55 protein-coding genes and 3 tRNA genes (2 of these 58 cut by a window edge) are annotated in these 57,671 nt (G+C 48.9%); 5 read left to right on the top strand and 53 right to left on the bottom strand.

What is annotated here, in order from left to right; all coding sequences use genetic code 11:
• Together A1332_RS06455 and secA are read right to left on the bottom strand one after the other, a co-directional pair.
• On the bottom strand, positions 1–347 hold the beginning of the coding sequence (locus tag A1332_RS06455) for a glycogen/starch/alpha-glucan phosphorylase (RefSeq protein WP_064007728.1). Its footprint begins 2,158 nt before the window's first position; the window shows 347 of its 2,505 coding nt (coding positions 1–347); the start codon lies at positions 345–347; its stop codon lies beyond the left edge, outside the window.
• 139 nt (positions 348–486) lie between these two features.
• A complete protein-coding gene (gene secA / locus A1332_RS06450) occupies positions 487–3,234 on the bottom strand; it encodes a preprotein translocase subunit SecA (protein WP_064007727.1) in 2,748 nt (915 codons plus the stop codon).
• A gap of 319 nt (positions 3,235–3,553) precedes the next feature.
• Between secA and trkA the strand changes: the two genes are divergently transcribed.
• The gene (trkA, locus tag A1332_RS06445) at positions 3,554–4,909 is read left to right on the top strand and encodes a Trk system potassium transporter TrkA (protein WP_064007726.1); all 1,356 of its coding nucleotides are present in this window, start codon (positions 3,554–3,556) and stop codon (positions 4,907–4,909) included.
• On the opposite strand, the gene A1332_RS06440 is transcribed toward trkA, so the two are convergent.
• The 11 genes from A1332_RS06440 to A1332_RS06395 form a co-directional block, all read right to left on the bottom strand.
• Positions 4,906–5,448, bottom strand: coding sequence for a hypothetical protein (locus A1332_RS06440; protein WP_064007725.1), 543 nt, complete (start codon positions 5,446–5,448; stop codon positions 4,906–4,908). The genes trkA and A1332_RS06440 overlap by 4 nt on opposite strands.
• Positions 5,435–5,920, bottom strand: coding sequence for a hypothetical protein (locus tag A1332_RS06435; RefSeq protein WP_064007724.1), 486 nt, complete (start codon positions 5,918–5,920; stop codon positions 5,435–5,437). Before A1332_RS06435 ends, A1332_RS06440 begins: the two co-directional genes overlap by 14 nt.
• Positions 5,921–5,973: 53 nt before the next feature.
• Positions 5,974–6,348: a VOC family protein gene (locus A1332_RS06430; RefSeq protein ID WP_064007723.1), complete on the bottom strand. Its 375-nt coding sequence runs from the start codon at positions 6,346–6,348 to the stop codon at positions 5,974–5,976.
• Between the two features lie 43 nt (positions 6,349–6,391).
• On the bottom strand, positions 6,392–7,174 hold the full coding sequence (locus A1332_RS06425) for a hydroxypyruvate isomerase family protein (RefSeq protein WP_064007722.1): 783 nt from the start codon (positions 7,172–7,174) through the stop codon (positions 6,392–6,394).
• Entirely contained in the window at positions 7,174–8,052 is an 879-nt protein-coding gene (locus tag A1332_RS06420) for an NAD(P)-dependent oxidoreductase (protein ID WP_064007721.1), read from the bottom strand. The genes A1332_RS06425 and A1332_RS06420 overlap by 1 nt, the downstream gene beginning before the upstream one ends.
• A gap of 13 nt (positions 8,053–8,065) precedes the next feature.
• Entirely contained in the window at positions 8,066–8,560 is a 495-nt protein-coding gene (locus A1332_RS06415) for a nucleoside triphosphate pyrophosphohydrolase family protein (RefSeq protein WP_064007720.1), read from the bottom strand.
• A 155-nt stretch (positions 8,561–8,715) separates the two neighbouring features.
• Complete coding sequence (locus tag A1332_RS06410) at positions 8,716–10,953, bottom strand: TonB-dependent receptor family protein (RefSeq protein ID WP_064007719.1); 2,238 nt, start codon at positions 10,951–10,953, stop codon at positions 8,716–8,718.
• A gap of 223 nt (positions 10,954–11,176) precedes the next feature.
• A complete protein-coding gene (locus tag A1332_RS24670) occupies positions 11,177–11,449 on the bottom strand; it encodes a GIY-YIG nuclease family protein (RefSeq protein WP_082879566.1) in 273 nt (90 codons plus the stop codon).
• A gap of 7 nt (positions 11,450–11,456) precedes the next feature.
• Entirely contained in the window at positions 11,457–11,738 is a 282-nt protein-coding gene (locus tag A1332_RS06405) for a hypothetical protein (RefSeq protein ID WP_064007718.1), read from the bottom strand.
• A 23-nt stretch (positions 11,739–11,761) separates the two neighbouring features.
• Positions 11,762–12,202 carry a ribonuclease HI gene (gene rnhA, locus A1332_RS06400; RefSeq protein WP_064007717.1) on the bottom strand — a complete coding sequence of 147 codons (441 nt, stop codon included), beginning with the start codon at positions 12,200–12,202 and terminating at the stop codon, positions 11,762–11,764.
• A 7-nt stretch (positions 12,203–12,209) separates the two neighbouring features.
• Entirely contained in the window at positions 12,210–12,917 is a 708-nt protein-coding gene (locus A1332_RS06395; protein WP_064007716.1) for a class I SAM-dependent methyltransferase, read from the bottom strand.
• A gap of 85 nt (positions 12,918–13,002) precedes the next feature.
• On the opposite strand from A1332_RS06395, the gene A1332_RS06390 reads away from it, so the two are divergent.
• On the top strand, positions 13,003–14,601 hold the full coding sequence (locus A1332_RS06390; protein WP_064007715.1) for a LysM peptidoglycan-binding domain-containing protein: 1,599 nt from the start codon (positions 13,003–13,005) through the stop codon (positions 14,599–14,601).
• 248 nt (positions 14,602–14,849) lie between these two features.
• Here A1332_RS06390 and A1332_RS06385 read toward each other — a convergent pair.
• The 5 genes from A1332_RS06385 to A1332_RS06365 form a co-directional block, all read right to left on the bottom strand.
• Positions 14,850–14,925: transfer RNA gene (locus tag A1332_RS06385), tRNA-Glu, on the bottom strand.
• A gap of 64 nt (positions 14,926–14,989) precedes the next feature.
• Positions 14,990–15,065 (bottom strand) — tRNA-Glu (locus tag A1332_RS06380).
• Positions 15,066–15,086: 21 nt separating this feature from the next.
• Positions 15,087–15,162 (bottom strand) — tRNA-Ala (locus A1332_RS06375).
• Between the two features lie 41 nt (positions 15,163–15,203).
• The gene (gltX, locus tag A1332_RS06370) at positions 15,204–16,610 is read right to left on the bottom strand and encodes a glutamate--tRNA ligase (RefSeq protein ID WP_064007714.1); all 1,407 of its coding nucleotides are present in this window, start codon (positions 16,608–16,610) and stop codon (positions 15,204–15,206) included.
• A 6-nt stretch (positions 16,611–16,616) separates the two neighbouring features.
• Positions 16,617–17,060: a tetratricopeptide repeat protein gene (locus A1332_RS06365; protein ID WP_064007713.1), complete on the bottom strand. Its 444-nt coding sequence runs from the start codon at positions 17,058–17,060 to the stop codon at positions 16,617–16,619.
• Positions 17,061–17,228: 168 nt separating this feature from the next.
• On the opposite strand from A1332_RS06365, the gene A1332_RS06360 reads away from it, so the two are divergent.
• Positions 17,229–18,413, top strand: a complete 1,185-nt coding sequence (locus A1332_RS06360) for an OmpA family protein (protein ID WP_064007712.1) — start codon at positions 17,229–17,231, stop codon at positions 18,411–18,413.
• A gap of 97 nt (positions 18,414–18,510) precedes the next feature.
• On the opposite strand, the gene dnaE is transcribed toward A1332_RS06360, so the two are convergent.
• From dnaE to A1332_RS06185, 35 genes are all read right to left on the bottom strand, one after another.
• A complete protein-coding gene (gene dnaE / locus A1332_RS06355) occupies positions 18,511–21,999 on the bottom strand; it encodes a DNA polymerase III subunit alpha (protein WP_064007711.1) in 3,489 nt (1,162 codons plus the stop codon).
• Positions 22,000–22,005: 6 nt separating this feature from the next.
• The gene (rnhB, locus tag A1332_RS06350) at positions 22,006–22,596 is read right to left on the bottom strand and encodes a ribonuclease HII (protein ID WP_064007710.1); all 591 of its coding nucleotides are present in this window, start codon (positions 22,594–22,596) and stop codon (positions 22,006–22,008) included.
• Positions 22,571–23,341: an acyl-ACP--UDP-N-acetylglucosamine O-acyltransferase gene (lpxA, locus tag A1332_RS06345; protein WP_064007709.1), complete on the bottom strand. Its 771-nt coding sequence runs from the start codon at positions 23,339–23,341 to the stop codon at positions 22,571–22,573. The genes rnhB and lpxA overlap by 26 nt, the downstream gene beginning before the upstream one ends.
• Positions 23,342–23,791 carry a 3-hydroxyacyl-ACP dehydratase FabZ gene (gene fabZ, locus A1332_RS06340; RefSeq protein ID WP_064007708.1) on the bottom strand — a complete coding sequence of 150 codons (450 nt, stop codon included), beginning with the start codon at positions 23,789–23,791 and terminating at the stop codon, positions 23,342–23,344.
• Between the two features lie 108 nt (positions 23,792–23,899).
• Entirely contained in the window at positions 23,900–24,400 is a 501-nt protein-coding gene (locus tag A1332_RS06335) for an OmpH family outer membrane protein (protein WP_020485707.1), read from the bottom strand.
• Positions 24,401–24,483: 83 nt separating this feature from the next.
• Positions 24,484–26,820 (bottom strand): outer membrane protein assembly factor BamA, encoded by a 2,337-nt coding sequence (gene bamA, locus A1332_RS06330; protein WP_419865989.1) that lies wholly within the window; start codon positions 26,818–26,820, stop codon positions 24,484–24,486.
• Between the two features lie 195 nt (positions 26,821–27,015).
• Complete coding sequence (locus tag A1332_RS06325) at positions 27,016–28,314, bottom strand: NAD(P)/FAD-dependent oxidoreductase (protein ID WP_064007707.1); 1,299 nt, start codon at positions 28,312–28,314, stop codon at positions 27,016–27,018.
• Positions 28,314–28,610: a c-type cytochrome gene (locus A1332_RS06320; protein ID WP_082879564.1), complete on the bottom strand. Its 297-nt coding sequence runs from the start codon at positions 28,608–28,610 to the stop codon at positions 28,314–28,316. Before A1332_RS06320 ends, A1332_RS06325 begins: the two co-directional genes overlap by 1 nt.
• A gap of 5 nt (positions 28,611–28,615) precedes the next feature.
• Complete coding sequence (rlmB, locus tag A1332_RS06315; RefSeq protein ID WP_064007706.1) at positions 28,616–29,359, bottom strand: 23S rRNA (guanosine(2251)-2'-O)-methyltransferase RlmB; 744 nt, start codon at positions 29,357–29,359, stop codon at positions 28,616–28,618.
• Positions 29,356–31,680: a ribonuclease R gene (gene rnr, locus A1332_RS06310; protein WP_064007705.1), complete on the bottom strand. Its 2,325-nt coding sequence runs from the start codon at positions 31,678–31,680 to the stop codon at positions 29,356–29,358. The genes rlmB and rnr overlap by 4 nt, the downstream gene beginning before the upstream one ends.
• 62 nt (positions 31,681–31,742) lie before the next feature.
• The gene (locus tag A1332_RS06305; protein ID WP_064007704.1) at positions 31,743–33,335 is read right to left on the bottom strand and encodes a hypothetical protein; all 1,593 of its coding nucleotides are present in this window, start codon (positions 33,333–33,335) and stop codon (positions 31,743–31,745) included.
• Positions 33,336–33,445: 110 nt separating this feature from the next.
• Complete coding sequence (locus A1332_RS06300) at positions 33,446–33,733, bottom strand: hypothetical protein (protein WP_231890227.1); 288 nt, start codon at positions 33,731–33,733, stop codon at positions 33,446–33,448.
• Between the two features lie 108 nt (positions 33,734–33,841).
• Entirely contained in the window at positions 33,842–34,288 is a 447-nt protein-coding gene (locus A1332_RS06295; RefSeq protein ID WP_064007702.1) for a hypothetical protein, read from the bottom strand.
• A 94-nt stretch (positions 34,289–34,382) separates the two neighbouring features.
• Positions 34,383–37,325, bottom strand: coding sequence for a DUF748 domain-containing protein (locus A1332_RS06290; RefSeq protein WP_231890226.1), 2,943 nt, complete (start codon positions 37,323–37,325; stop codon positions 34,383–34,385).
• Positions 37,326–37,347: 22 nt separating this feature from the next.
• Positions 37,348–39,138 (bottom strand): hypothetical protein, encoded by a 1,791-nt coding sequence (locus A1332_RS06285; RefSeq protein ID WP_064007700.1) that lies wholly within the window; start codon positions 39,136–39,138, stop codon positions 37,348–37,350.
• A 242-nt stretch (positions 39,139–39,380) separates the two neighbouring features.
• Positions 39,381–39,779, bottom strand: a complete 399-nt coding sequence (locus tag A1332_RS06280) for an RNA-binding S4 domain-containing protein (RefSeq protein ID WP_064007699.1) — start codon at positions 39,777–39,779, stop codon at positions 39,381–39,383.
• Positions 39,772–40,128 (bottom strand): rhodanese-like domain-containing protein, encoded by a 357-nt coding sequence (locus tag A1332_RS06275; RefSeq protein ID WP_064007698.1) that lies wholly within the window; start codon positions 40,126–40,128, stop codon positions 39,772–39,774. Before A1332_RS06275 ends, A1332_RS06280 begins: the two co-directional genes overlap by 8 nt.
• A gap of 25 nt (positions 40,129–40,153) precedes the next feature.
• The gene (gene ispH, locus A1332_RS06270; RefSeq protein ID WP_064007697.1) at positions 40,154–41,110 is read right to left on the bottom strand and encodes a 4-hydroxy-3-methylbut-2-enyl diphosphate reductase; all 957 of its coding nucleotides are present in this window, start codon (positions 41,108–41,110) and stop codon (positions 40,154–40,156) included.
• 37 nt (positions 41,111–41,147) lie between these two features.
• Entirely contained in the window at positions 41,148–41,633 is a 486-nt protein-coding gene (gene rraA, locus A1332_RS06265; RefSeq protein ID WP_064007696.1) for a ribonuclease E activity regulator RraA, read from the bottom strand.
• Between the two features lie 14 nt (positions 41,634–41,647).
• Positions 41,648–43,003, bottom strand: a complete 1,356-nt coding sequence (gene yegQ, locus A1332_RS06260; RefSeq protein WP_064007695.1) for a tRNA 5-hydroxyuridine modification protein YegQ — start codon at positions 43,001–43,003, stop codon at positions 41,648–41,650.
• A 43-nt stretch (positions 43,004–43,046) separates the two neighbouring features.
• Complete coding sequence (locus tag A1332_RS06255; RefSeq protein ID WP_064007694.1) at positions 43,047–43,817, bottom strand: glycosyltransferase family 2 protein; 771 nt, start codon at positions 43,815–43,817, stop codon at positions 43,047–43,049.
• A gap of 11 nt (positions 43,818–43,828) precedes the next feature.
• Positions 43,829–45,085, bottom strand: coding sequence for a glycosyltransferase (locus A1332_RS06250; RefSeq protein ID WP_064007693.1), 1,257 nt, complete (start codon positions 45,083–45,085; stop codon positions 43,829–43,831).
• 152 nt (positions 45,086–45,237) lie between these two features.
• On the bottom strand, positions 45,238–46,344 hold the full coding sequence (locus A1332_RS06245; protein ID WP_064007692.1) for a glycosyltransferase family 4 protein: 1,107 nt from the start codon (positions 46,342–46,344) through the stop codon (positions 45,238–45,240).
• On the bottom strand, positions 46,341–47,258 hold the full coding sequence (locus A1332_RS06240; RefSeq protein ID WP_064007691.1) for a glycosyltransferase family 2 protein: 918 nt from the start codon (positions 47,256–47,258) through the stop codon (positions 46,341–46,343). The genes A1332_RS06245 and A1332_RS06240 overlap by 4 nt, the downstream gene beginning before the upstream one ends.
• A gap of 12 nt (positions 47,259–47,270) precedes the next feature.
• Positions 47,271–48,260 (bottom strand): acyltransferase family protein, encoded by a 990-nt coding sequence (locus A1332_RS06235; protein ID WP_082879563.1) that lies wholly within the window; start codon positions 48,258–48,260, stop codon positions 47,271–47,273.
• Positions 48,241–49,230, bottom strand: coding sequence for a glycosyltransferase family 2 protein (locus A1332_RS06230; protein ID WP_231890225.1), 990 nt, complete (start codon positions 49,228–49,230; stop codon positions 48,241–48,243). Before A1332_RS06230 ends, A1332_RS06235 begins: the two co-directional genes overlap by 20 nt.
• An 11-nt stretch (positions 49,231–49,241) precedes the next feature.
• A complete protein-coding gene (locus A1332_RS06225) occupies positions 49,242–50,555 on the bottom strand; it encodes a lipopolysaccharide biosynthesis protein (protein WP_064007689.1) in 1,314 nt (437 codons plus the stop codon).
• A complete protein-coding gene (locus A1332_RS06220; RefSeq protein WP_064007688.1) occupies positions 50,552–51,574 on the bottom strand; it encodes a GDP-mannose 4,6-dehydratase in 1,023 nt (340 codons plus the stop codon). The genes A1332_RS06225 and A1332_RS06220 overlap by 4 nt, the downstream gene beginning before the upstream one ends.
• The gene (locus tag A1332_RS06215; RefSeq protein WP_064007687.1) at positions 51,574–52,443 is read right to left on the bottom strand and encodes an NAD-dependent epimerase/dehydratase family protein; all 870 of its coding nucleotides are present in this window, start codon (positions 52,441–52,443) and stop codon (positions 51,574–51,576) included. Before A1332_RS06215 ends, A1332_RS06220 begins: the two co-directional genes overlap by 1 nt.
• A gap of 1 nt (position 52,444) precedes the next feature.
• Positions 52,445–54,061 carry a lipopolysaccharide biosynthesis protein RfbH gene (rfbH, locus tag A1332_RS06210; RefSeq protein ID WP_231890224.1) on the bottom strand — a complete coding sequence of 539 codons (1,617 nt, stop codon included), beginning with the start codon at positions 54,059–54,061 and terminating at the stop codon, positions 52,445–52,447.
• Positions 54,048–54,278 (bottom strand): hypothetical protein, encoded by a 231-nt coding sequence (locus tag A1332_RS06205; protein ID WP_064007686.1) that lies wholly within the window; start codon positions 54,276–54,278, stop codon positions 54,048–54,050. Before A1332_RS06205 ends, rfbH begins: the two co-directional genes overlap by 14 nt.
• A gap of 30 nt (positions 54,279–54,308) precedes the next feature.
• Positions 54,309–55,394 (bottom strand): CDP-glucose 4,6-dehydratase, encoded by a 1,086-nt coding sequence (gene rfbG / locus A1332_RS06200; RefSeq protein ID WP_231890223.1) that lies wholly within the window; start codon positions 55,392–55,394, stop codon positions 54,309–54,311.
• Positions 55,394–56,158, bottom strand: coding sequence for a glucose-1-phosphate cytidylyltransferase (rfbF, locus tag A1332_RS06195; protein WP_064007684.1), 765 nt, complete (start codon positions 56,156–56,158; stop codon positions 55,394–55,396). The genes rfbG and rfbF overlap by 1 nt, the downstream gene beginning before the upstream one ends.
• Positions 56,159–56,485: 327 nt before the next feature.
• Positions 56,486–56,965, bottom strand: coding sequence for a hypothetical protein (locus tag A1332_RS06190; protein WP_197491409.1), 480 nt, complete (start codon positions 56,963–56,965; stop codon positions 56,486–56,488).
• Positions 56,962–57,243, bottom strand: a complete 282-nt coding sequence (locus A1332_RS06185) for a nucleotidyltransferase domain-containing protein (RefSeq protein ID WP_197491408.1) — start codon at positions 57,241–57,243, stop codon at positions 56,962–56,964. Before A1332_RS06185 ends, A1332_RS06190 begins: the two co-directional genes overlap by 4 nt.
• Before the next feature lie 142 nt (positions 57,244–57,385).
• On the opposite strand from A1332_RS06185, the gene A1332_RS25240 reads away from it, so the two are divergent.
• Both A1332_RS25240 and A1332_RS06180 read left to right on the top strand, forming a co-directional pair.
• Entirely contained in the window at positions 57,386–57,544 is a 159-nt protein-coding gene (locus A1332_RS25240) for a hypothetical protein (protein WP_157203959.1), read from the top strand.
• Positions 57,541–57,671, top strand: the beginning of a protein-coding gene (locus A1332_RS06180; RefSeq protein WP_064007682.1) for a hypothetical protein. It continues 346 nt past the right edge of the window; the window shows 131 of its 477 coding nt (coding positions 1–131); it begins with the start codon at positions 57,541–57,543; the stop codon falls past the right edge of the window. The genes A1332_RS25240 and A1332_RS06180 overlap by 4 nt, the downstream gene beginning before the upstream one ends.

Raw genomic sequence — 57,671 nt, 5'->3', positions numbered from 1 at the left:
AAATCATACAGAGCTTGCGTCACGTTATCGTCAACACCGAGATTCAACATCGCGTTGCTCAGCGAACGCCCCATCAAAAACTCCATAGACAGATAGAAGGCTTTTTTACAATCGGAGTCTCGATAGACGTTATAGGTTTTCTTCCAGCGTTCGACTAAACGGTCGCTAATCGCCAAAGATAAGGCTTCGTAGGCGTAATGCGGGGAACGGCAATTTTGATCGCGTCCGAGCCGATGACTGTAATAGTGTTTGAAATCGGCTATGAAATGCTTTTTATCCATGCCCAACTTAGGGAGCTTGGTAATATCGGCGGCGGGGTTACTTTTATGAAAGACTCTATGCGGCATAGTTCTTACCCTTGAGGACAGTGAAAATTAAAAGCAGTGGGCCGCTTGATTTTGCAAGGCTGAAAGCGATGCAGAAAGGCCCTCTAAATCGATTTGTCGGGCACCCGCGACGCCCGGTATAAGGCGTCGCGGTTTAATATCAGTTTAATTTGCCGTGGCATTGCTTGTACTTTTTACCGGAACCGCAGGGGCATGGGTCGTTACGGCCCACTTTACTGCCGAGTCTGACAAAAGGCTGCTCCACACTCTCCGGGTCCGAGTCGGACTGGGCAGCTTGCGCCGCAGGCTCCTCTTCAAAAATCGAATGCGCTTCCGCGTGCTCGTAGTGCATTTCCAGCGGCGCCTGACGTTGTTCGTCGATCGCCTGCACATCTTCTTCACGCGCCACTTGCACCTTGGCCAGTATGCCTACCACTTCCTGTTTGATATGCGTCAACAGGCCGGTAAACATTTGGAACGACTCGCGCTTGTACTCCTGCTTGGGATCTTTTTGCGCATAGCCTCTAAAGTGAATACCTTGGCGTAGTTGGTCCATCGCCGCCAAATGTTCTTTCCAGCTATTATCCAGCACTTGCAACATCACCGATTTCTCGAAATGGCGCAATACTTGAACACCTACCGCCTCTTCGCGGGCACGACTTTCTTGCTCGGCTTTTTCGATAATTAATTGGCGCAATTTCGGTTCGTTGAGCGTACGGTCGTTGCCCAACATTTCCACCAGCGGCATTTGCAGATTAAATTCTTGCTGCAAATGATTTTCCAAGCCGCGCACGTCCCACTGTTCTTCCATGGTTTTCGGCGGGATGTATTCGGTGATCACATCGTTCAGCACGTCGGCACGAATTGCGTTGATAATGTCGTTGATATCTTCGGCAGCCATCAATTCATTGCGCTGCGCGTAAATAACCTTACGTTGATCGTTGGCAACGTCGTCGTAGGCCAGAATTTCTTTCCGAATATCGAAGTTACGATTCTCTACTTTGCGTTGCGCGCTTTCGATGGAACGGGTCACCCAAGGATGCTCGATGGCCTCACCTTCTTCCATACCCAGTTTTTGCATCAAACTAGCCACCCGCTCTGAGGCGAAAATCCGCATCAAGTCGTCTTCCAGAGACAAATAAAACCGTGTGGAGCCGGGGTCGCCCTGCCGACCGGAACGGCCGCGCAACTGGTTGTCGATCCGCCGCGACTCGTGACGTTCTGAACCGATGACATGCAGACCGCCGCTGGCCAACACTTTTTCGTGCCTTTCCAACCAGGCGGCGCGCACACGCTCTTTATCGGCTTCGCTGGCATCCGGGCCCAAGGCCTCTAGTTCGGCATTCAGATTACCGCCCAGCACGATGTCGGTACCGCGACCGGCCATGTTGGTGGCAATGGTTACAGCGCCCGGCATACCGGCATTTTCGATAATGTGCGCCTCGCGCTCATGCTGCTTGGCATTCAAGACTTCATGGCGGATGTTTTGCTTTTGCAGCATGCCGGAGATCAGCTCTGAGTTCTCTATCGAGGTAGTACCGACCAACACCGGCTGGCCGCGCTGCACGCAATCTTTGATGTCTTCGATCACGGCGTTGTATTTTTCCCGCGCCGACAGATAAACCAAATCGCCTTTGTCTTTACGAATCATTGGTCTGTGGGTAGGGATCACCACTACTTCCAGGCCGTAGATTTTATTCAATTCAAACGCTTCGGTGTCCGCAGTACCCGTCATACCGGACAACTTGCTGTACAGACGGAAATAATTCTGGAAGGTAATGGAAGCCAGCGTTTGGTTTTCGTTTTGAATGGTCACGTTTTCCTTGGCTTCCATCGCTTGATGCAAACCCTCGGACCAGCGCCGACCACTCATCATCCGGCCGGTAAACTCGTCGACGATGATGACTTGACCGTCTTTCACGACATAATCCACATCCTTCTGGAACAGCACATGCGCCCGCAATGACGCGTTCAGATAGTGCATCAAGCGGATATTGGCGGCTTCGTACAATGTGGAACCGTCGGCTATCAAACCGTGCTCCGCCAACAAGCGTTCCACGTGCTCGTAACCGGCTTCGGTCAAATGGATCTGCCGGGATTTTTCGTCGACTGCATAATCGCCGGGCATTTGATCCTGCTTTTCCGGATCGTCGGCTTTTTCCTGCTTGGTCAGGTAAGGGATGATTTGATTGGTCTTCAGGTAAATATCGGTACTGCCCTCCGCCTGACCGGAGATGATCAACGGCGTTCTGGCTTCGTCGATCAAAATCGAGTCTACTTCGTCGACGATGGCAAAATTCAGATCGCGCTGAACTTTTTGTTCCAGGCTGAAGGCCATATTGTCGCGTAGATAATCGAAACCAAATTCGTTGTTGGTGCCGTAGGTAATATCGGCGGCGTAAGCCGCTTGCCGTTGTTCGTGATTCAGATCGCTGACAATGACGCCGGTGGTCAAACCCAGGAAACCGTAGAGCTTGCCCATCCATTCCGCGTCGCGGCGGGCCAAGTAGTCGTTAACGGTAACGACATGCACGCCTTTACCGGGCAAGGCATTCAAATAGGCGGCCAGAGTGGCCATCAGGGTTTTACCCTCACCGGTTTTCATCTCGGCAATCTTGCCGCTATGCAAGACCATACCGCCGATCAACTGCACGTCGAAATGACGCATGCCAAATACGCGGGTCGAGGCTTCCCGCACGGCGGCGAAGGCTTCTGGGAGTAAATTGTCTAGGTTTTCGCCTTGGGCAAGGCGGTCGCGAAATTCCTGTGTTTTGGCTTGTAACGCCGCATCGGATAATTTTTCGTATTCGGCGGCCAGAACATTTACTTTCTTGACTAGCTTGCGTTTCTTCTTGACTAGCCTGTCGTTGCGGCTGCCAACTACCAATTTAACCAGCTTACCCAGCATGATATTTCCAGAGTGAGAGTGAACCAAAGTTTGCGATTATAAACGGTATGGGGCAGCTGTGACCAGAAAACAAGCCCGATAACCTAGTACCATTAACCAGCCGGTTTTTGTAAATCGGCTATTTAAATGCGGCTATCGGCCATATGAAAAGCGATTTTTGCTTCACAGCCACAGTCTAGCTCCACAATTCCGCGATTTCCATCGCAGCAAATTTGGGATAGCTCGAACATGGACAAGCCAAGCGATCAGCGTATAATTCGCCGGCTTCGGCCCTTGCGGCGGCAAGCATTCGACATCATTCCTCCGGCTTTGACAATTTATGAAAATAGTGATTCTCGGTGCCGGTGTTACCGGCTCTTCGGTTGCCGGCGCATTGGCCAGTGAAGAAAACGATATTGTCGTTATCGATAAAAATGCCCACTTGCTCACCGCATTGAAAGGCCGCCTGGATATAGCCACCGTCGAAGGTAACGCTGCCCATCCCAGTGTCCTGGAACAAGCCGGCATTCAGGACGCCGATATGGTGATTGCCGTTACCGACCGCGACGAGACCAATATGCTGGCCTGTCAGGTAATTAACACCCTGTATAGCAAACCCAAAACCATCGCCAGGGTGCGCGCCATCGACTTTCTAAACCATCCGGAATTATTTGCGCCGGGCGGTATCGATATCGTCATCAGCCCTGAGCAGGTCGTCACCGAATCCATCCACAATCTGATCAAATATCCCGGTGCGCTACATGTGTCCGAGTTTGCCGACGGCTTGGTCAGGCTGTTTTCAATTCGCGTGGTACCGACCGGCTTTCTGACCGGTAAACGCATCCACGCCGTGAAAGAAAAACTGGCCGACAGCATGATTCGGGTCGCGGCGATTTTCCGCGACGGCAAAGCCATCGCGGTAAACGGTGAAGCGGTGATCGCCACCGGCGACGAGGTGTTCTTCGTCTGCCCCCGCGACAAGGTCCGTAAAACCCTGGTGGATTTGCACAAGCTGGAATCGCCGATCAAAACCATTATGCTGGCCGGCGGCGGCCATGTCGGCAAGCGGCTGGCAATTGCTTTGGAAAAAAATTATCACGTCAAAGTCATCGAGCAAGACATCGAGCGCGCTCGAGAGATCTCCAACGATTTGCGCAACACCTTAATTCTGCATGGCGACTGTACCGACGAATCGCTATTGCAAGAGGAAATGATCGAAGACATTGACTTGTTCTGCGCGATTACCAATAACGACGGCATCAACCTGATTTCCGCCGGTCTGGCCAAAAAGCTCGGCGCCAAAAAGGCTATCTGCCTGATCAACAATAATTCCTACCTAAAATTACTGGACGGCACCGAAATCGATCTGGCGATTCAACCGAAACTGGAAACCTTGGGCGGCATCCTCAAACACGTGCGCAAAGGCGACGTGGTCGGCGTCAGCTCGGTGTGCGGCGGCAGTGCGGAAGCGATCGAAGCGATTGCTCACCGCAGCAAGAACTCCAGTTCAGTAGTTGGCTTGCGGGTAGACCAGGTCAATTTACCGGACGGTGTGATATTGGGCGCGCTGATTCGCGAAAAAGAAGTAATCCCGGTGCATCACGACACCGTATTCGCGGAAGGCGACCACGTAGTGATGTTTGCGCTGAATAAGAAAATGGTCAGAGACATCGAAGGCTATTTCCAGCCTATCTAGTCCGCCAAGTCGGCATCAATAAATGCCAAGGCCCGTTGCGGCAAAGCCTCGTTACCTTCACCTTGCAAGGAAGCCTGACTATCTTCATGCACCGCTGTCATAAACTGCAATAGCTGCATTTCGATCTTCAATTTTTCCTGCGGTTCTTGCGCATCCCACATTCGATTCAACAATTGTTTGGCGTGATGATGGATCGTGAACGCCAAGGCTTCCGGCAGATGCGCGTAACTGCTGCGCAAAGACTCCTTCAATTTATCCAGCGATTGCAAATATTGCTGATAGTCTTTCAAATCCTGCTTGCATTGGGTTTTCACCATCGCCAGCTGGTTGCTGTTGCGGGCTTTATTGACGGCCAGCTCATGGGCCAGTAGTTGTGACTGTTTTTTTAGTTGCGCGACCAAGGCCTGTTCCGCCAGCGCCTTGGCTTGCCGCAAATCGGCGACATCTTCGTGCCTGGATAAATGCCATTGCAGATTGTCGTCGCGACTGCGCCGCAAAAACGCCAGCACCTCGGCCAACCAGCGACTAATCGGCGACATGGAGCTGTCGGCGTAAAGCCAGCATCGCCGCGGAATCGGCTTGTTTACGATACTTGCGCAAGGCTTTGCGCAGATCTTTATATCGGGAAGTCGGCAATTGCGACTTCGCCGCCTGCAATTCATGATCAATTGCATCCGATAATTCTCTGGCCTGTTTTCGGTTATCGGCGGCAAGCAGGCGTTGCCGCTTGAATCTGGTCAAATAGCTTAACTGCCGGCATTTAGCAAACTTTAGCCGCTCCACATCTTGCCGGCGAATCTGCAAAGACAATAGTTGCCGCAACGCCGAAGATTCTCGACTGAAATACCCGCGCAGCTCGCGGCAAACCGCCGTGAATAACGTCATTACACCAAGCAAAGCTAACAAAGCCAAAGCCAGCAACATCACCTTACTGGCTAACAAATAAAACAAACCCATCAATAAGGCCAAGCCAAACTGCAAACAGACAAACCCCAGAACAAACAGCAGCATCGCTAGGCTGCCTATCAGTAATCCGCCATAGAAAAGCCGTCCGAACATGGGTATCAGGGACGCTCGATAAACTCCAGCGCATTGCCGTCGCGATCCCGGCAAAACAGCGCCTTACGTCCGGAAATACTTAGCGTATACGCCGTACCGGTCCGCTCCAAATCTTCGCGCAAAGCGTCAACCGAATCGATATGCATAGCCACATGCCGATCACGACCACCATGCGCCGGCCTGCCAGTGGTGGGGTCGGGATTATCCAATTCCAGCAAATGAATCTGCTGCGCGCCGATTTGCAACCAGGCGCCGGGAAACGGCAGATTCGGCCGTTCGGTTTGCTCCATTCCCAACACATCGCGGTAAAAAAGCAGCGATTGCTCGGTATCGGAGACGATCAAACTGGCGTGATGTATCGTGAAATTATGTTTGGACATGGCAATCAACAGGTGAGTAAGGCTAGGCAATTATACCGCCCGATTATTTTACCGCGTAGGTTTTCAACCAAGCCAAACTGGCGGCGGTATCAGCCGTCGGCCGGTACTCGGCACCCACCCAGCCCTGATAGTCCGACGTCGCGATAATATTGAACAGGTTATCGAAATCCACGGCGCCCGTGCCCGGCTGGCGGCGGCCTGGGCAGTCGGCAAATTGAATATGACCAATCTTATCCAGATGTTGGTGCAAAAATCCGGCGCAATCTTCACCCATCCGGCTCATGTGATAAATATCGTATTGCATGAATAAGTTTGGATGATCGATTTGCTTTAGCGCATCCTGCATCTTTTGGCTGGTGTCGACGATAAAGCCAGGCATGTCATAGCTATTGACAGCTTCGAATACGGTTTTAATACCCAACTCGGCGAAAACCGCTGCGGCATAAGCCAGATTCTCACACAAGGTAGTTTGATATTCGCCCAAGCGCTGCGGGTCCAAGCAGCGACCCGGTAACACGTTAATAACGCTGGGTTTTAATCGTTCGGCATAAGCCAGCGCCTGCTCCACGGCCGCTTTAAATTGATCGCGTTTTTCCGGAACCGCCGCCAAACCCTCGCCACCTTGCAGCAAAGTATCGGCATCGACATTGAACAATACCAACTGCAAATCCTGTTGATCCAATAGATCGCGGATTTGTTCGGCTGGCAGCGAGTAGGGAAACTGAATTTCCACCGCATCGAAACCGTGCTGTTTCGCGGCCTGAAACCGTTCAGACAACGGCAGTTCGGTAAACAATAAACTCAGATTGGCGGTAAAGCGCAGCATTAGTCTTGGGCGTACAGTTTGATCAGCGTCGAGGGATCTTGCTCCAAAAATCCGCCGCTGCCGTGCAATTGCATTAGTTGCGCAGCTAAGCCCGACATAGGTATCGCACTACCCTGTTTGCCGGCTAAATCGACAGCCATATTTAAATCTTTTAGTAAGGTTTTCACGCGCCACTTCACCGGTTCGAAACGCTTATCGGCCATTTCCGGCCCAACAATTTGTAGTGGTTTGGAATCGGCGAAGCCGCCGGCCAGCGCTTCGGGAATTTTTGCGGCATCGACGCCGGCCGCTTTTGCCAGCGCCATCATTTCCGCGATCACTAGCACATTGCAGCTGACAATCATCTGATTGCAGATTTTAGTGGCCTGACCGCTACCGACTGTGCCCATATGCGTCAAACGGCTATACAGCGGTCGCAATACTTCCCTAGCAATTGCAATATCCGGTTCGGCACCGCCAGCCATGATCGCCAAACTCCCCTGCTCTGCCCCGGCCGTGCCTCCAGATACCGGCGCATCGACCCAGCGCATGCCGCAAGCAGTCTGTAATGCAGCTGCCATGCGCCGAGTGGCTTCTGGGTGAATACTGGACAAATCAATTAACAATTTATCGGCAGCGCCGTTGGCGATAATTTGTTCCGTCACCACCGCTTCAACAGCCATGGTGTCGGCCAGGCACAAAATCACTACATCGGAAGCTTTTACCAATTCGCCGACACTGCCGCAGACCTTAGCACCCGCATCACCAACCACATCCAACTTGGCGGCAGTGCGATTCCAGACATTGACCTGAAAGCCCGCCGCTAAGAGACGCAACGTTAGCGGCTGCCCCATCAGGCCTATACCGACGAAACCGAGCGTGTAGCGTTGTTCTGCCATATTCAAGCCGCCGTTATTCGAATAGCGCCGGGCTTAAATCCAAACGTTCGGCATCGCCCCGGCCGCTCATCAGATGTTGATGCACGATTTGAAAAGCTTCGTCGAAATCGGCATTCACAAAACGCTGGGATAAATGCGCGCAGATCGCATACAAGCCCGAATAATGTACGGTCTCGCCCGATGTACACAGGTTGATTTTCTCGGACAGCACTCGCATCACTGAAAGTACCGAACCGTCTTGCCGCCAGTTGGCGGACACACTTACCACCTCGTCGCCCCTGCACGCGATCGCGGCTAATGCATTAAAGGATAAATCCACCAAGCCGGCCAAAATTTTGATTAGGTCCCCGCTGGCAATAGCTTTAAATGTCTCGCTACCGCAATCCAGCAATAAGGCTTGGCGCATCACAATATCCATATCGGACAAATGTCCAATCTCGCCGTCGCCGGGCTGCTTGATAGCGAATTTCCGGTGAAAATCTCTAACTTGTTGTAAATGTTTGTTCATGAATCCCCCGAATGCGCTGAATGACCGGGAATGTTACAAGGAGGAAAGAGAAAGCGCAAAGAGAGGTTCTTAGGCTACTGGCAAACAATACGGATTTACCGTGTAATTTCAGTGAAAAAGCGCTACGCCCTCGAGAACGAGGGCTCCGACAGCAATTAAATATCGAAATCCAATTCGAAGCCGCCATAAGCGAATAGTGGCATCCCTGGACGTGGACCATACGGTTGACGGGAGACGACGTACTCTTCATTGGAGGCATTTTGCACTCCACCTAAGATTTTTATACCTTTCGCAACTTTATAATAGGCCGACACATCCATTATCACGTATTCGTCAGTGACACCAAAACGGGAGTCTTTTCTCGCAACTGGGGTGTTTCCATCCAATTGCTGCTCGGTATTATTTGCACTGGTAAACGTTTCGCTGACGTAATTGGCTGACACCTCCATCCCCCAGCTTTGGAAATGCAAGCCGCTGCCAAAATTGAGCGTATATTCCGGGATGTAGGGTACTTTATTACCTTTTCGTCCGTAGCTGAATATCGACTCGGAGTTACTGGATCGAGCGTTGCTGGTTTGCTCCGCATTGGTATAAGTGAAAGCCAAGAAATACGGGTTGCGAAAGCCCCACGCGAATGCCTCACCGGCGTCGAAATTCATCGCCAACTCAACGCCACGGCTGTCGACGCTGCCAAAGTTCTCTGCGGGCCCACCACCGCCGCCGATATTGTTGACTACCAACAAATTGTTAAACTGCGTGTAAAACCCCGTCAGCTCGGCATTAAATGCACCATGCGTATACCGTCCGCCCAGTTCGTAAGCATCACTAGTTTCCTCACCGTAGTTGTTGACTATCGCGCTTTCAGGATTTGGCGGCGAAAACCCTCGATGAGCACCGGCAAATACCATAATGTCATCGTTGAACCGATAATCGACACTGCCGCCACCCGCATAGATATCCAGCCCGGAACTCGCCAATCGTCTCGAAGCGGGCCTACGATCCTCATACACTTGATTCAAATGCTCGTAGCGTAAACCCGGCGTGAACCCAAACTTCCCCAGTTCAATTCTATCTTTCAAGAAGAATGCATAGGCTTGAGTAAATCCGGTCCGGTCGTCTTGACTACCCGGTGCACCAACCACCCGATTGGTTATCGCGCCACTCGCATTCTGGGTATAGGTTGTATCGTGTTGAAACCGTGTTTCGGCATCTTCATGATAGCGGAAACCTCCGTTTAACTCGTGATGAGTGGGGCCTAGATTGAAGCGGTAAATTGCCGCTGTTTCCACGCCTGCCGAGTAATAACTACGATTGTTGTCTCTCACGTTGAAACTGCAAGCTCTAGTGCCTTTGAGACATGCGAGATCATTCATGTTATTCCCTGCCAATGCACGAGACCATTGTTCGCCGTCCAGCTTGCTCCAGTTACGATCAAACTCACGATAATAGGCTGTGGTGACGATATCCAGATTATCGGTCGGCGCAATCAAATAGCGTGCAAAACCACCAATTTGCGTCGTATCGATATTGTCGAACCGCGAAGCAGCGTAGCGCCGGTAAGGACTGTTCCGAAAATCTTCCTCAGTCAGACCTAAATAGGTTTCGTCGGCATCCATGCTTGAATAGCCAAATTTGACTTCTAGTTTTTGGTACATCGCAGTATTCGGTTCCCAAGACATACGCAACATAGGTTCAACTTGCTGGAAGCCTGTTTGATCACCATTTTTGAAGTCGGGTGTGCTGTCTATAGTTTTAAAACCGTCGGATCCCCGATAAAAACCCTCCAGCAAGTAGCCAACTTTACCATGCGAAGTATCCAAGGTATCCCCGACAAAACCGTGTGAGCGGAACTCACCGTAACTACCATAAATGGTTTTTAAATAGGCCCTACCATTGGCTGGAATTGGCGTCGAAAGGTAGTTCATAACGCCACCGGTAATATGGGGGCCGTATTTGATTTGGCTACCGCCTTTCAAAACCTCTACTCCACTCATACGCCCACCAGCCGGATTGAAATACGCTGCTGGAGCAGAGTAAGGAGCGGGCGCTATCATTATCCCGTCCTCCATAACCGTGATCTTAGCGCTGCGCGTAGTATCAACCCCGCGAAAGCTAATATTGGGGAACAAGCCGAAACCGTCTTCTTCTCGAATATTCACACCAGGGGCTTTACGTAAAATGCGGTTTATATCGCTGTAACTTTGATCACGAATGTCCTCGGTTTTTATATACGTAGCCGAAGCGGGCAAATCTTTAACATCCGAAGGATCACCTAACACACTTACAACGTCCAAAATGTCTTCTTCAGCTTTTTCCGCTGCGTTCACGGAAGCAGCCCCCATCGAAAGACACGCAAGCGATATTGCCCCAACAAGTGATTTTTTTTCAAACATTACTTCACCCCTAAACATTGACGATATTTTGCGAAATGTAAAATCTTGTAAAAGATGGGGGTATAGTACATTTAATCTTAATGAGAATCTATATCATTTTTGAAAACCAATTTCTACATAGCAAGACAGCAACTTTTCAACTGGGAAGATGAACTTATAGCGTGGGATGAGTCCTAGAATTCTCACTGATCGAGCAGGTTAAACGAAATAGTTTGGCGTAAAGCTATACCACAAGATCTTTTTCACAATTCTCACGATCAATCAACTCTGCTTTTTGAACTCGGGACAGCTTTTTTATCGCAGACTCCCTTTGACTAGCACTGGCGCGAGTGTGACCAACTTCCGCATAAATCACCTTTAACGGTCGCCTAGCTCTAAAATATTTGGCACCACGTCCTGCACTGTGTTGTTGAAAACGTCGCTCAACATCGGTACTAATACCGGTATATAAGCTGCCGTCATCACACTGAATGATATAGACCGACCAATTTAGCACTGGCGATCTATTGAGAGTCGGCGGATTTATTCAACCAGCCGTTTAGAAGAACCGCTACCAACACACCAAAACCAATATACGCATAGCGAACGATAAAGATCAGTGCACCGCTTTGGCTATGACTTGCAGCATCTTTGACACCGGGCGTAACCGCTAATGTCCAGAGCAGCGCCGCCAAAAAATAGACCACCACACCCGAGACCGCCCATGAAACAGCCGGACGACCTGATCGTGCCGCAGTGTTGTAAAACCAGATGCCGACTAATGCGGCTGCTATCGAACCTAACATGTGTTTCCCTGATTTTAAGTGGTTTAACGGCGAGACAATTGCTCGATTCCTAGATTGGCCAGCTGATCAGCACGCTCGTTACCTAAATCTCCGGCATGTCCTTTCACCCATATCCAATCGATGTTGTGACGCTGGATCGCCGCATCCAATCGTCGCCATAAATCTTCGTTTTTCACTGGCTTATTTGCCGCTGTTTTCCATGCCCGCATTTTCCAGTTAGTCATCCATTCGGTGATCCCTTGCAAAACATATTTAGAGTCGGTGTGCAATTTGACGCTGCAAGGCCTAGTTAAAGTGTCTAAAGCTTGTATTGCAGCTAACAACTCCATCCGGTTGTTAGTCGTTTCATGCTCACCGCCGCACAGCTCTTTTTCTTTATCTCGATATTCCAAGCGCACTCCCCAACCTCCGGGCCCAGGATTGCCCTTGCATGCACCATCTGTGTAAACAATAACGTCAGTCATGATCAACCTATCTATGTAAATTCGATTTCAAACCTAATCCAACCGCAGCCAAATTGCTTCGGTGTTGCTGCGTCGCGGTCAAAGGAATCAATGTATATTGCCTCTTCACCGCTTTAATGCCGTAAGCCATAGCAAACAAAGACGCAAAGCTAAATTCGAATTTACCGTGAGCAATGGTGTAACTGTCTAATCCAAACTCGGCAGTCGTTAGCAATTCGAAATTCATCAACTTCAACCAATCCAAAACCCGCGCCTTAGTAATGAAATGCGCCCGCCATGATTCCGCAAGCTTTCTATCCCATAGAAACTGGAAACGTACCGACATACTAAACGGGTTGAAATTCAACATGACCAATTCGCCGCCCGGCTTTAATACGCGGTTAACTTCGCGCAAGGTTTGAAACCGACGCGCATCGAACTCCAAAATATGCGGGAGTATGACTAAATCCATCGATTCAGTTTGGATAGGCAAATTAAAGGCTTTAGCGGTCACTTTCAACGCACCAGCATCACCCATGGCCTTGCCGTCCAGAATTAGATAATTCCGATACAAGGAAAAATCGACAAACTCATTTTCCCAGCCTAAACCACCTATCTGGAGTTGTTGTTGTTTGCAACTCACCGTTATCGATCTGCGCAGATAGTTGGCTTCCATGGTTTGCAGTAGCTTACCTCTTGGGGTTTGGTACAACGCAAATAGAAATTGTCTCTTCATTTAACCGCCGCTAAGGGTATGTTTTTTTGGCTATTTTAGAAAGCCATGCTAGGATCTAATTTTTTTATTTTAGCGAGTTCAGACAATGCCCCGCTCAATTTCCAAAAAATCAGGCCGTCATCTGTCTTATCTACTGCCTATTTTGCTAGCAACCGGTTGTAGCCAACATGCGCAAAAAGACCATCTAAGCCAATCATCAACTAGCAAGTTTTCCGTGTTTACCCGCAATGGCAATACCGGAAAAATCCACAACAAGCAGGTAGAATCAAAAGAGCACGCCACCATCTGGGATAGGATGCTGTCTCTTTATGCCTTGCCGGAAATCGATAATGCCAGAATCGACCGCGAAGTAAACTGGTATCTTAGAAACCCTGAGTATCTCACCAGAGTACAACAACGCGCCGAGCCCTATTTATATTTCATCCTCAACGAAATCGAAGCCAAAAACATCCCCGGAGAACTGGCACTGTTACCTGCGGTTGAGAGCGCTTTTAGACCTGACGCGATGTCGCCTGCTCAAGCATCCGGTCTTTGGCAGTTCATTCCGCCTACCGGGCGTCTTTACGGGTTAAAACAGAACAGCTGGTATGACGCCCGGCGCGATGTCGTGCAATCGACTCAGGCAGCCACTACGTTCCTGAAAGAACTGAGCGAGACTTTCAACAACGACTGGTTACTGGCACTCGCCTCATATAACGCCGGCAAAGGCAATATCAAAAACGCCGTAGACAGAAATGTCGAGCGTGGACAGCCTACCGACTTCTGGTCCCTGGACTTGAATAACGAGACCTCGGCTTATGTCCCCAGACTGCTGGCAATCGCCAAAATTTTCGCCAATCCAGAAAAATATAACGTCAATCTGCATCAATTCGCCAACCAGCCTTATTTTGAATTGGTCGATGTCAAATCCCAGCTTGACTTGGGTAAAGCCGCCGAAATGGCACAAACCCCGCTGGATGACTTCTTAAAGCTCAATCCCGGCTATAACCGCTGGAGTACTGATCCGAACGGCGCACAACATCTGCTGATTCCAGTAAGCAAAGCCGATTCTTTTAAAGAAAAACTGGCTGAATTGCCGCACCAAGAAAGAATCAAGTGGGAACACCATACGGTGAGCAAGAAAGAGACTCTGAAAAGCATAGCCAGCAAGCACAGCACCAGTGTCGAAGAGATTATCAATGTAAATCATCTTGACGACGATACGGTTGCCCAAGGCACTATCCTGTTAATCCCGGTTTCTTTTCATTCGCAAAAAGGCGAACCGACAACACCGGCTGTTGCCTCGGTGTCTCAACAAACCACACCAACCCCTGCTCAATCAAGCAAACAGCAATATACGGTTAAGAAAGGCGATACCTTATGGGATGTCTCGCAACGTTTTTCCGTTGATAAAGACGATATTGTGAGTTGGAATAAATTACCCAAAAAAGCGGCGCTGAAACCGGGTCAAAAACTGACTATCAAGAAAACCAGCAGCAGTATAACCGTTGCATCAACCGCGCCGTCTATCAAGCAAATCAGCTACACGGTCAAAGCCGGCGACACATTGGCACAGATTTCGAAGAAATTTAATGTCAACGTCACCGAGCTTCGCAAATGGAATAACGTCCCCAAAAACAAAGCGGACATCAAGCCGGGCTCGAAACTAAAAGTAATGATTGAAGCCGGCCATCCGTCCACCTAATGGTTCGGATAAATACACGTATAGCTCAAATTGATTTGCGAAGCAGATCTTTCTAGTCGCCATAAAGGTAAACCTAAACCAACGATTTAGGTTTACCTTTTAGCTTTGCTAGATCAGCACAGAAAAATAGTAATCGCTACATCCTATAGAAATAGCGATTCCACTTAAAATATGCATTTGAAACAGACAAAATAGCAAACCCAGCAGCATATTATTGGTGCTGCAGCGAGCTATAAATTAAGAATTGATGGCGTCCCCACGGGGGTTCGAACCCCGGTTACCGCCGTGAAAGGGCGGTGTCCTAGGCCACTAGACGATGGGGACTCAGGACTATTTGCAGATTGACTTCTTTAATACGAATTGTCGGCTTAACCGACTTTAGCCAAATTGGCGTCCCCACGGGGGTTCGAACCCCGGTTACCGCCGTGAAAGGGCGGTGTCCTAGGCCACTAGACGATGGGGACTCAGGACTAAATCAACTATTTTGGTGGAGCCAAGGAGGATCGAACTCCTGACCTCTTGCATGCCATGCAAGCGCTCTCCCAGCTGAGCTATGGCCCCGTAGTTGAGTCCTCGTATTATACGGATATTCAGAACTTTGTCTAGGAATTTTCTACATTCTTTATGTATCCGATGGCTCGTTCTATTCTGTTCAAGGTTTTCTCTCTGCCGAGTAGTGCTAAAGTCACATCAATAGCCGGCGATACGCCGCTACCGCAAACCGCTACGCGCAGGGGTTGCGCGACTTTACCCAGATTAAGCTGCAATTGTTCGGCACTATCCAATACCACTTGATGCAGACCTGACGCTTCCCAATCGCCGATAGCGCTAAATTGAATCAGTAAATGCTGCAATACATCGTCCACGCCCGCTTTGAAATTCTTCTTAGCGGCTTTTTCTTCGTAACCGTCGAATTCTTTATAAAAGTATTCGCTTTCGGCTGCCATATCCACCAGGGTTTTGCAACGTTCGCGCTGCGCTTTAACGACATCAGCCAAGACCGGACCAGTTGTCGGATCGATACCGCGCCCCCCCATATGCCACGCCAAATGCCTGGCAACATGCGCCGGATCGCTATTCATGATGTATTGATGATTCAACCACAACAACTTCTCGGTATTGAACGTGGAAGCGGAAACATTGACTTTTTCCAACTCGAACAACGCCACCATCTCTTCCAAGGAAAACAATTCCTGATCACCGTGCGACCAACCCAAGCGCACCAGATAGTTCAACAAGGCTTCGGGTAGATAGCCGTCGTTACGATACTGCATTACACTAACGGCGCCGTGGCGTTTGGACAAGCGCGCCCCGTCCGACCCTAAAATCATCGGCACATGTGCATACACCGGCAATTGCGCACCCAAGGCTTTCAGAATATTGATCTGCCTAGGCGTGTTATTGACATGATCGTCACCGCGTATCACATGGGTAACCCCCATATCCATGTCATCGACTACCACCGTCAGATTATAGGTTGGGGTGCCGTCGGAACGGGCAATAATCAGATCATCCAACTCCTTATTGGCAACGACGATACGGCCTTTGACTAGGTCATCGATGATAACTTCACCCTGCTCCGGATTCTTAAAGCGCACCACCCGCTCGCCTTGCGGATTTTCAACGCCATGCCGGCATTTGCCGTTGTAACGCGGCTTTTCCTTGTTAGCCATCTGCTGCTCGCGCAAAACCTCCAACTCTTCGCGACTGCAATAACAATAGTAAGCATCGCCCTGAGCCAGCAGTTGCTGAATTACTTCTTTGTAACGATCAAAGCGATGGGTCTGGTAAAACGGCCCCTCATCATATTCCAGACCCAACCAAGTCATGCCTTCCAGAATTGCATTCACAGATTCCTGACTGGAGCGCTCAAGGTCGGTGTCCTCGATTCGCAAAATAAATTTGCCGCCATGTTTACGCGCATACAACCACGAAAACAAAGCGGTTCTAGCACCGCCGACATGTAAATAACCAGTGGGACTTGGGGCAAAGCGGGTTCTAATACTCATCTCTAATTACTTAGTGGTTAAAAATTTCTTGGCGTATTCGCCGGGAATGGAGCGCGATGCGCTTAAACGCATCGCCTGATAGTTAAATTGCACGCTGCCCTTAGCTGCGTCGTTTCTGCCTAGTATGGCCAGCGAAGTGGCATGCCCTTGCTTAGCGGCTTTTTCATACCAATCGGTAGCCTTGTCTCTATCGCTGATGACACCCATACCTCTATCGTACATCGCCCCCATGACTACCTGAGCATCCAGCAAACCTTGGTTCGCCGCTTTTTCCATCCACTCCGCGGCCTTATGCTCATCCTTCTCAAAACCCTCTCGACCAAGTAAATACAACGACGCCAATTTGGCTTGCGCCTGCGCGTTACCCTGATCAGCCATTTCTTTCACGCTGTCAGCCCTTACCGCACTAGCGAGTAAAAAAATCGCACAGAAAATTAAAATTTTTCCCATTACATTCTCCAAGGAAACCTACGGATTAAAAACAAAGCGGCATTATTTCACGGCGTCTGAATAAGATGAACGCACTATTTCAAAATAAGGGATTGATGTTAGACTTAAGACACCAAGGCGGTACGCTAGGTCTTGTAGATGCAGAATAACAACCTGGAGAATTAAAACATGAAAAGAAACCTTTTATTCACGGCAACTTTGGCCGGAGCGCTGCTTTCCGGTTGCGCGACGCAATCGAGCAATAATTTCCAGGCCTTCCAGCCGGAAGACCTTAATGCACTGGTTAAGTCCGGAAAACTGGTACAAAAAACCAACAGCTTTTTCGTGGTAAATGATTCATCGTCATCAATGAGCCGTACCTATGTCAATTCTACCGATTACAGTGGCACTAAACTTGATGTCGAAAAAAACCTGCTCAACAAGTTTAACAAATCCATTCCGGTGATGCCGCTGACATCAGGCTTACGCAGCTTTGGTTTTGGCCCATGTCTATCTTGGGGCTCAACTTATCTCAACCAAGCCGTGCAAAATTACTCCCAAGCCGGTTTCGAAAGTGCCATCACTTCTCTGCAATGCTCTAGTGGCGGCACACCATTGGCCACTGCGCTAAGCGATTCGGGTAAAGATATAAGCAGCGCTCCCGGAAATATTGCCTTACTCGTTTTCAGTGACGGTATCGAAGAAGTCTCGCCAATCCCGACTGCCGAAGCTCTCAAAACCCAATATGGCGACAAGCTGTGCATTTATACAGTTTGGGTTGGCAATGACGAAGATGCTTTAGGTCAAACGGTGCTGCAAGATTTGGCTAATGCATCGGGTTGCGGATTCTCAACCACGGCGGACGCCATTTCCAGTCCGAAAGGCATGAGCGATTTTGTTAAAAACGTGTTCCTGAAAGCGGGTACACCAAAAGCGGCAGATTGTTCAACACAAGATGACGACAAAGATGGCGTAAGCAACTGTGTGGACAAATGCCCTGACACCCCTAAAGGTGCTATCGTCGATAAAGACGGTTGCTGGGCGTTCCATGGCGTACTGTTCGATTTCGACAGCGACAAGGTCAAGTCCAAATACGACCCGCTGATCCAAAACGCGGTGGAGGTGATGAAGCTCAATCCAGGCTTGACTGTCGAAATTCAAGGCCATACCGACAGCTACGGTACCGATGCGTACAACGAAAAATTGTCGCAACGTAGAGCCAATGCCGTTAAAAACGAATTGGTTAAACTGGGCGTGGATGGCAAACGCCTATCGACAGCCGGTTATGGCGAATCTCAACCGGTTGATACCAACGAAACCGATGAAGGCCGCGCTTACAACCGTCGTGTAAACTACAAACGTACCGACAAGTAGGCACTGAAAATATCGGGCGAGTTAACACCAGCCCGATAACGTCAAAGGGAGGTTAGCGCCTCCCTTTTTTATGCCTGTCGCTGACGTTCACGCCGGCTTAATACCTGACTTGCACCGCATCCATCGACAACAACCGTCGTAAACGGGTTAACAATTCATCGCTGGGATGTACGCGCCATTCGTCGCCCAGTTGTAGATTGGCTTTGGCTTCCGCTTTCGCAAACTCGATGCTGATCGGGCAAAGCCCGCCGCAGAACGGTCTCAGTGTCTCCGCCAGCGCATCAACAAAACTGCGCTCCATCCGCCATTGCCTGCTATCCCAATGCAACACAATGGCCCGAGCAAACATTTCCCGTGCCTGCTCCATGCTGTATAGTTTTTCGGCGGTCATGCGCAGACTATTGGTAAAGTCGTCCATCGCCAGCGAACCTTCGGCGACCAACAAAGTGTCCTTGGCCAGCAAGTTCCGGTATTTGTCGAAAATGCCGCTGAACGCCGCCACTTCCAGACGTCCGGTACGGTCATCCAGCGTCGCGAAGCCCATCATCTTGCCCTGCTTGGTTTGCCGGGTGCGCATTTCCACGACCAAACCGGCTACCCGCCCTTCCATTTTGCCTCTGGAACGGCCGGCATCGACCTCCAGGCTGGCTAGCGAACCATGAGTAATATGTTTCAATTCCGGCAGATATTCGGCTATGGGGTGGCCGGTCAGAAACAAACCCAGCGTCTGCTTTTCCGCTTCCAGCTTTTCTTTTTCGGTCCACGGTTCGACTACAGTGGAATAAGCTTCCGCTTCTCCATCGCTAACTTCCACCTGCACAGCCAAACCAAACAGATCGTTTTGACCGGCCAGAGCCATTTTTCCATGTTGTTCGGCAACTCTGAGCGCCGTGGTCAGTTCGGCCAGATGTGCCGCGCGATTAGGGTCAATGGCATCCAGCGCCCCAGCCCTGATTAATGCTTCCAGAACCCGGCGGTTAACCTTGCGTAAATCGACGCGCTTGCATAAGTCGTACAAGCCGCCATAGGGCCCGTTGGCGTTGCGTTCTTTCAACAAATCTTCAATCGCATTTTCACCGACACCCTTGATCGCGCCGATACCGTAAACAATCTGCCCCTGGTCGTTTACGGTAAAACGGAAGTCGGAAACATTGATGTCCGGCGGGCAAATATCCAGCTTCATTTCCCGGCATTCGTCGATCAACACCACCACTTTGTCGGTGTTATCCATATCCGACGACATCACCGCCGCCATGAACGCGGCCGGAAAATGCGCCTTCAACCAGGCCGTTTGATAGGCTACCAGCGCATAAGCCGCCGAGTGCGACTTGTTAAAACCGTAGCCGGCGAATTTCTCCATCAGGTCAAAAACGTAAGTCGCGATCGATGCATCTATCTGGTTTGCCACCGCGCCCGACATAAATTTCTCCCGTTCCTTGGCCATTTCCTCCGGTTTTTTCTTACCCATCGCCCGCCGCAACATGTCGGCGCCGCCCAAGGTATAACTGGCCAATTCCCGGGCGATCTGCATCACCTGCTCCTGATACAGAATAACGCCGTTGGTGGGCTTTAGAATCGGTTCCAGCAAAGGATGAGCATATTCGGCCTTGGCACCGTGTTTGACGTTGATGTAATCGTCGACCATGCCCGACTCCAACGGCCCGGGACGAAATAAAGCCACCAGCGCGATGATGTCGTCGAAGCAATCCGGTTTCAGTTTTTTGATCAACTCCTTCATGCCGCGCGACTCCAGCTGAAATACAGCGGTGGTTTGGGCATTTTTTAATAATTCATAGCTTGGCAGGTCGTCGCGCGGAATCTGGGTAATATCCACCGGTTCTTCGCCCCGTTGCGCGCGCTGGCGATTAATGGTTTGCAGCGCCCAATCGATGATCGTCAGCGTGCGCAAACCCAAGAAGTCGAATTTAACCAAGCCGACCGCTTCGACATCGTCCTTATCAAACTGCGTTACCAGATTGCCCCCCCCCTGCTCGCAATACAATGGGCTGAAATCGGTGAGTTTGGTCGGCGAAATGACCACGCCGCCAGCGTGCTTGCCGGCATTACGGGAAATACCTTCCAAGGAACGCGCCATATCGATCAACGATTTAACTTCTTCCTCGGTATCGTACAAAGCCTTCAACTCGGCACTGTCTTGCAGCGCCTTATCCAGGGTCATGCCGATTTCAAATGGAATCAATTTTGCCAGCCTATCCACGAAACCGTAGGCGTGCCCCATCACCCGACCCACGTCGCGAATCACCGCCTTGGCCGCCATCGAGCCGTAGGTAATGATCTGCGACACATGATCGCGGCCATAATGGCGGGCCACGTAATCGATCACCTCGTCACGGCGTTCCATGCAAAAGTCGATATCGAAATCCGGCATCGACACCCGTTCCGGATTCAAAAACCGCTCGAACAGCAAATCAAATTCGATAGGATCGAGGTCGGTAATCTTCAGGGCATAAGCCACCAAGGAACCTGCGCCCGATCCCCGACCCGGCCCGACGGGTATCGCATTGTTCTTGGCCCACTGAATAAAGTCGGCGACAATCATGAAATAGCCGGGAAACCCCATCTGGGTGATCACGCTCAGCTCAACTTCCAAGCGCTCGTCATAAACTTTGCGGTTTTCCTCGAAGCTGCCCTTGCCTACCGGCGGATACTGGATCAAACGTTCTTCCAGACCCTGGCGCGAAGCCTGCTTGAAATAGTCGTCCAGGGTCATGCCCTCCGGAACCGGAAAATCGGGCAAATAGTTTTCGCCCAGAGTCAGCTCGACATTGCAGCGCTTGGCAATTTCAACACTATTGGCCAGAGCCTCCGGAATGTCGGCAAACAATTCCGCCATTTCCTCAGCCGTCCGCAAATATTGCTGAGCGGTATAGTTTTTCGGCCGGCGGCTATCGTCCAGCACTCGACCTTGATGAATACAGACGCGCACTTCATGCGCGTCGAAGTCGTTGTTACTGATAAAACGCACATCGTTGGTGGCGACCACCGGCAAATCCAGCTCGGCAGCCAGATCCGCTGCCAATTTGATGTAACGCTCCTCGTCTGCCTTACCAACCCGCTGCAATTCCAGGTAAAAACTGTTCGGAAACAGATCCTGCCAATATTCGGCACAACGCTTGGCTTGCTCGGCATTTTCCGCTAACAAAGCTTGGCCAATGTCGCCATCCATCGCTCCAGATAGCACGATCAAACCCTCGTGATTTTCGGTAACCCAGTCCTTCTGCAGCATCGGTATCCCTTGATGCTGCCCTTCTTGGTAGCCTCGGGAAATCAGCTCGGTCAACGTCACATAGCCTTTTTGATTGCGCGCCAACATGGTCAGGCGGAACGGCGAGGCCGGCTCATCGGGATTAAAAATCAGCACGTCGGCGCCGATCAGGGGCTTGATGCCTGCACCTTGCGCGGCTTTATAAAATTTAACCAGCGAGAACAGATTGCTCTGTTCGGTAATTGCGGCGGCCGGCATTGCATACTCAGCCAGCTTCTTTACTAAGGGCTTGATCCTGACGATACCGTCAACTAAAGAAAATTCGGTATGAATACGAAGATGAACGAAACTCGGCGTCATGGCTGTTTAAACAAGATATTTCTTGACCGGGGCAAACGATTTTCGATGGTGTGGGGTAATACCCAATTGTCGCAAGGCTGCTAAATGCTGCTGGGTCGGATAACCTTTGTGGACCGCAAAAGAATAACCGGGATACAGCCTATCCAGCGTCTGCATTTCCTCATCGCGCGCGACTTTCGCTAATATCGAGGCAGCGGAAATTTCCTGAACCAATAAATCGCCTTGCACAATAGCTTCGCCTGGCATATCGAGTGTCGGCAGCCGATTGCCGTCCACCTTGACCCAGTCAGGGCGGTAATCCAATTGCGACACCGCTCGCTGCATTGCCACCATCGTCGCTTGCAGAATATTAATACGGTCTATTTCGCTGGCTTCGGCGCGGGCAACCGCCCAACACAAGGCATTGGCTTTGATCTGTTCGGCAAGTAGTTTGCGTTTCTTTTCCGTGAGTTTTTTAGAGTCGGTCAAACCGGCAATAGGTTGGGCGGGATCGAGAATCACTGCGGCCGCAACCACCGGACCGACTATGCAGCCGCGGCCAACTTCGTCGATACCGGCTATGCGCAGGGGGTTATCGGAGGATACCGCGTGTGACATTGCGGAGAAAGCTGACCATATTGGAAAGTTCGTTGCTTTCGCCGGCCATATCTTCCATTTCTTCGATAGCGTCTTCCAAGCGCAAATTATTTTTGTAGAGGATTTTATAGGCTTTGCGAATCTGCCTGATCACTTCCGGCGGCACACCATTGCGTTCCATGCCGACCGAGTTGATGCCGTGCGGGCGAGTCGGCCTGCCGCCAACCATGACATACGGCGGAATATCCTGAGTAATCGCACTACCCATCGCCGAAAAGCTGTATTCGCCGATTTGGGTAAACTGATGCACCAAGGTAAAACCGCCCAAAATAGCGTGATCGCCGAGATGCACATGGCCGGCAATCGAGGCGCCGTTGGCCATGATGACATGATCGCCGATTTCACAATCGTGCGCGACATGCGTGTAAGCCATGAACAAATTATCGCTTCCGATCAAAGTCAAACCTCGATCTTGCTGCGTGCCACGGTGCATCGTACAAAATTCGCGGATCACATTGCGGTCGCCGATTTCCAAGCGGGTGATTTCGTCGGCGTATTTTTTATCTTGCGGGTCTTCGCCTATCGAAGTAAATTGATAGATCGTATTATCCTTGCCGATGGCGGTAGGGCCTTTAATCACCACATGCGGCCCGATCTCTGTACCTGAATCTATCTGCACTTCCGGGCCAATGACCGAGAATGGCCCTACTTTAACGTCTTCGGCCAATTCGGCATTGATATGAACAACCGCTCTGGGATCTATCATTTAGGCCTCTGCGGCAACGGCCGCGCACATAATTTGCGCACTGGCGGCCAGCTCGCCATCTACTTCCGCACGGCAGTCGAACGACCATAGATGACGCTTGTGTTTGATATAAGTGACTTCCAAACGCAATTGATCACCGGGAATGACTTGTTTTTTGAACCGGGCATTGTCGATGCCGGCGAGAAAATACGTGGTGCCTTTGCCCAGTTTATCGTCGCTCTGTGAGGTAAGTAACGCGGTGGTTTGCGCCAGTGCTTCCATGATCAGCACACCAGGGAATATAGGCTTATGTGGAAAGTGGCCTTGAAAAAACGGCTCGTTAAATGTCACGTTTTTCACAGCCAACAAACGCACGCCAGACTCGCATTCAAGTACCTTGTCTACCAGTAAGAAAGGATAGCGATGTGGCAAAAGTTCCTGAATTTGTAAAATATCGAGTGTGCCGGCCATGAGTTATCTGCGCGAATTAGAGGGGAAGCGGGAAGTTCGCTTAGACTGGGAACTTCCCGACTTAAAGTGCTGCACGCTTCCGCAATCAGGGAAGCATCGGGGGAAATCTTACTGCGACAAGTTTTCCAGTTTTTGCTGAACGCGGCTGGTAACGTCAATTTGATCGTTGGCATAAATAACACCGTCGGTCAGCAACAAATCAAACGACTCTTCCTTGGCTAACGCTCTTACTGCTTCCACGATACGTTTTTGCAGGTTGCCCAACTCTTCGTTTCTACGCATGTTGAAATCTTCGCTGAACTCCTGTTGCGCACGAGCCGCGTCGCGTTTTTTATCCAGAATGTCTTTTTCGATTCTATGACGCTCTTCTTCGCCCATTACCGCAGTGTCGCGGCCCAACTTTTCTTCAAGTGATTTGATCTCTTTTTGCTGAGAAACCAGCGCTTTGTCTCTTGGTGAAAATTCAGTTTCCAAGCGAGTTTTTGCTTTGGCGGCTTGCGGGGCTTTTTCCAAAACCTTGGCCACATTGACAAAACCGATTTTCAGCTCTGCATGACTTACGCCAGCAAAAATCATCAGCATTAGAAACAAAGAAATTCTATTTTTCATGGTCAAAACCATCTCCGGTTAATTTTTTTGAGTTTAAGACAGAACGCAAACGCGATTATAGGGCAAAACAGGCTCAAACTAAACTAAAATCCCGAGCCGAAGGTGAACTGGAAGGCTTGAGTTCTATCGGTACTCTCCGAATTCAGGGGTTGGGCGACACTGACCGCCAAGGCCCCAAACGGGGATAACCATTCGCCGGACAAGCCCACCGAATAACGGAAATACTTGCGCAAATCGCCGGTATTGAGTCCAGGCGCCAGAGTACCAGCGTCAACAAAAGAGCCAATCCGCACCGATTTCATATCGCTTAAGAACGGCACAGGGAAAAACAGTTCGGCTTTGCCAATCATCTTTGTAGAACCACCGATAGGACGATTGTAGGTGTTGGCAGTATTGATTTCGTTTGTGTCGATTACACCCAGGGTGTTTTGCATAAAACCGCGAACGTCCCCAGTACCACCGGCAAAGTAGTTTTCAAAAAACGGCAAACCGGAACTACCACCGTAGCTGCCGCCGTGCGCCACCTCACCCAACAAGCGGAAGGTAAAGTCATTGGATAAGGGAAAATAATGCTGGTGTTTATAGCCAACTTTGAAATATTCCAAATCGCTGCCGGGTACGGTAATCAATCCGGACAGCCTTTGCTGACCACCACTATGAGCAAAGGTGGCTCTGTCTAACGTATCATGCGTCCAACCCGCAGACGTTGACAGGGTATCGAAACTTTTGGATCTGATAGCCGAAATATTGTCGCCCTTCTGAAACCCTAAGAATTTCAGAATCGTGTCCGACGATAAGTTAGTGTTTTCGATCTCGGTGCGCTTTAGATCAATATCAAAACCAATGCGGTCGAACTCGTTCAACGGGATACCAAAGTTGATACCGGCGTTCGTGATGGTTGTATTGTAAGCCGCCAAGTTAGCCGCATAAGCATTTCGGGAGGTATAACCAAGGTTATAGCCCATCGCCACGCCATCCAGCGTGTAGTAGGGATCGGAAAAACCTAGATTGTAGCGTGTCAAAATACTACTGTTGTTAAACGCAAAATCCACCCGCTTACCGGTACCGAAGATATTGTCTTGCGATACGTTGGCATTAAAAATAATACCTTGCACCTGGGAGTAACCAACACCAGCCTGCAAGTTACCGGAGGCTTTTTCCTTGATCGTGTAATTGACGTCAATCTGATCGGCCGAACCGACCACGGGCGGGGTTTCCACCCCCACTTCCTCGAAATAACCCAATCTATCCAGACGGGTCTTGGTCCGTTCAATCTTGCTGCTGGCTGCCCAACTGGATTCCATCTGCCGGGCTTCGCGGCGGATGACTTCGTCACGGGTCTTAGTGTTGCCCTTGACGTTAATGCGGCGGACATACACACGTTTGCCCGGATCGACAAAGAACGTCATCGCCACGGTTTTTTGCTGTTCGTTGATCTCCGGCACCATATTCACGTTGGCAAAGGTGTAGCCTTCGTCACCCAGGCGATCAGAAATGGACTTGGACGTTTCAGTAGCGTTTTTTCGGGAGAAAATCTCGCCCGGCCCGACCTTAACCAACTTGATCAACTCTTCCGGCGGCACGATCAATTCACCGGACAATTTCACCTTTTCCAAGGTGTACACATCGCCTTCCTTGACGTTGATAGTGATGTAAATTTCCTTTTTATCAGCCGTGATATCGACCTGGGTAGATTCGATGGAGAAATTGATATAACCGCGGTCCAGATAATACGAACGCAGCTTTTCCAAATCGGCGGACAGCTTTTGTTTGGAATATTGGTCGTCTTTGGAATAAAAAGACAGGAAGTTGGTAGTGCTTAATTCGAATTCTTTCCGCAACAGATCGTTGGCAAACGATTTGCTGCCGACGATATTGATTTGCTTGATTTTTGCAACCCGACCCTCGGAAATGTCGATATGAATGCCGACCCTGTTACGCGTCAATTCCGAGACTTCGGTTTTAATTTTCAGGCCGTATTTACCGTGGCTGAAATATTGTCGGCGCAGTTCTTGTTCGACTTTGTCCAGAATTTGCTTGTTGTAAACCTTACCTTCCGCCAGGCCGATTTTCTTCAAGGCTTCGGTCAAATCTTCTTTTTTGATGTCCTTGTTGCCTTCGATAACCACTTTCGCGACCGAAGGCCGCTCAACCACATTCACAACCAGCGTACCGCCATCGCGTTCCAGCGATATATCCTTGAAAAATCCGGTGTTGAATAAGGCTCTGATCGCCGCGGCTTGCTTGTCTTCGGAAAAAGTTTCGCCGACATTAACCGGCAAATAGTTGTAAACGGTACCGGCGGAAATTCTTTGTAAGCCCTTGACCTGAATATCCTCAACTACAAAGCTGCCTGCATGAGCGGCCTTGCCGGACAGCATACTCAGCAACAGTATTTGTAATAGCGGTTTTTTCTTCACGCAGTCAACCATGGAAAAGGAACAGGCGCGATTGTAACACGCTGTTTTCGGATTCCCGCGCCTTCAATGGCAAATACTCGTAAATTATGGCCGAAAAATTGCTTTCTTATTCAGTTTCAATTGCAAGGAAAAACAATTCAAAAAAAAATACAAAAAACCAACACAAACCATTGAAATAAAACATTTATGATCAAATCAACCAAATGTATCGACCATCAAGCTCCGATAAACGGCACGCGTATAATCCGCTTCCAAAGCAACCGCTTCGCCATCCGTTCCCGCACTAACACCACCGGCTCCTTTCACCGGCATAATCGCGTTGGCCGCGTCCAGCTTGTAAACCCCTGCCACGGAAATGCCGTGCTCAGGCGCGATCAGGCTATAGCAGGTATTCAGCCAATGCGCTTCAGGGATGGGCGTCTGATTAATCAAACTCGTCACCGCCAACGCACACGCTTTGGCCTCGGAATTCGCGGCAAAAGCTGATTTGGGGATAGGCGCGTAGTGCGCGGCATCGCCAATGACATGGATAAAATCGTCGAATAATGATTGCCCGGTCAGCGGCCGAACCGGACACCAAGCGGTGCTATCCGTCAAACCATGCTGCAAGGCGATTTGTGCGGCAGTTTGCGGCGGAATGATATTCAGCACATCGCCACTAAACTGGTCGCCGAATTCGCTAGTCAGCACCCTACTCTGCTTGTTTAGTTCGAGCAGAGGATTATCCGCCAAGCTATGCCATTCGATCAGGCTATTAGCGGTGCCGTAACCGTAATGTTTCGTCCAACCGGCTTCGAACAGCGTTTGCTTCGAAAAGCTGCGCTTGGCGTCGAGAATGAGAATTTTCGAACGCGGTTTACGCTGTTTCAACCAATAAGCCATCATACTGGCCCGCTCGTAAGGGCCGGGCGGACACCGATAAGGATCGGCCGGCACCGCGATCAACACCACGCCACCGTCAGGCATCGCTTGCAGTTGCCGCGCCAACAGCAAGGTCTGCAGACCGGCCTGCCAGGCATGCGGAAACTGCTCCGTGGCGGCCTGATCGTAGCCGGCAATCGCATCCCAGCGAAAATCGATGCCGGGCGACAAGATTAACCTGTCATAGCTAAGGCTTTGCCCACCTAGCGTCCGCAAACTCCGTCGCGCGGGGTCCAAACTGCTCACGCGATCGACTAACAGCTTGACTCCATATCTGTATTGCAAAGCCTGATAATCGACCGTCAATTGGTCGAGGCTCGTCAAACCGGCAAACAACCAATTACTGCCGGGACAAGTGATGTATTTAGCTTTAGGTTCGATCAGCGTGACTTGAATATTCGCATCCAGCAAACGCAGATATTTCGCCGCCGTCGCGCCGCCGAAGCCGCCGCCGACCACAACGACATGCGCTTTGCCACCACTACGGAGTGGCAATCCGCCACAACCGCTAAGAACGCCGGCGCCAAACCCGGCAACGCCTTGTAAAAAACGTCTTCTGGATAAGCCGGCCATCAATTGCGACTCAAATATTCCGCAACCGCTGCCAGTTCCGCGTCGCTATAACCTTTAGCCAGACGAGGCATCAATGTGGCGGGTTTTTTGTCGTATTTAAAATCCAGCAAGGCTTGCCGGATCCGTTGTGCGGATAAATCTTTTAGCGACGGGATTGAGCTTTTGGAATCCAAGCTCGACTCGGTGTGACAATTCCGGCAATTAAAAGCAATCGCTCGTGCATCGATTTCGGCATGAGCAATAGCGTTTAACGTACTAGCAACCAGAGCCACCGCGACATAGCAAATTCGCTTCATGCAGTTTAAGCAAGCAGCTTCTGCCGAAACACTTCGTACAACAATACCCCAGCCGCCACCGATACGTTCAGGCTTTCCACCTGCCCGGCCATCGGGATTTTCACCAGAAAATCGCAATGCTGACGGGTCAAATGGCGCATGCCGGTACCTTCCGTGCCCATCACCACCGCCAAGGGCATATCCAGCTTCATCTGAAACACGGTTTGTTCAGCTTCGCCGGCCGCGCCCATGATCCAGATATTCTGCTCTTTCAACCAGCGTAGGACTCTGGCCAGATTGGTGACTTGATAAACCGGCACCGTTTCCGCCGCGCCACTGGCTACTTTGCAAACCGTTGGCGTAATACCGACGGCATTGTCCTTCGTCACAATCACACCATGGGCGCCCACAGCGTCGGCAGTGCGCAGACAAGCGCCGAGATTATGCGGATCTTGCACTTGATCCAGCACCAGATAAAACGGCGTATTGGTTAGCACTTCGACATCGTGCTTGAGTTGGTCTTCGCTGCGCATCGCCGGCAATTCCACGGCCACGACGATGCCTTGGTGATTTTTGCCGTCGGCCATCTTTTCGAGCTTTTTGCGCTCGGTTTTTTCCGGATTGATGCCAAGCTTGATTAGATCGTCTATCACTTGCTTCAGACGCACATCCTGCCTTTGACTATCTATCCAGGCTCGGCGGATTTTTTGCGGTGAATAATCCAACGCGGCCTGCACCGCGTGAATGCCGAACAATTGGGTTAAATTCATGAGCGACGGCGTCTTTTAGCTTTTGGCTTGTTTGGGGCTTTTTTATCTTTGTCCGACTTGGGGGCTTTAGCGCCAGCTTCGGTTTTTTTGCGACTTGACGAAGACTTGGTTTTGGCGATTTTCTTGCCTGATTGTATCAATTCAAAATCGATTTTCTTATCGTCCAGATTAACCCGCACCACTCGAATTTTCACCATGTCGCCCAAGCGGTAACGCACGCCGGTGCGTTCGCCGAATAACTGATGCTTGCTGGCGTCGAAGGCAAAATAATCCTGCACCAAAGAGGCAATGTGCACCAAGCCTTCCACATAAATCGACTGCAATTCGACGAAAAACCCGAAACCGGTGACGGCGGAAATCACACCCTCGAACTCTTCGCCGATCTTGTCCATCATGTATTCGCATTTCAGCCAGCTCACCACGTCGCGGGTGGCGTCGTCGGCGCGGCGCTCGTTCGCCGAACAATGTTCGCCCAGCAACACCATATCGGGATGCGTGTAATGAAAGCTATCCACCGATTTGCCGGCCAGACAATGGCGAATCGCCCGATGCACCAGCAAATCCGGGTAGCGGCGGATCGGCGAGGTGAAATGCGCGTAGGCATCCAGCGCCAAACCGAAATGGCCTTTGGTTTCCGGACTATAAACCGCTTGCGACATGGAACGCAGCAAAATGGTCTGAATCAAATGCGCGTCGGGACGCTCCTTTACCGACTCCAGCAGATGCATGTAATCCAATGGCGTAGGTTGAGCCTTACCGCCCAGAAACAAGCCCAGTTCGCCGAGAAAGGTTTTCAGCGCCAGCAATTTTTCCGGGCCGGGGCCATCGTGAATCCGTAGTAGGCGCGGCATTTTTTTCTTGTTCAGAAACCGCGCCGCAGCTGTGTTGGCGGTGATCATAAATTCTTCGATCAACTTATGGGCATCGTTGCGTTGCAGCGGTACTATTTCATAGATTTTGCGTTCCGGCCCGAAGACGATCTTGGTCTCCTGAGTATCGAAATCCATCGCCCCGCGCAACTCGCGCTGATTGCGCATGACTTTATACAAGCCGTATAAGGTCTGGAGATGCGGCAACAAAGCAGCGTGTTTTTTCGCCAGTTTCTGATCACCGTCCACCAGCATTTTTGCTACGTCGGTATAGGTCAAACGCGCATGAGAGCGCATCACTGCTTCAAAAAACCGCGAACGCAGGACATTCCCATCTTCGTTGATCAGCAACTCGCAGACCATGCATAAGCGATCCACGTCCGGGTTCAAGGAACACAAGCCATTGGAGAGTATCTCCGGCAGCATCGGAATCACTTTTTCCGGAAAATACACCGAGGTACTGCGATTTTTGGCTTCGGCATCCAAAGTGGTATCCACTTTGACATAATGCGAGACGTCGGCAATCGCCACCAGCAGTTTCCAGCCTTTCGGGGTTTTCTGCGCGTAGACGGCATCGTCAAAATCGCGGGCATCTTCACCGTCTATGGTTACCAAAGGCAGTTTGCGAATATCTTCCCTACCCTGCTTGGCGGACTCGGGCACTTGCGGGGTTAGTGCCTTGATTTCTTCCAGCAACTGATCCGGCCACTGATTGGGTAAATCGTGCGAGCGAATCGCCATTTCGATTTCCATGCCCGGCGCCATATGCGCACCCAGCACTTCGGTGATGCGGCCCAAGGGCTGGCAATGCTGGCTAGGTTGCTGAATGATTTCGGCCACCACGATCTGACCTTGCTTGGCATGACCAACGTCTTCCTTGGCAATCAACACTTCGTGGGCAATTTTTTTGTTATCCGGCACCACATACGCCACGCGGCCTTCGGTAAAAAACCGGCCGACCACTTGATGCGTATTGCGTTCGCTGATTTCGATCACCGCCGCCTCGCGGCGGCCGCGTCTATCAATGCCGGCCACACGAACGACCACTCGATCATTGGGCATCAACGGCTTCATTTCGCGCGGCGACAAAAACAGGTCTTCGCTACCGTCGTCGGGTTTCAAGAAACCGAAGCCTTCCGGATGCCCCAGCACCCGTCCGGCGATGGTGTTATCCCCGGAGCCCAGACTATATTTTTGCCGGCTGTTAAAACTTAGCTGACCGTCGCGCTCCATCGCTCGCAGCCTGCGGCGCAAAGCCTCCAAGGCATCGGGCGTTTCCAGGGAAAATTGTTGGGCGATTTGTTGGCGGCGTAACGGCTTGCCGGCTTCTTGAATAAGCTGGAGAATCAGCTCGCGGCTGGGGATGGGGTTCTCGTATTTTTCGGCCTCACGCTGGGCGTGCGGATCGACGAGTGCGTTAAAATCAGAAGTCTGATCGGTATTTGATGTCATTGAATCTGTTTGCTGGGTTCTGCCGCCAATGCCCTCTCGGAACCGGCCGGCAATCGTCTTTGTTATATAAAATCATAGCCTTTCTTCTTATTCTGGGTGGGAATTACGTCGTCCAGAATGCGCCGGCACTCGAACTGCCAGTAGCCCAAGCCGATATTTCTGCGGCCGTTCAAGATGATGGGAAAATTTTCATGCCCCATAAACATTCGCAATAAATCGCCGTCTTTCAAGCGAAAAGAATCCATGATGATAAAGCTTTTTTCGCCTTCGTTATCTCTTGTGCCGTAAATTAAGGCTTTCTTGCGCTCCGCGTCGGTATCCGCCTCCAGCGCCTGATAAGCAACCGGGAAGGCTTGTGCGGCGATTACCATCACCTCGAATATCAGCTTGGAATCCTGCTTGGGGAGCAGTATTTTGCAGACCACGCCGAGCGAACGTTGTTGCGGCATCGCGTCTATCTTGCGGAAACTAACCAAGCTGCCGATGGACAGCACGCCTTCCTTGTGGAAATGACAGGACAAGGCGCGCTCGGAGTCAGTCTCGGCACGTATTTCCAGGCTGGTTTCCAAACCCGGTCTACCGGTTTCCAATAGATCATAGGTCGTTTCCAAACCAATAGCCACATATCTATCCAGCCGATCGGCAAAATATACCGTCCCTTGCGGCTCCCTACCTTGCCAGCGCTGCATCAGATAGTCGAACAGTTCCGCCGATAGCTTTTGATGATTATTTTTATCGATCTCAAGTGAACTAAAGCGCGCTTCCTCCTTGCTGCACAGCTTGTCTGCCTGCTTGATTACTTTACCCAGCTTGGTCAGATTCAGGTAAAGCATGGCCGAATCCGACCTGCGATCCGTTGGCGTCGTGTTCAGCAAAAAAGCCGGCGGCAAGTCTTCGTCCATTAAAATCGCGCATTGCACGGCTTGCTCGGCGACCGGTTTGGTTTCGATTTGCAGAAAATCGCTGATTTTCTCCAAAAACTCATACACCAATTGAAACTCTTTCTGCATCAAGCCGGATGGGTAGGCCAAACTCAGCAGCAATATTTGTTTATAGCTGTCTTCGACTGACGATAGTTTACTGAATATACCGCCCTGGTCGGCCACCTTGGAGCCAGCCTTATCCAGCTTCACGGCGAGTTTATACAACGAATGCAAATCGATCCAGATCCAATCCGGCACCGGATAGCTCATCATGTAGTGACTTATCACTATGCGGCTCAAGCCCCGGATAGTCCGCTGTATCGCCAACGCGGTGGACTTACCCTGCAACCAGCCGATTTCGCGGCGGGTCAAATCCTTCACCACGCTCCAATAGCCGATGGTAAATTGTCTTTCGATTGCGCAGGCCAAGCCGAATATTTTTTTTTCGCTTTCACCCTTCGGGAAACCGAATTTGATCAGTCGCGAGCGCAGATAATCGTCGATCAAGTAAAAACTGTCTCTGAGTAACTCCAAGGCATGCAGGCGTTTTGCCGCCGGCATTTCCACCGAAATCAATTCTCCCAGCAACTCATAAAACAAGCGGGCAGCCAGACCGGGATTGGCTGTCGGCAGTTCGGCAATCCATTGCCGTAGCGCATCGTCTGTAAACGACGCCGATAATTGAGGATCATTTTTTTGCTGGGGGATAACCAGAAAAAAAGAGTTTTTCACAAAGAATCCATTATTGATGAAAGTACTGCGAAGCCCTCCCTATTCGGCATGACATCCCAATAGGCGACAAAACCAACAGCATTCTGCGTTGCTACGCCATCAGCCATCGCCTAGAACAACCCTTCGTCGTCTATCATCAAATTTTGCAAGGCATTCACATCCTTTCTGAGTTGTTTCCTTGCCAATAACTTGCTTTGCACGCGCTCGGGAAGCTCGGTAAAAATCAATACCTGATTGGCCACCAGTAAATCGACCAAGTCGTCTATCACCCTGACCATATCGTTATCGGTGGCCGACAAGGCTTGCATGGCCTTATCGTTAGAGAGCTGCTGTAAAAATACCATCACTTCCGGGTGGTCGACATCGAGCCACTCGTCGCCGCTGTCGCGCAGTTGCACAATTGCTCCCGCCTGATCTCGGACTATAAACGGCACAGATCACCTACCATTGTCATAATCAGCAAAATATCGAAGCTTATCGGCGAGCACTGGCAACGCAAAAACCGATCATCTAGGCGAGATAGTCAAAGCGCCCAGAGTCACACCAATGTCTATACCGCGGCCCTTGCCGGAGAGTGCCAGGGAAATTTCACCTCGGGTTAGTAGCTGCCCGTCTATAGACTTGGTGGCGCCGGCATGCCCTTCAAAGGCCACAAAACTGCCGTAAATTTCATTCAGATTTCTAACTTCGGAAAACACCCCGGTGCCCTCGATTTCCGATTTACCGATGGTAAAACCTATGCTCTTTGAAGCCAGTGCTACTTGCGCCCGCTGTCCGTTACTGCAACTGATATTGCCAAGGCCATCGTATTGCTTATAAACGAATGACCAGCCGCTTAGTTTGTAAGTCATCGTGCAGGATGTTAACGATTGCGCGGCTGCCGGAGACACGAAAAACAGTCCGCCAAGGCTTAGCGCCAACAGCGGAATAAATCGAAAAAACTGGGTTGTCATTAGAATCTCCATTTTTATAAAACCTTAAATACAAATCGATGTGCCAGTATCACTGCGTAAACGTCATTATATTACAAACGGTGTAAGCTTCCGTTTACTGTGAAGCGCTCAACGATAACACCGATTTAATCCCTTCGGCTGTTTCGGCCTGATTCAACTCGGTTGCCAGCAGATATAGCCTGTCTTTACTAATGCCGCCGGGGTCGGCCAGATACTGCGCGATATGGTTGGCTCTGGCAATCGCCAGATCGTTGAGACGCTGCGGATCGGGGGGGAAAATACCTTCCAGTTTCTGTTGCGCCAACGGGTAAAAATCGGCTTCCGGATTGCTCTTGATCCGTGGTTTGCCCAACAACGATCTATCCATCTCCAGTGGGAAGACTTCGCCAAAAAACTTGGCCAGCAAACGCTTGTAGTCATCGTCGGACAATTCAATGTATTCGTGCCGAACTTTCTCACCCTTGTCGCGCAACTCGCCTGAGCGCATTTTTTTCAATACATCCTTTACCGCTTCAAAACGCATCGCCGGCCAATCCATGTTTTCATAGGCGATCCCTTTGATTTCCAGGGTCAGCTCGGGTTTGGTCAGCAAGGCTTTGTTAAGTTGATCCAATTTAGCGGATTCTTCGACGGCCAATTCGGCACTACCTGGCGCGAAAGCCACGGCACTAAAATCCTTATCGTCATCCAATAGCCAACCCAGCGCCTTGAACGGTGACAGAGCCACTTTAGAGATCAGATTGACCAACACATTGGCCAGCAAGGAGCCAATACTGAATTTCGGATCTTCCAAACTGCCGGTGATTGGAAAATCCAGATTGATTTTGCCGTCGGCGTCTTTCAGCAAGGCAATCGCCAAATGCAAGGGCAAGGACACCGCATTGGGATTTTCCACATGCTCGCCGAGTGTCAGCTGATCAATGAGTAATTTATTCTGCACCGCCAACTGCCCCTGCTTGATCGTATACCGCAAGTCCAGAGCCATCTGGCCTTTTTCAATCCGGTAGCCGGCAAACTCAGCCATATAAGGCGTAATCAACGGCAAAGGCATATTGGTAAAATTTAGGGCAATATCCGAATCACCCGTATCGAATTGATATTTGCCTTTGATGCCCACCGAGGCCATCTCGTAAACCTTACCCTTTAAAGCCAACTTGGCCTCGGCGTCTTTATCCGAGGAAAATCCGCTGACTTCGCCGTTCAGACTGTTCATGGCCGCCACGAACGGCAAAATCAAGGAGTAGTCTGAGAAATCGGATTTACCATCTTTCAATTCGATTTTACCGATACTGACACGCGGTTCGGCGGGTTTGTCGGCCGCCTGTTTTGCGGGAGGTTTGGCCGCTGGCGCTGGTTTTGCAGACGTTTGCGATACCATCAGGTCGTCGATATTGGTTTGACCGTCCTTTTTGATATTAAACCGCAGGTAAGGACGATCAAACATCACCCTGGCGAACTTGAAATCCTGTTTCGCCAAATCGATTTCTATCCCTGACACCTCCAGATTGGACCATTTCAAAAAATCCACGTTCTTGACCTGATCCCGAGTCACCAAACCTTCTAAATTGGCGCCACCTTGAAAGGTAAGTTGCAGCTGCTCGGCAACCGCCAATTGCAGATTGCCCTTCCCGCTAAAGTCGCCATCCACCAATTCCAGTTTCAAAAATGGATCCAGATAAGGCTGGAACACTTTAAGATTAACATCCTGAATATCCAGCGCCCAAGACCCCGTAAAGGGCTGCAAACTCATCTCGCCGTCAACTTTTAAACCGCCGGTATTATTAAACTTGCTGCTCAATTGCACAGGCAATTTGCCGCCGTCCTGCGTGCTGAATTTCTGCAATTTGCAACTCAACTCGCTCAGTTGCAGCTCCAGCGGCTTCGGCAGACTGAAATCGGTAAAATGAATGTTGTAGTTGTTAAGTGCTAACTCATCCACTTTAACCAGCCACGGCTTGCTCTCCTCCGCAACCGCTGGTGTTGCCGGTGGCTGAGTGGCGACTGGAGCAGAGGTATCGCCGGCAAACAAGGCCTGGTAATTGACAATACCGTCCGCTTGCAACCATGCGCTAATCGCCGCATCGCTGCTGGATACCGCGCTAATTTCAACTTGCTGTTGATTAACATCGACATTAATCCCACTGACCGCCAAGGCCGGCACGCTGACTAAAGGCTTACCATGATTGTTTTCGGTGATTTCCAGCTGCTTGATGTCGATGTTGCCGTTGCTGATTTTTGTCAGCAAGCCATGCGGCGCTTCGGCAAGCGTGTAATCGACTTGCAAGCCGAGCAGACCGTTGACGATTTCCACAGGCAGGATTTGTTGCAAAAATAATTGCCAGCTTCTTGCCAGACCAATCTTTTCCAACTTCAAATGACCCTTTGAAGCCAGTGGCGCAATTGAGAAATCGCCATGCCATTCGATATTACCGCCCGACTCCAAACCCATGCTCAAATCGCCGACCGCGCTGCTTGCCGCTTGGGTACTGAACTCGTTGAGTGTTAAATTAAGCGGTAACAGGTTTTCCGATAGCACTTGACCGGTAACAGCATCCTGCCAGCTAATGCGTCCTTCTTTAATCGCGATTTGATGGACCAACAGCGCCAAGCTATCGCCACCACTGTCTTTTGGGTCCGGCTGTGGCTCTGATTGCTTGACTTTTATATCCGCAAAGTTGAACGCGCCGTCGGCGCGGCGTTCGATATTGAATTGCGGCTTATGCAACTCGATGGCATCTAACACCACACCGCCGAGCTTTGCCGATTCCACTGCGTCCAAATCGACGAATAAACGCTCGAAGCCCACTAGGTCTTTGGCGTCTGTAGGCCCCAAGGCAAAGCCTTCCACCATCAACGTGAAGTTAAATGGATTGAAGCGAATCGCCGACAGCCGGGCTTGTTGTCCGGTTTCTTCCTGCAGCAAGGCCGGCAGTTTTTTTAACGCCAGCGTCGGCACCAGATAAAAACCCAATAAGGCATAGATAGCCAAAAGCGCGATTAGCCCCAACGCCGCGATCAAGCCTTTTTTCCGATTCATTGTCATCACCACGCGCTGGAAATTAGTGCAGCTTATTCAACAAATCGGCTTCTATCCGACATCCGCCGAGATCCGGATAATCGGCTAGGTTTTGTTCGAAATCCCGAAAGGACGGATGTTGAAAAGCCAGGCGGGCAATCTTGCCTTGGACTAACTCAAATTCCAAAGCCCCGCCTTTTTCGCGCGGACTGCCGGGCTTGGTGACAAACAGCATGATGCCAATATTCGCCAAAGGCTGACCTTGATCCTGAGCCGGACGCGCGCAACTGTAGGTCTCGACGCTCAGACCACTAAACACGCCCGCCAGCTGACCGGCGTTGATCAGCACGCCTTCGTCGGCAACCGTCGGTACTTGCAACAGCGTTTCCAAACCAAAGTTGCTCAAATGGTTTTGCAGCAACACCGTGCCGTTCCCGCCTTTTTCGGTATTTAACAAAGGGTACAACTGCCGAGCGGCCTCGTCTTTATTGGGGTTTTGCAAAGCCGATAAAAATTGCCGGGCCGCCGATTGAATCGGGTTGATGACACCTTCTTTTTTCTGCCTGGAGTTGGTCAGCGCCTCCCAATCCTGCTCGGTATTAACCGCCAGTTTCATGCTCTTCATCACGGCATAATCTTCACTGGCCAGACAACCGGCGAAATCCTTGGTCCGATATTGTTCCAGCAACTTGGGACGGATTTCGTCGGTCATGGCCCGCTGTGCGGAGATATTGAAATTTTTCCAATCCGGCGAGGTTTTGCTCAGGAAATAATACAAGACCGCATTGCGATCAAATTTATTGAAGCCCAAATCCTTCATCGCCAACTTCAAGCGCCGGCATTGGCTTTCCACATCCGGGTAATTCTGCCAATCCGGCTGCAAATTGGGTTTGGCAGCTGGGTCCACCTGATCGATCAACTGCCGCAAACTCACTTCGCCGTTGGCGGTTTGAATCGGTACCCGCCACAATTCATCAAGAGACAAATCATGCGCGTCGGGCGTCAGTTCACCCGAGGTTTTCAACAGCAATGAGGAGACAATTTCCGGGTATACCCGCAACTCACCCAGCAGTTTGCTTTCGGAAGACCAGGCGCTCAATCCGCCTTCGACCACCTCATAAACCCCCAGACGAATTTGATTGAAACTACTGCTGTCGCCTGCGAGTACCACACTAGCCGGCAAGGAATGGGTCTCGGAACTGTATTTACCGTTACCGGAAGCGCCGGCGGCCGGGGTTTTAGCCACCACTTGCGGATTGCTCTCCACCCAGTTGCCGGCCAGTTTGCCCATCACTGCCATACCGGCTCCGACGCCGGTGAATGCAAACAAACTACTGGCGGCATTGACATCGCTGATCAACTGGGAAAGATTGGCTTCGTGGCTGTTACTGGTCAAAAAATTGTATTCGATCAGCGTATCTTTGCTGGAATCGAGCCGTAACCAAGGCGTCAGAGAGGCTTTTTTGGTTTCCAGTTTGAAATTACATTTGCCGGTGGTGGCTTGATACAAAAAGCCGCTGGCTTCGCGCTTCAGTTTTAACGGATCGTTATGCACGCTAAATACCAGCGCCGCGGACAGGTCACCATTTTCGTAATGGCCGCCAACATCGGAACAACCGCCTTTCAGGGCATTGTCACCCTTGAAGTCAAAGTCCGATACCAATTGGACATAGTAATCGTCGCCACTCACCGTGTTTTGACCGCGTAACGGCTTGATCGGTAAGGACTCGGTTTTGGGATAATCGACGGCAATTTGCCGGGTCGTGGCGCAACCGCCCAGCAAACCGCTAGTTAGCAATGCAATAGTAAGGACTGAAAAACAACGTATCGACATTAAATATCCTATGGTGTCGCGCAACCCAGGCACGCATGCAGCATGCGCCCGATGCAATATCGTTTAAATGTAGAATCGAGTTCTTAGGCGCCGCTTAATCGTGAATCGATAAAATTTATCGTAAGGCATAATTAATGCCTAGGATAGACGCTATTCAAGCACTAATTCCATGCAAGTTAGCCGGGAATGATAAATTGAAGCGGGTTTTGTGGCTATTGTTTTGTTCGACGCGGCAATAGAGCTTACAGCGCGTCCTGTTTGAAGCGATGGATTTGCCGGCGTTGTTTTTTGTTGGGTTTATGATCGCGTTCGGACGGATGCAGCAAGGCTTGTTGCTGCTTGTGCAACTCGATTTGCTTGAGCCGCTTATCGATACTGGCTTGGTCTTCGCTGTAAAGTGCCGCCGCCTCTTGCGCCGGACGACGTTGTTTATTCAGATCGGTGACTGTAATCTGCCAACTGTATTGATCCTTGGTGACGCTAATCACATCCCCGACTTTCACTTCCTTGCCCGGTTTGCAACGCTGGCCGTTGACATGCACTTTGCCGCCGTTGACCGCATCACCGGCCAAACCACGCGTCTTGAAAAAACGCGCGGCCCATAACCACTTATCGATGCGGACTTGGTTTAACTCACTCAACGCTTAAACCGCTCTCCGTCCAGGCTTTAAAACCGCCCGCCATACTCACCGCGCCGCTATAACCCAGTTGATTCAATACCTGAGTAGCCAGTGCCGAACGCCCGCCAGTCTGGCAATAGACGACTATGTCCGCCTGTTGCCGGCCTTGAAAATCCGGATGACTGTCGATTTTAAATTCCAACAAACCGCGAGGAATATTGACGGCTCCCGGCAAATGCCCAGCGGAATATTCGGCGGGCTCACGCACGTCCAGCAATAAATTACTCAAGCGCGTTTGCGCGGTCACCACGTCGATTTCAGTAATCTGTTGTTTGGCGGCAGCCACCAGTTCTTGGGCAGTAACGCTCATAAATATTCTCCAGTCGTAAACGGAATCAAGCTTCCATGTGCTTTTTCAACTCTTTCGGAATCGAGAATACCACTTTTTCTTCTATACCTTTATTTTCACGAACCTGGGTGGTTTCGCCGCCCCATTCCTTCAGTTGATTAATGACTTCCTGTACCAGCACTTCAGGCGCGGAGGCACCGGCAGTTACACCGACCACGTTGATGCCGTCCAGCCACTCTTGTTTCAAATCCTTATGGGTATCGATCAAAAACGCCTGTTTACCCAGCTGTTCGGCAATTTCCCGCAAGCGATTAGAGTTTGAACTGTTTGGCGAACCTACCACTAAAATCAGATCCGAAATCTTTGCCAGATCGTGGACCGCATCTTGGCGGTTTTGCGTGGCATAGCAAATATCGTCTTTCTTCTGCTCCTTGATGGACGGAAACTGCTCGCGCAACGCGTCAACCATTATTTTGGTGTCGGTCATAGACAACGTGGTTTGCGTCACATAGGCCAAATTATCCGGGTTGTTGACCCTCAAGTTTTTTACGTCATCCGGGGTTTCAACCAGATAAATGTCACCATGTTCGGTGCACTTGTCATATTGACCCATGGTGCCTTCCACTTCGGGATGACCGGCATGGCCGATCAGAATCACTTCCCTATCCTGTTTGGCGTGTTTGGCAACTTGCATGTGTACTTTGGTAACCAAGGGACAGGTCGCGTCGAATACCGTCAATTTGCGTTCTTCGGCTTCTTTTTGTACCTGTTTGGAAACACCGTGAGCACTAAAAATTAAGTACGAACCGACCGGCACGTCGCTCAGTTCTTCGATAAAAATAGCGCCTTTTTCTTTCAAGCCATCCACTACAGTACGGTTATGCACCACTTCGTGCCGCACATAGATAGGCGCGCCGAAGGTATCGATCGCTTGATCGACAATTTCAATAGCCCGGTCAACGCCGGCACAGAATCCACGAGGGTTAGCGAGTACGATTTGCATATTCTTGAGTATTTTACTTGGTTAAGACGAAGCGATTTTAATCCAATTTTGTTTCCGAGACGATAATTCCGTCGCTATCGGCATACAGATAATGGTCTTTTTTGAAATTGACGCCGGCAAACGTGATCACTGTGTCCCTGTGACCATGCCCATGTTTACTGCTACAGAGCGGGTGAGTATTTAGCGCCATCACGCCAATCGGCATGCGGTTAATCGCTTCAGAGCCGCGAATACTGCCGTACACGACTATGCCCTGCCAGCCGTTTTGCACTGCCAAAGCAGTTAAGGTATCACCCAACAAGGCACAACGCTTAGAGCCGCCGCCGTCGATCACCAGCACCCGATCAGTCACTTTTTCTTCCAGTGCGGTGCGTACCAAGGTGTTGTCCTCGAACACTTTTAAAGTAGTGATTTGCCCACTAAACTGGCTTTTAGCGCCGAAATATCGAAACAAGGGCTCGGCAATTTGAAAGTTTTCCAAGCTTGAAAAACGGTCACATAAAGCGCCGGTAAGAAATGACATACAGCCTCCAAAGGCTAGTAATAACGCGCCAGCAATCCGTACTGGCAATCGACATCTGGCAGTGGAATTTTCACTTCATAACCACCGCCGGACGCTTCCTGCATAGGCTGGCCGTATTTATCGACCATATTCTCGACCGTTATATCCCGGTTGCCATGCGGCAGGATCAACTCCAACTTATCGCCCAGCGCAAACTTGTTTTTCACGCTAATGTCCGCCAAGCCAGTTTCCGTATCGTAACGGGTAATTTCGCCGCAAAACTGCTGTTGGTGGCTTTTAGAATAGCCGGACAAGTAATTTTGATGTTCGTGGGTATGGTGACGTTGATAAAAGCCGTCGGTATAGCCGCGATTTGCCAGGTTATCCAGGATACCCAACAACTCGGGCTGGAATGGCCGGCCCGCCAACGCATCGTCTATCGCTTGTCGATAAGTCTGCGCGGTGCGCGCTACATAAAAATGCGACTTGGTGCGGCCTTCGATTTTCAAGCTGTCGATACCGATTTCCACCAAGCGCTGTACATGCTCGATCGCCCGCAAGTCCTTGGAATTCATGATATAGGTGCCGTTTTCGTCTTCCATCACCGGCAACAACTCGCCCGGACGGCCTTCTTCTTCCAGGAAATAGATATTGTCCGCCAAAGGATGCCGATCGGCACCACCGCAACTAGCGGTATTTAGTCCCTGATTCAGATCGTTCATGGAGATGACCGCGCTATCGGCCAATAAATAATCGCCTTCTGCATTTTCCACTGCTGGCTTGGTATCGTATTTCCAACGGCAAGAGTTGGTACAAGTACCTTGATTCGGATCGCGATGATTGAAATAACCGGACAGCAAGCAGCGACCGGAATAGGCGATACACAAAGCCCCGTGCACGAATACTTCGAGCTCCATGTCCGGACATTGCTGACGAATCTCGGCGATCTCGTCCAAAGACAATTCCCGCGACAAAATCACCCGTTCCACGCCCATACTTTTCCAGAACCGGACGCTGGCGTAATTTACGGTATTGGCTTGCACGGACAGATGAATCGGCATATCCGGCCACTGCTCGCGGGTCATCATAATCAAACCCGGATCGGCCATAATCAAGGCATCCGGCCCCATCGCAATGATCGGCTCAATATCTTTAATAAAGGTTTTGACTTTGGCGTTATGCGGAATCACGTTCGCAGCCAGGAAGAATTTTTTGCCCAATTGATGCGCTTCGGCAATACCTTTGGCCAGGTTGTCGGCCATAAAATCGTTATTGCGTACACGAAGGCTATAACGCGGCTGCCCGGCGTAAACGGCATCGGCGCCGAAAGCAAAAGCATAGCGCATATTACGAATGGTACCGGCGGGGGAGAGAAGTTCGATGTGTTTCATGTCTGTACTTAAAAATGAGCTGACAGGCATTTTAACAAAGAATCTATCCGGTAACTTTCGGACGTTTGAAGAATTGCGGTACTCGCGATAGCATTTTGCGAACAATGAAGGGCAGCATGGACACTCGTAGCCCATTCTTTTTACATGCTCTGTATGCCTCGATATTACCTTCTAACACGCCTCGGACACTATTATTGGAAACCCCTCCTATACGCATATTTACCCAAATATTCGGCACATACACTGCCTTGATATTGTGAACCTCAAGAAAACGCATGGTCAATTCAAAGTCTGCCTGCCGCGGAAACTCGAGATCGAACCCGCCGAATTGTTCATATATCTTCCGGCGCACAAAAAAAGTGGGATGCGCGGGCATCCAGCCTTTTTCAAAAAGGCCATGTTGAAAAGGCTTTGATTGCCAATAGCGCGTTACGTGGTTGGTATTTTTCTGATCTACGTACACCAAATCAGCATAACAAGCATCGACTGTAGCATCGGTAAAGACGCTGGCGACTTGATCCAGTACCGTGTCGTTAGCGTAGAAGTCATCGGCGTTAAGTATCCCGACAATTTCCCCAGTCGTCATGGCGAGACCTTTGTTCATGGCATCGTAAATACCCTGATCCGGTTCGGAAACTGCACGCAGCAATGCCCCGTAACGCTGCACCACAGCCCTGGTGCCGTCCGTCGACGCGCCGTCGATAATGATGTGCTCCTTGTCCGGGTATATTTGCTTTGCTACAGAAAGAATGGTGCCCTCGATAGTCGAGGCACTGTTGAAGCAAACAGTGATGATCGAGATTAAATTAGACACAATTGATTATTTCATTGGAATACTATGCTGGATGGAGCATGTTCGCGATAAAGCCTAAGCAGCTTTTCAACGACAATCTCTTCGGAAAACGTCTCAACCATGTGCCGCCTACCATTTTCACCCAATTTCCGTAAGGAGGACAAATCGCAGTCCAGCATCCATAGCATTCCCTCGCACAATGACTCCGTGGAATAAGGAGCGGCAAGATAGCCGTTGACTTTGTGAAATACAATCTCTTTAAGACCTGAGCAATCAAATGCGATAACCGGTGTCTCACACGCCAAACTTTCCGCTGCAACCTGTCCAAATGATTCAAGTAGCGATGGTACAACGGTAAAGTCAGCGCGGCTGTATAGTCTCGCCAGTCTCGACGGTTCCATCACATGTCCAATCTCAACATGCCGGAAGCCAAAATAAATGGGATTTTTGCCTGCCGTCCCCCCAAAACTAACCAGCACAATATTACTTTTATCCTTTACACGAGTTGCCAGCAAACGTAAAGCTTCGTGCAGCAAGTGAAAGCCTTTCATACCCATATGCTTGCCATGCACGGCTCCGAACAAAATGACTCTGTCATGGGCCAACACGCCGTAATCCACTAAAAAATTACTAGGCGTCGGGCTGTAAAGCTCTGTATCCAAGCAGTTGGGTATAAGCTGTATATCGAAGTCTTTCAATAAAGCGCTTTTATTTGCCCGTTCAACCATCCAACTAGACGGGGCGGTAAAAACAACTCTATCTTTGATAGCATTTAAAACTCTTTTTTTCCTAATCCAGGTCAATCGGTCCAGATCAATGCCGATTACATTTTTATTCGCGAAACTATAACCTTCAATAAATCGCATACTCTCCAATGAGTAATGTTCGCTTCCGCAATAAAACCATTCATCATGTAGAGTAATAATTATTTTCCCTTTTATACTGGGAATTTTCTCCAATGCAATGGTTTCATTATTTATCCAATGCAAATGAACCAATTCAGAATGCCGAATGGCGTTCAAAACGCTGCTACAACTAAATAAATTAATCGAATGCTTAACGGAGTTTTTACTTAACTGGAGCTTCTGCAACATAAAAGCAAATACTCTTTTAATGAAATGCAAAAAAAACTCCAGTTTTCCTGGTGCTATTACCGATTCGTCGTTCGAAAATTTTTCGACAACAACGTATTCAACGGCATCCTGTTTTTTTCTTAAAGCTAGAAAAACCTTATGAGCGGCTTTCGCCGCACCGCCGCGAGACTCTGAAAATGATACGAGTGAGATCAAGGGGCAGGCCTTAGACTTCCCAACCGTAATTGGCTGTAAATCTTCGCACGGATGATATACGTTCTCTCACTTGATAAAGGTTCCGACGACGAAGCATTTTTCAGACATTATTGGTCAAGGTTTAAACAGATTGAATTTAAAAGTAGCAAAGCCTAATGCTCTATCTCTTTTACAAGTCGACTGGCACCATCAAGTAAATTGCTCACCCATCTTTCCGGCGTAAATTGTAAAGACATTAAATAACTGTTCTGCGACATGACATTTCTTTGATCCTCCCCCAGAGCGGCATAATGCGACATTGCCCAAGCCAACTCTGCGGCATCCCCGGTTTCTACCACATATCCGTTGTAACCGTTTTGTACCAGATGCACCGATGCTCCTACTTCCGCCGAGCAAATGAGCGCCAATCCCGCCGCCGCCGCTTCGTGCAGTACCAATGCCCAAGGCTCGAAAGTACTCGGCAAGACTAAGCAACATGCCCGGAGTAATTCGCCAGATAAATCGTCGGGCTGACAAAAACCCATAATTTCTATACCCTCCACATGTTCGAGTAGAGGCTTTAACAGCCCCGTCCCATAGCACCTGAGCGGCCAAGGCTCCGAAACCGACTGTCTATAGCGCCGATAAGCCTCAACCAAAACATCCAGACCCTTCTCCGGCGCGAGTCGACCGACATAAACAAAAGCACGGGACTCTTCTAACAAATGTTGCCGTTTAAAGTGGATAGGAGAAAATTTCTGATGGTCGCAGCTCAATACGCCACGCAAAATTCGCCGCTGTGGAAACCCCAATCTATGTGCAAAATCAGCCTGCCGTTCACCAGCAACAAATAACGCATCACAAATCGGTTTTAAGTAGAACCGAGAAACCATTAGCCCCACCTTTTGCTTGACGGTTCCTCGCCATGGGTTATCCACCGTAATAATCCTAACTGCCTGATGCCTATATTTTTTAAGAATATGTCTGTGTCCCGGCACATTCCATCCACAGGAAACAATCACATCGGGTCTAAACTCTTCCAGTCGGTTTAATAATTCATTTTCATCCAAATTAGCGTCCCATTCGTAACGCTCTTTAATCCAGGAAAATAAGCTCTCATCGTAAGGAGCATCCGCAGAAACCCGAATATTGGAAACGAAAATTTCAACACCATCGGTTTCTGCGAGAGCCTTTAAGCAGGCATTTAGGTATCCGGAGAGAAGGGTCCAAAGGATGGCGACACGTTTTGTTCCCGTAAATTGATTCGAATGGCTTGTCACTGTAGCGCCCTAAAAAGCCTCAAACTGCGTTTGGTGTAGTATTTGAACAGAATCCAGCGTTCAATTAACATTAAAATAAAACCAGGGGCTACCTTGTTCTTTATTTTAATCTTTCCATATTCTTTAAGAACTTCCAGTGTTCTATCAGTACCGACACCACCTTCTCGCCAAGCAGAAAAAAAAATATCTTTTAGCTTTACTGCCGGGAAGTTTCTATAAGCACGCAATAAGTGCTCGTAGTCCATGCAAAAAGAATTGTCTATATCGAATAAGCCGTAGCGCTCGAACATTTTCTTATGCGTAAATAACGCTTGGTGCGGCAAAGACATCCGGAAAAGTAGTGATCGCTTATTAAATTTTGATGTGTATCGCTTAGGTGCTACCCACAAAACTTGCTTATCGTCGTGTTCCGAAACTCGCTGAATTCTGCCACAAACCAACATATCGTGTTCCGCGTCAACACCTTCCATCATTTCAGTGACGACATGGCTAGACAATAGATAATCCCCAGCTCCCTGAAAATTAAGGTAGTCGCCTGCCGACAACATAACCGCTTTGTTAAATGCGTCGCTAATGCCTTTATCGGGCTCGCTAACCCAGTAATCGATTACGTGCCCGTAGCGCTGGAGGATATCCAAGGTTCCATCGGTCGAACCACCATCTATTACGATGAATTCAAGGTTTTCGTAATCTTGATCAAGAATGCTTAACATCGTACGCTCAATAAACTCAGCCCCGTTAAATACAACCGTCAAGATACTAACTAAGGGATTCTCGGGATTGGACGATTTAAAAACTCCCTCTGTTCTCAGCCCACCTTCGTTATTTCGTTGAAGGTTATGCGCAGGGAAAAGCATTCGTTCAAATCGGGGTTTTACATGAATGTTAGAAATTAACAAATTATTAGCTAACATCACTTTTAAAATTTACGTTTGTTTCCGAACAAAACTGAATATTTTGTTTTCATTATACTTACCTTTGATAAAAATCAACAAAGACAAAACCGCTACGGTACATAAAAACTTTAAATACCATTCCCCATTAAAATAATGCTCTACAATCAGATGAAAAACATTATTCAGGTAAGCATGCAAGACCAAAACGAGCATAGACTCGATACCGAATACTGTTAGGAATGGGTACCGTTGCAGCAGAAAATTAAAGTTAACAAATAAAAAAACTAAAAAATAACTAAGGAATGAAGTACAAGAAAAAACCAAATAAATATTGTCGACACTATTTCTGGCCATATCAAGCGGCAACAACAAATCAAAAGAATAAATCACTAAAAATCCCAGTATAAAAAACAATAATTTCCAAATTGAATTACGTAGCAAATTTTTTTTATATTTAGCAAAAATATAACCTGCCATCACCCAAGGTAAAGCAACAACACCTTTATCCAAAGCCAATGGCAAAATTTGACTTTCCAATATGTAACTCGAAAATACCAACACCAAAATCAACAATAATATTACGTTTATTTTCATGTATTTTATCAACAGAAAAACAAAGGCTCTCGCCCAAAATAAAGCCGGCAAAAACCATAATACAAATCCATAGTGTTGCAGATGATCGATATCCATCCACCAGAAAAGCCCGACCAACTCATCTAAAACGCTTTGCCTTTCACGCCCTAACACAACTTCTTTTATTGCATTAACCACTAAGCCAAGCAACCCAAATATAAAGTATGGCACAAAAACACGTCTAGCATTTTTCTTAAAAAATTCAATTACGGAATTATCAGGATTGACAAAAATCCCTCCTATAAAGAAAAACAAAGGGATATGAAATGAATATATAAAAGAGCCTAATGGTGACTGTATATGCCCTAACACCACTAGCAAAATAGCAAATCCCTTACAGGAATTTACTGTAATACTAAATGATTGATTAAAATTTCGATTGTTCATGGCTGGTATTGGCCCGGCGCAGCGATTCTATTATTTCATCAATGGCAATAGGAAACGTTGCAGCCAATACGATCAATGCTTCAAAAACAGTCCCGCTCCCCTCGAATTCAGAGCAATGCTTGGTTAATGAGATTATAGTCCGTGTGCGTTGCATTCTCGACAACCAAGAACGGGCGGCATACTTGACCCAATAGTTTCTTGTCAATTTTTCAGCAAAAAACCATGCCAACGCTGCCCGATAGCCTTTCTCTACTTCATTGTCATTATTTAGCGTGGTAAACGAATCTGGATGGGAGCGAAAAAACACATCGGACGATGGAAGCATCACCACTGATTTATAAGCTGCTGCGGTTAATGCAAACAGCAAAACATCTGGCCCGGCGCCATTTAACGTGAAATCTCGAGGAATACGTGTAGGGAAAGATAGCTGTAGATTCTTCCTAATATCCAGCATACGAAAAACAGCAGCCCCAGGCGAGAATGGAACCCTGGCATTCAGTAGCAATTGAAAATACCGTGCCGAAGGAATATGCTGTTCCTTAGTGGATAATAAAAATTTTATCTTTCCATTCTCGGGCCAAGTACCAATTATTACTGCTGTGGAAACAAAACCTACTTCTGGGTTTTCCAAAAAAGGGAGTGTGTGCTCAAGAAATTTCGGAAATATCAAATCATCACTGAACAGTACTTTCCCATATTCGCCTCGTGCTTTTTCTACACAGGCCAGCCAATTTCTTACTGGACCAATATTAGTATCATTCTGGAAAATACGAACTCGTGGGTCTTTTGCCGCAAACTGTTGACATATTTGCCAGGTTCCATCATTACTAGCGTTATCAACCACCAAAACTTCAAAATCGGTGAATGTTTGATCCAGTGCAGACTGAATACATTCAGAAATGAATCTCTCACGGTTATATACAGGAATTAGGATGCTGACCTTTGGCATATCAGCCACATCGGAACTCATTACTGTGACACCTAATTTTGGTTACGAATTATATACAGCACTTGAATCGGCAGAGCAATACCTGCAAAAAGTAAACTTATGCAAGTTGCCAATACGACACCATATGAACCAAAGCCTAACTGATTTGTAAAAAACAGAGCCAGTGGGATATTAACCAGCATGGCCGTTATTGCTGTGTACAGCTGAACGGATATATTGCCTATTCCGTTTACAAACATCGCAAAGATATTATTCCACATGGAGATAAAGACAAACAACCCCATTGCACCTACCAACTGTAATGAAACATCAAATTCAAAACTTATCCAAAAGGATATAACGGATTTCGCTATTAAGACCAAGATTACTACCACCATAGCGATGCCAACTAAAAACATTAGTTGTTTTCGCAACATACGGCGAATCCAGATAATATCGCTTCTATGGTATGCATCCGTATAGGCAGACCAAAGCGGTGCGGAAATTAAAGTATGCGCAAAACTGATTATACTAAAAAGCTTGAAAACAACCTCGTACTCGGTTACATATCTTGGACCAAAAATCTGAGCAATAAGTAACTTATCGGTCGTAAATATAACTAACACAGCTAGCTGAATTATGAAGAATTGCATGCCTACTGATAATAACGGGTGAATATGATGTTTATCCCAAAAAAACTTAGGCAACAATTCAGGATTATGTTGATAAAATCTGACACTCAATATCAAGTTTGCAACAATCATTGAAACGCCATAAACAATTGCCAAATTACTAATCGAGGTATCAGTTAACTTCGTCAAAACAAAGATAAAAGTTAAGGTAAGTATGTTTGCAATCAATGGCCCTAAAGCAATCAGAGATGATTTTTGCACTGCGCCAAGTAGCGAGCTGATCAAACCAATCCAAAAATTCAACAATATGAAAAATACCGAGATTTGCACTGTTATGCGCAGCGTCTCTTCCGGAATCGCCTGGGAGTTAAAAACTATTTGCCAAGGAATAAAAAATGAGGCGCAGGTAACTACCGCCCACAATATCAGCGCTATCGCACCAATCAAGCTGTAACCTGATGAGATGTAATGAGCAGCTTCTACACGATCATTCTTCGCCAGAGCTTCTGCCACCTTATTACGAAGACCATTGCCTATGCCTAGATCAAAAAACACAATCCATGACATCACCGTAAGTAATGTGGACCAAACACCAAACTGCTCCTGCCCCAGATAATCAATCATCAAAGGAATTGCACAAAACGACGCCGCCATACTGACAGCTTTGTAAATCACCGATCCTTTTATCTGCCGCAAATAATTTCGGGTACGTTCGTTGGAAACTACGTCACTCATTGCGATTGGTCAACCCATTTCACCATGGCCGATACGCCGTCCGGTGCAGTGACTTGAGGCTGCCAATCAAGCAGGCGTTTAGCTTTGGCTATGTCGGCCACAAACACGCGTTGATCGCTTTCCCGCACAGGTAATTGCTTGTAATTAAGCCGAATACCAACGATTTTTTCCAATAATTCAAACAGTTCCAACAAAGACAGACTGTTTTCTATACCGCCACCAATATTAAACACTTGCCCTTTAGCTTTATCGATGTTGCTCAGTGCGGCTATATAAAGACTTTTCATATCTTCGGCATGAAGCACATCACGTACTTGTTTGCCGGTACCGGAAATAGTGAAAGGCTCTTTGCTCAGGCCTTTAGCGGTTTCCACCGCCTTTTGACAAAACCAGCCAACCCAGCCTTGATCAAATGTCGCGAACTGTCTCCCGCCGTACATCGACGAGTGACGAAAAACCACGGTCTTAAGCCCGAATATACGCGCGTAATCCAGCATATATTGATCAGCAGCTCCTTTGGAACAGCCATAGGGCGAATGAAATTCCAACGGCACATTTTCACTGAAACCACTGGGGTACTCATTGCATTGATAGCGCGTTTGGGTCTGTGCATAAGAATACTGCTCCAAATCGCCATAGACTTTATTGGTGGAGGAATACACCACAACCGCGTCCGGCGAATACTGTCTAACAGCTTCCAGCAGATTGAACGTCCCGATTGCATTCACCTCGAAATCCATGCGTGGATTGGCAATCGATGTGGTCATGGCCACTTGTCCGGCCAGATGAAATATGGCATCCGGTTTGAACGACTGAATAACACGGGTAATGTCATTCTGATTGCGAATATCGCCATGTTCAAACACGAATTCCCCCTGAGTTTGCAACCATGACAAATTCGCACGTGATCCGTTGCGGTAGAGATTATCGAACACCAACAAATCGTCGCCCCTCGATAGCGCATCGGCAGCTAAATTACTACCCAAAAAGCCGCATCCGCCAGTAATCAACAGTTTCATTATTTTGATCCTTTAATAGTCATCTGCAATCCTTGCACGAGATCATGATCGCAATGCCAGCCTAATGCTTGCAAGGCACTTACATTTGCTTGAGAAAGCATTGATTCCCCTGCCCGGTAGGGCAATACACCGAAATTTAAGCGGGTTGTCGATGCAGTTAAGTTATGTACCGTTTCGACAAACTGCCTGATAGTGACAGCAACACCACTACCCACTGCAAACTCGATAAACCAGTCTGCAAAAGCATCTCGTTTATTCAGCAAAAGCAGGTAGGCTGTTATCACATCATTTATGTGTATAAAATCGCGTCGCTGCTCACCCAGTGTCAGGTTTAATTCCGGTACATTAGCCAAGCAACTATTGATAACGTGGGTGGTAAATTTAGAATCATCGTCACCCGCGCCATAAAAATGCTCAAGTCTCAAATTGATAAAACGAATTTTCTCTTGGTGCGCGAAGTATTTCCCCCATTCTGAAAATTGCCCTTTGGAAAGTGTGTAGGGATTTAGAAGCTTATCCAATGCCGTATCGGTATTGATATAAACATCAACATTTCCAAACACAGCTGCTTCTAATAACTTCAGCGGAAACAAAAGATTGGCTTCGGTTATTTGACTAATACTCTCCCCGTTTCTGCCGTAACATGTAGCGGTATGAATAATTGCATCGAATTTTCCAAAACCAGCGAACAACTCAGCCAGATTAGTTTCCTCTAAATTGTACAAAGCCAGCCTGGGTAAAATAGCTTGGATCCTGTTCAAAGAGGATAGTTTTCGTTTAAGGGCGATCACCTCATGCCCTTCTTTGAGTAACTCCGTAGCTAAGTGACTGCCTAAATAGCCGGTCACTCCAGTGACAAGGACACGCAAACTATTGACTCACACCAAAAAACAATTCTAATTTCTCAACGACAAAACTCAACATCTCTTCAGTCAATCCCGGATAAACACCTATCCACAAGGTTTGATTCATGACCTGATCAGTATTATTCAGTTCGCCGCTGATACGATAGCTACGGTCTTGAAAATAAGGCTGACGGGTTAGGTTTCCGGCAAACAACAAGCGGGTACCGATCTTGTACTGGTCCAAATATTTCAGCAGATCGACGCGGGCGAACCCGGCCGATTCGCTTAAGGTGATGGGGAAACCGAACCAGGAAGGCTCACTGTTTGGCGTCGCCTCGGGCAGGATTAAAAACTGCTCGCAGGATTTTAGCCGCTGTTTCAGATAGTTGAAGTTACGCTTACGTATCGCAATAAATTCCGGCAACCTATCCATTTGCGCCAGAGCGCAGGCAGCCTGCATGTCACTGATTTTCAGGTTGTAGCCCAAATGTGAGTAGGTATATTTATGATCGTAGCCCTTCGGCAAGGTACCTAGTTGCCAACCGAAACGCATGCCGCACGTATCGTCGCAACCCGGCGCACAATAACAATCCCGTCCCCAGTCGCGGAACGATTCGATAATCTTGCGCAGTTTGCGATCCTTGGTAAACACCATGCCGCCCTCGCCCATCGTAATGTGGTGTGCCGGGTAAAAGCTGCAAGTAGCAATATCGCCGAACTGTCCCACATGTTGACCTTTGTAGGTGGAGCCCAGCGCATCGCAACAGTCTTCGATAACCCATAAATTATGCTTGTTGGCTACGGCCATGACCGCATCCAAATCAAACGGGTTTCCCAAGGTATGGGCGATCATGATGGCCCGCGTGCGCTCTGACACTGCTGCTTCAATTTTTTGCGGATCGATATTGTAAGTCGGGATTTCCACATCGACGAACACCGGCACCATGCCGGCATGCAAAATCGGATTGACAGTAGTCGGAAATCCCGCAGCGACGGTAATCACCTCATCGCCCGGTTTTAAGGCGCGCTCGCCTAGCTTAGGCGAGGTCAATGCGGTAAACGCCAACAAATTTGCCGAGGAACCAGAATTGGTCGTCAACGCATACGGCACGCCGACGAATTCGGCAAAACGTTTTTCAAATGCTTCGTTGAAGCGTCCGGTGGTCAACCAACCATCCAAGGACGCATCGACCATGTTTTTTAGTTCGCTGGCACCCAGCACTTTACCGGAAGGTGGGATGACACTTATTCCCGACACAAACTCTTTAGTAGGACGGACTGCTGTTTGAAACTGTTCGACTTGGCGACCAATAATCATACGCATTACTTTATCCAAGGCCTTTGGATCTACAACGCCCACTTCACCGCAAAAAAAACGCGGCGAAAACACCATCTGCTTACTAACCGGAAAAGCTGTAGGTTTGTCCAATTGACCAGAAAGTAGCTCGTTGGGATTAACCAATAACTGATCTTCGTCCGACCATTGCTGAACTTGACTGCTGCCCGGTATCCCCATGACATCACCCTTGCTGTTGGGCGATGAGGTGATTAACACGGGACGTGGTTTAGACCCCTTGGAATCGACGAATGGCACCTTGTAAATGTGGATGGTTCCAGGTTGAAGTGCGTTAGCTTCGAACATACTTTTCCCATAGCGCGTCTTCTTCTGGATTGCTTTCAATGACAGCAGAATAATTGGCAAGCAATAGTTGCTCGTCTTCGCTGAGCTGGATTGCACTGTTTGTGCCAACTGGCATTACAATCACTTCAAACTGATCACCCATATCGGCGGGTATATCGATGTGTATTTGACGATTCGCATCTACACACAAAATTTCTCTTAACACCGCTTGCCTCATAACCAACTCCAAAACCTAGATTTTACTATTTTACACGGACTCTTTAATGGCTTCAGACTGGAATTGAGCAATCTGCTGAAGCGCAACATTATGCATGTCCTTGCCTTGGCGGTAAGCTTGTTGCCATATAATGATTGCATTTAAAGTATCTTGAAGACACCAACGCGGAGACCAAGCCAATCGTGCCTTGGCTTTTGAACAATCCAATTTTAAATAATGCGCCTCATGCGGGTGCTCTCCGCTATCGACCACCCAACTGGCACCTTCACCCCAGTTCATAGTCAAGTGTTCCACTATCCATCGCACCGGCTTGGCATCGTCTTCGTTTGGTCCAAAATTCCACGCCTCTGCATAGTTTGGTCCTGCTTCATGCAGTTTTTCCGCCAGTAACAAATAGCCGGATAGCGGCTCCAATACATGCTGCCAAGGGCGAATGGCGTGAGGATTGCGGATATTAACCGGCTGGCCTTGGCTAATCGCCCGTATAATATCTGGAATTAGCCTGTCTTCCGCCCAATCGCCGCCGCCAATCACATTGCCGGCTCGGGCAGACGCCAGTGCTACACCATGATCGGAATACTTATCCGGATGAAAATAGGAATTGCGGTAAGCGGCCGTCACCAATTCCGCGCATCCCTTACTGTTGCTGTAAGGATCGTAACCGCCCATGGCTTCGTTCTCGCGATAGCCCCAAACCCACTCGCGATTTTCGTAGCATTTGTCGCTGGTTACATTGACTACAGCTTTGACGCTTCCGGTGTGACGCACCGCTTCAAGCAAATTCACCGTACCCATCACATTGGTTGAGTAAGTCTCGACCGGTTCGCTATAGGAGTAACGCACCAATGGCTGCGCCGCCATATGGATCACAATTTCCGGCTGATACTTGTCAAACACGGCTTGCAACTGCGACAAATCACGAATATCGCCGATGATGCTGGTCATGCCTTTTTCAACTTCAGCGACTTCGAACAAACTTGGATTGGTCGGCGGCTCAAGCGCATAGCCGACAACATGCGCTTGCTTGGACTGTAACCACAATGATAGCCAGCTACCTTTAAAACCGGTATGGCCCGTCAGCAAGACGCGCTTGTCCTTCCAAAACTGCGCACTCATTACCATACCTTCCAGGGCGGATTAAGGCTCCATAATTCCTCAAGGTGATTCTTATCGCGCATGGTGTCCATCGCTTGCCAGAACCCCTTATGATGATAAGCGGCTAATTGATTTTCGGCTGCGAGACGTTGCAGCGGTTGCGACTCCCAACTAATCAGATCACCCTGTATGTAGTCCAACACCGACGGCTCCAGCACGAAAAAGCCACCATTGACCCAGGCCCCATCGCCAGCAGGCTTTTCCTGGAAATCAAGAACGGCATCGCCGACAATATTGAGTGCGCCATATCGACCAGGCGGTTGAATCGCCGTCAGCGTCGCAGCTTTGCCTTGCGAACGATGGAATTGAATCAGGGTATCGATATTCACATCGGCCAAACCGTCACCATAGGTAAAGCAAAAGGTTTCGTCGCCAATGTAGTCTTTCACGCGCCGCAACCGCCCCCCGGTCAGCGTATCGTGCCCGGTATCGATGAGCGTGACTCGCCAAGGCTCGGCGTTTTTTTCGTGCACTTCCATACGATTATGTTCCATATCGAACGTTACATCCGACATATGCAAAAAGTAGTTGGCAAAGTATTCCTTGATGACATAGCCCTTATAACCGAGGCAGATGATGAAGTCGTTAATGCCATAGCGCGAATAAATCTTCATCAGATGCCACAAAATTGGCTTGCCGCCAATTTCTATCATAGGTTTAGGTTTTAGGTGTGACTCTTCGCTAATGCGCGTGCCGAATCCGCCGGCTAGGATGACTGTTTTCATGTTGGTAATATTACGATGTGTGGCTGATACTACTTTGTCAGATTCTCAAAGGTGCTCGTCATTCCGGGCTTGCCGAAGCCGTTAGACTACACAGCGAATCCAGGCCCGAGGCTGGGTCGAAGCTTGCCATCTATGGCACTGGATACCCGCTCTTGTGCCCCGTCGGTATCCAGGCGGACATAACGGCATTTGCTTAAATCGGACAAATTAGAACTAATACTGAATATAAAAATAGAATGTCGTTTTAGCTGCTAGCCCAAAAACCGGGCATGGTAACCCCGCTACAACCTGAACAAAAAGCCGAGTAATTTTTAAATCGCTATCTTTTCAACCGTACGACTGATCCTGAAAAGATATATATCGCGTTTTCAGTAAGCTATAAATTGAATCAAGCGTAGCTTTCGCCTGATAAATGGTATTCAAAGCATCAGTCGCTTGTTTGGGTTCATCTTCATATTGATGGGCGATGCTGTTCCTTATTTTCCGTAACTCAAGCCAGACATTTTTGTCTTCCAACAACTCGAGTTGTTCAAGTCTGTTTAGGATATCAATGAAAGGCTTGGATCTGAGGTTTTCCTCCTTTAAAAACTCAAGCATGGCTATAAATAATTTTTCGCCTATTGCGTCTTGCAACTTTGCAAAGCGGAACAAAAATTGATCGATGTGTTCAATCTCATCATCGGTAAGTTGTAAATATCGACTTGCATCTAGTGGCATAAATACAGACATTTTTGTAACGGCATGATTGAGCCGTTGAAGGTGCTTGTCACATTCATTAAAAAGCTTGGAAAGCCTTAAATCAATCATAACAACACCCCGGTATTGATCGCCTGCTGTTCCACAGCCCTAGCTTGGTCTTCAGCAAAAACCACATCGATTTTCTGTTCGCCAATTTTTTGTTCCAGTGCAAGTAGAAACTTAACTTTGTGCTGAAAATCCTTGTTAGCATCTGCGTTGATATATAAATCGATGTCGCCACCCTTTTTTAAATCGTCGACCCGACTGCCAAACAAAAAAACCTGTACCCCTGCCCCAAAAATTTCGTGGGCAGATTGCTTGATTGCATTGATTTCATATTCGGTCAACCTCACTTTCTTATGACTACCTCTAAAAACCAAAGATACCTTCTCATCCAAACACTTTTAAGGAAACCTCTAACCCCCTGTCAGCTAATCCTATCCGTTTGACATATTCTTAACTCAGGCTACACTTTCTCCAATAACACCCATGAGCCAACTGCACCTCTCAAAGCTTGCAGCAGGCATAGCTTTAAAAAAACCCAACCCGCTATTGCTGAGCATGTCTGAAAACTGCTCAAGTAAAACCCGCCAAAGCATCAATACTTATGGCGATTTTTCACATCCTTCTATAATGGAGGCTTTATGACCAACGACCTTATCAAGGGTGATCTACTCCCGGAACAACAGCAAGCCGTTTTAAACTCCCTACACGATATTCAATCCAAATTGCCATTTCTAATCGATTTAACAGTAGACGATAGGCGAACTTTGCC

This window comes from Methylomonas methanica, assembly GCF_001644035.1.
GTDB lineage: Bacteria > Pseudomonadota > Gammaproteobacteria > Methylococcales > Methylomonadaceae > Methylomonas > Methylomonas methanica_A.
Note: the sequence above shows the minus strand (reverse complement) of the source record. Positions and strands in the feature narration are given on the sequence as shown.

Excerpts from the sequence above, each read along its gene's own strand:
- secA (WP_064007727.1), bottom strand. The coding sequence starts at position 3,234 with ATGCTGGGTAAGCTGGTTAAATTGGTAGTTGGCAGCCGCAACGACAGG.
- trkA (WP_064007726.1), top strand. The coding sequence starts at position 3,554 with ATGAAAATAGTGATTCTCGGTGCCGGTGTTACCGGCTCTTCGGTTGCC.
- A1332_RS06440 (WP_064007725.1), bottom strand. The coding sequence starts at position 5,448 with ATGTCGCCGATTAGTCGCTGGTTGGCCGAGGTGCTGGCGTTTTTGCGG.
- A1332_RS06435 (WP_064007724.1), bottom strand. The coding sequence starts at position 5,920 with ATGCTGCTGTTTGTTCTGGGGTTTGTCTGTTTGCAGTTTGGCTTGGCC.
- A1332_RS06430 (WP_064007723.1), bottom strand. The coding sequence starts at position 6,348 with ATGTCCAAACATAATTTCACGATACATCACGCCAGTTTGATCGTCTCC.
- A1332_RS06425 (WP_064007722.1), bottom strand. The coding sequence starts at position 7,174 with ATGCTGCGCTTTACCGCCAATCTGAGTTTATTGTTTACCGAACTGCCG.
- A1332_RS06420 (WP_064007721.1), bottom strand. The coding sequence starts at position 8,052 with ATGGCAGAACAACGCTACACGCTCGGTTTCGTCGGTATAGGCCTGATG.
- A1332_RS06415 (WP_064007720.1), bottom strand. The coding sequence starts at position 8,560 with ATGAACAAACATTTACAACAAGTTAGAGATTTTCACCGGAAATTCGCT.
- A1332_RS06410 (WP_064007719.1), bottom strand. The coding sequence starts at position 10,953 with ATGTTTGAAAAAAAATCACTTGTTGGGGCAATATCGCTTGCGTGTCTT.
- A1332_RS06405 (WP_064007718.1), bottom strand. The coding sequence starts at position 11,738 with ATGTTAGGTTCGATAGCAGCCGCATTAGTCGGCATCTGGTTTTACAAC.
- rnhA (WP_064007717.1), bottom strand. The coding sequence starts at position 12,202 with ATGACTGACGTTATTGTTTACACAGATGGTGCATGCAAGGGCAATCCT.
- A1332_RS06395 (WP_064007716.1), bottom strand. The coding sequence starts at position 12,917 with ATGAAGAGACAATTTCTATTTGCGTTGTACCAAACCCCAAGAGGTAAG.
- A1332_RS06390 (WP_064007715.1), top strand. The coding sequence starts at position 13,003 with ATGCCCCGCTCAATTTCCAAAAAATCAGGCCGTCATCTGTCTTATCTA.
- gltX (WP_064007714.1), bottom strand. The coding sequence starts at position 16,610 with ATGAGTATTAGAACCCGCTTTGCCCCAAGTCCCACTGGTTATTTACAT.
- A1332_RS06365 (WP_064007713.1), bottom strand. The coding sequence starts at position 17,060 with ATGGGAAAAATTTTAATTTTCTGTGCGATTTTTTTACTCGCTAGTGCG.
- A1332_RS06360 (WP_064007712.1), top strand. The coding sequence starts at position 17,229 with ATGAAAAGAAACCTTTTATTCACGGCAACTTTGGCCGGAGCGCTGCTT.
- dnaE (WP_064007711.1), bottom strand. The coding sequence starts at position 21,999 with ATGACGCCGAGTTTCGTTCATCTTCGTATTCATACCGAATTTTCTTTA.
- rnhB (WP_064007710.1), bottom strand. The coding sequence starts at position 22,596 with ATGTCACACGCGGTATCCTCCGATAACCCCCTGCGCATAGCCGGTATC.
- lpxA (WP_064007709.1), bottom strand. The coding sequence starts at position 23,341 with ATGATAGATCCCAGAGCGGTTGTTCATATCAATGCCGAATTGGCCGAA.
- fabZ (WP_064007708.1), bottom strand. The coding sequence starts at position 23,791 with ATGGCCGGCACACTCGATATTTTACAAATTCAGGAACTTTTGCCACAT.
- A1332_RS06335 (WP_020485707.1), bottom strand. The coding sequence starts at position 24,400 with ATGAAAAATAGAATTTCTTTGTTTCTAATGCTGATGATTTTTGCTGGC.
- A1332_RS06325 (WP_064007707.1), bottom strand. The coding sequence starts at position 28,314 with ATGGCCGGCTTATCCAGAAGACGTTTTTTACAAGGCGTTGCCGGGTTT.
- A1332_RS06320 (WP_082879564.1), bottom strand. The coding sequence starts at position 28,610 with ATGAAGCGAATTTGCTATGTCGCGGTGGCTCTGGTTGCTAGTACGTTA.
- rlmB (WP_064007706.1), bottom strand. The coding sequence starts at position 29,359 with ATGAATTTAACCCAATTGTTCGGCATTCACGCGGTGCAGGCCGCGTTG.
- rnr (WP_064007705.1), bottom strand. The coding sequence starts at position 31,680 with ATGACATCAAATACCGATCAGACTTCTGATTTTAACGCACTCGTCGAT.
- A1332_RS06295 (WP_064007702.1), bottom strand. The coding sequence starts at position 34,288 with ATGACAACCCAGTTTTTTCGATTTATTCCGCTGTTGGCGCTAAGCCTT.
- A1332_RS06290 (WP_231890226.1), bottom strand. The coding sequence starts at position 37,325 with ATGAATCGGAAAAAAGGCTTGATCGCGGCGTTGGGGCTAATCGCGCTT.
- A1332_RS06285 (WP_064007700.1), bottom strand. The coding sequence starts at position 39,138 with ATGTCGATACGTTGTTTTTCAGTCCTTACTATTGCATTGCTAACTAGC.
- A1332_RS06275 (WP_064007698.1), bottom strand. The coding sequence starts at position 40,128 with ATGAGCGTTACTGCCCAAGAACTGGTGGCTGCCGCCAAACAACAGATT.
- ispH (WP_064007697.1), bottom strand. The coding sequence starts at position 41,110 with ATGCAAATCGTACTCGCTAACCCTCGTGGATTCTGTGCCGGCGTTGAC.
- rraA (WP_064007696.1), bottom strand. The coding sequence starts at position 41,633 with ATGTCATTTCTTACCGGCGCTTTATGTGACCGTTTTTCAAGCTTGGAA.
- yegQ (WP_064007695.1), bottom strand. The coding sequence starts at position 43,003 with ATGAAACACATCGAACTTCTCTCCCCCGCCGGTACCATTCGTAATATG.
- A1332_RS06240 (WP_064007691.1), bottom strand. The coding sequence starts at position 47,258 with ATGTTAGCTAATAATTTGTTAATTTCTAACATTCATGTAAAACCCCGA.
- A1332_RS06235 (WP_082879563.1), bottom strand. The coding sequence starts at position 48,260 with ATGAACAATCGAAATTTTAATCAATCATTTAGTATTACAGTAAATTCC.
- A1332_RS06230 (WP_231890225.1), bottom strand. The coding sequence starts at position 49,230 with ATGAGTTCCGATGTGGCTGATATGCCAAAGGTCAGCATCCTAATTCCT.
- A1332_RS06225 (WP_064007689.1), bottom strand. The coding sequence starts at position 50,555 with ATGAGTGACGTAGTTTCCAACGAACGTACCCGAAATTATTTGCGGCAG.
- A1332_RS06220 (WP_064007688.1), bottom strand. The coding sequence starts at position 51,574 with ATGAAACTGTTGATTACTGGCGGATGCGGCTTTTTGGGTAGTAATTTA.
- rfbH (WP_231890224.1), bottom strand. The coding sequence starts at position 54,061 with ATGTTCGAAGCTAACGCACTTCAACCTGGAACCATCCACATTTACAAG.
- A1332_RS06205 (WP_064007686.1), bottom strand. The coding sequence starts at position 54,278 with ATGAGGCAAGCGGTGTTAAGAGAAATTTTGTGTGTAGATGCGAATCGT.
- rfbG (WP_231890223.1), bottom strand. The coding sequence starts at position 55,394 with ATGAGTGCGCAGTTTTGGAAGGACAAGCGCGTCTTGCTGACGGGCCAT.
- rfbF (WP_064007684.1), bottom strand. The coding sequence starts at position 56,158 with ATGAAAACAGTCATCCTAGCCGGCGGATTCGGCACGCGCATTAGCGAA.
- A1332_RS06190 (WP_197491409.1), bottom strand. The coding sequence starts at position 56,965 with ATGATTGATTTAAGGCTTTCCAAGCTTTTTAATGAATGTGACAAGCAC.
- A1332_RS25240 (WP_157203959.1), top strand. The coding sequence starts at position 57,386 with ATGAGCCAACTGCACCTCTCAAAGCTTGCAGCAGGCATAGCTTTAAAA.